The sequence below is a fragment of the uncultured Tissierella sp. genome, assembly GCF_902479755.1.
GTDB classification, from domain to species: Bacteria; Bacillota; Clostridia; order Tissierellales; family Tissierellaceae; genus Tissierella; species Tissierella carlieri.
Genome location: NZ_CABSQO010000006.1, coordinates 1 through 57671, shown reverse-complemented (window position 1 = coordinate 57671; position 57671 = coordinate 1). Strand labels below are relative to the sequence as shown.

69 protein-coding genes and 1 riboswitch are annotated in these 57671 nt (G+C 30.2%); of the genes, 6 read left to right on the top strand and 63 right to left on the bottom strand.

Translation table 11 applies throughout. The features are described from left to right. Positions 1 to 105: 105 nt before the first annotated feature. From RDK80_RS04950 to RDK80_RS04850, 21 genes are all read right to left on the bottom strand, one after another. Positions 106 to 891: a LysM peptidoglycan-binding domain-containing protein gene (locus RDK80_RS04950; protein ID WP_308523661.1), complete on the bottom strand. Its 786-nt coding sequence runs from the start codon at positions 889 to 891 to the stop codon at positions 106 to 108. Between the two features lie 299 nt (positions 892 to 1190). After that, positions 1191 to 1628, bottom strand: coding sequence for a protease complex subunit PrcB family protein (locus tag RDK80_RS04945; RefSeq protein ID WP_094899123.1), 438 nt, complete (start codon positions 1626 to 1628; stop codon positions 1191 to 1193). A 258-nt stretch (positions 1629 to 1886) separates the two neighbouring features. After that, positions 1887 to 2816 carry a transketolase family protein gene (locus RDK80_RS04940; protein ID WP_308523660.1) on the bottom strand — a complete coding sequence of 310 codons (930 nt, stop codon included), beginning with the start codon at positions 2814 to 2816 and terminating at the stop codon, positions 1887 to 1889. Next, positions 2809 to 3624, bottom strand: a complete 816-nt coding sequence (locus RDK80_RS04935; RefSeq protein WP_308523659.1) for a transketolase — start codon at positions 3622 to 3624, stop codon at positions 2809 to 2811. The genes RDK80_RS04940 and RDK80_RS04935 overlap by 8 nt, the downstream gene beginning before the upstream one ends. A gap of 10 nt (positions 3625 to 3634) precedes the next feature. Next, positions 3635 to 4495, bottom strand: coding sequence for a YitT family protein (locus RDK80_RS04930; RefSeq protein ID WP_256311489.1), 861 nt, complete (start codon positions 4493 to 4495; stop codon positions 3635 to 3637). Between the two features lie 15 nt (positions 4496 to 4510). Beyond that, positions 4511 to 5266, bottom strand: a complete 756-nt coding sequence (locus tag RDK80_RS04925; protein ID WP_308523658.1) for a WecB/TagA/CpsF family glycosyltransferase — start codon at positions 5264 to 5266, stop codon at positions 4511 to 4513. Positions 5267 to 5274: 8 nt separating this feature from the next. Further along, positions 5275 to 6378, bottom strand: coding sequence for a polysaccharide pyruvyl transferase CsaB (gene csaB / locus RDK80_RS04920; RefSeq protein WP_308523657.1), 1104 nt, complete (start codon positions 6376 to 6378; stop codon positions 5275 to 5277). 54 nt (positions 6379 to 6432) lie between these two features. Then, positions 6433 to 7554, bottom strand: a complete 1122-nt coding sequence (locus RDK80_RS04915) for a glycosyltransferase (protein WP_256311492.1) — start codon at positions 7552 to 7554, stop codon at positions 6433 to 6435. Between the two features lie 18 nt (positions 7555 to 7572). Next, positions 7573 to 9144: an O-antigen ligase family protein gene (locus RDK80_RS04910; RefSeq protein ID WP_308523656.1), complete on the bottom strand. Its 1572-nt coding sequence runs from the start codon at positions 9142 to 9144 to the stop codon at positions 7573 to 7575. A gap of 1 nt (position 9145) precedes the next feature. Beyond that, positions 9146 to 9640 (bottom strand): DUF4330 domain-containing protein, encoded by a 495-nt coding sequence (locus RDK80_RS04905; protein ID WP_094899111.1) that lies wholly within the window; start codon positions 9638 to 9640, stop codon positions 9146 to 9148. Beyond that, positions 9641 to 10108, bottom strand: a complete 468-nt coding sequence (locus RDK80_RS04900; RefSeq protein ID WP_308523655.1) for a DUF4330 family protein — start codon at positions 10106 to 10108, stop codon at positions 9641 to 9643. It lies immediately after the preceding gene. A 23-nt stretch (positions 10109 to 10131) separates the two neighbouring features. Continuing rightward, complete coding sequence (locus tag RDK80_RS04895; RefSeq protein ID WP_308523654.1) at positions 10132 to 11388, bottom strand: glycosyltransferase; 1257 nt, start codon at positions 11386 to 11388, stop codon at positions 10132 to 10134. 1 nt (position 11389) lies between these two features. Then, complete coding sequence (locus RDK80_RS04890) at positions 11390 to 12670, bottom strand: nucleotide sugar dehydrogenase (RefSeq protein ID WP_308523653.1); 1281 nt, start codon at positions 12668 to 12670, stop codon at positions 11390 to 11392. 29 nt (positions 12671 to 12699) lie between these two features. Beyond that, positions 12700 to 13770, bottom strand: coding sequence for a GNAT family N-acetyltransferase (locus tag RDK80_RS04885; protein WP_308523652.1), 1071 nt, complete (start codon positions 13768 to 13770; stop codon positions 12700 to 12702). A 10-nt stretch (positions 13771 to 13780) separates the two neighbouring features. Next, positions 13781 to 14254, bottom strand: coding sequence for a hypothetical protein (locus RDK80_RS04880; RefSeq protein WP_094899103.1), 474 nt, complete (start codon positions 14252 to 14254; stop codon positions 13781 to 13783). Between the two features lie 101 nt (positions 14255 to 14355). Further along, complete coding sequence (locus tag RDK80_RS04875; protein WP_094899102.1) at positions 14356 to 14706, bottom strand: type II toxin-antitoxin system PemK/MazF family toxin; 351 nt, start codon at positions 14704 to 14706, stop codon at positions 14356 to 14358. After that, entirely contained in the window at positions 14703 to 14984 is a 282-nt protein-coding gene (locus tag RDK80_RS04870; protein ID WP_216561802.1) for a CopG family ribbon-helix-helix protein, read from the bottom strand. The genes RDK80_RS04875 and RDK80_RS04870 overlap by 4 nt, the downstream gene beginning before the upstream one ends. 117 nt (positions 14985 to 15101) lie before the next feature. Further along, a complete protein-coding gene (alr, locus tag RDK80_RS04865; protein WP_308523651.1) occupies positions 15102 to 16271 on the bottom strand; it encodes an alanine racemase in 1170 nt (389 codons plus the stop codon). A 13-nt stretch (positions 16272 to 16284) separates the two neighbouring features. Further along, positions 16285 to 16902: a hypothetical protein gene (locus tag RDK80_RS04860; protein WP_308523650.1), complete on the bottom strand. Its 618-nt coding sequence runs from the start codon at positions 16900 to 16902 to the stop codon at positions 16285 to 16287. 14 nt (positions 16903 to 16916) lie between these two features. Beyond that, positions 16917 to 18206 (bottom strand): NAD(P)H-hydrate dehydratase, encoded by a 1290-nt coding sequence (locus tag RDK80_RS04855; protein ID WP_308523649.1) that lies wholly within the window; start codon positions 18204 to 18206, stop codon positions 16917 to 16919. Further along, positions 18184 to 18786, bottom strand: a complete 603-nt coding sequence (locus RDK80_RS04850; RefSeq protein WP_308523648.1) for a hypothetical protein — start codon at positions 18784 to 18786, stop codon at positions 18184 to 18186. The genes RDK80_RS04855 and RDK80_RS04850 overlap by 23 nt, the downstream gene beginning before the upstream one ends. 127 nt (positions 18787 to 18913) lie before the next feature. Here RDK80_RS04850 and RDK80_RS04845 point away from each other — a divergent pair, with 127 nt between their 5' ends. Continuing rightward, complete coding sequence (locus RDK80_RS04845; RefSeq protein WP_308523647.1) at positions 18914 to 20137, top strand: MFS transporter; 1224 nt, start codon at positions 18914 to 18916, stop codon at positions 20135 to 20137. A gap of 75 nt (positions 20138 to 20212) precedes the next feature. On the opposite strand, the gene RDK80_RS04840 is transcribed toward RDK80_RS04845, so the two are convergent. Together RDK80_RS04840 and RDK80_RS04835 are read right to left on the bottom strand one after the other, a co-directional pair. Then, a complete protein-coding gene (locus RDK80_RS04840) occupies positions 20213 to 21826 on the bottom strand; it encodes an ABC transporter ATP-binding protein (RefSeq protein ID WP_308523646.1) in 1614 nt (537 codons plus the stop codon). Then, positions 21823 to 23469 (bottom strand): ABC transporter ATP-binding protein, encoded by a 1647-nt coding sequence (locus tag RDK80_RS04835; RefSeq protein WP_094899092.1) that lies wholly within the window; start codon positions 23467 to 23469, stop codon positions 21823 to 21825. The genes RDK80_RS04840 and RDK80_RS04835 overlap by 4 nt, the downstream gene beginning before the upstream one ends. A gap of 252 nt (positions 23470 to 23721) precedes the next feature. On the opposite strand from RDK80_RS04835, the gene RDK80_RS04830 reads away from it, so the two are divergent. Further along, positions 23722 to 23985, top strand: a complete 264-nt coding sequence (locus RDK80_RS04830; protein WP_094899091.1) for a hypothetical protein — start codon at positions 23722 to 23724, stop codon at positions 23983 to 23985. 242 nt (positions 23986 to 24227) lie between these two features. Here RDK80_RS04830 and RDK80_RS04825 read toward each other — a convergent pair whose 3' ends face one another. From RDK80_RS04825 to RDK80_RS04770, 12 genes are all read right to left on the bottom strand, one after another. Further along, positions 24228 to 25022 (bottom strand): class I SAM-dependent methyltransferase, encoded by a 795-nt coding sequence (locus RDK80_RS04825; protein ID WP_308523645.1) that lies wholly within the window; start codon positions 25020 to 25022, stop codon positions 24228 to 24230. A 137-nt stretch (positions 25023 to 25159) separates the two neighbouring features. Next, positions 25160 to 26158 carry a GNAT family N-acetyltransferase gene (locus RDK80_RS04820; RefSeq protein ID WP_308523644.1) on the bottom strand — a complete coding sequence of 333 codons (999 nt, stop codon included), beginning with the start codon at positions 26156 to 26158 and terminating at the stop codon, positions 25160 to 25162. Positions 26159 to 26365: 207 nt separating this feature from the next. Next, positions 26366 to 26629 carry a CD3324 family protein gene (locus RDK80_RS04815; protein ID WP_094899086.1) on the bottom strand — a complete coding sequence of 88 codons (264 nt, stop codon included), beginning with the start codon at positions 26627 to 26629 and terminating at the stop codon, positions 26366 to 26368. A gap of 319 nt (positions 26630 to 26948) precedes the next feature. Continuing rightward, positions 26949 to 27503, bottom strand: a complete 555-nt coding sequence (gene pyrE, locus RDK80_RS04810; RefSeq protein ID WP_094899084.1) for an orotate phosphoribosyltransferase — start codon at positions 27501 to 27503, stop codon at positions 26949 to 26951. A 134-nt stretch (positions 27504 to 27637) separates the two neighbouring features. Next, positions 27638 to 28534 (bottom strand): dihydroorotate dehydrogenase, encoded by an 897-nt coding sequence (locus RDK80_RS04805; RefSeq protein ID WP_308523643.1) that lies wholly within the window; start codon positions 28532 to 28534, stop codon positions 27638 to 27640. After that, the gene (locus RDK80_RS04800; RefSeq protein WP_308523642.1) at positions 28527 to 29261 is read right to left on the bottom strand and encodes a dihydroorotate dehydrogenase electron transfer subunit; all 735 of its coding nucleotides are present in this window, start codon (positions 29259 to 29261) and stop codon (positions 28527 to 28529) included. The genes RDK80_RS04805 and RDK80_RS04800 overlap by 8 nt, the downstream gene beginning before the upstream one ends. Further along, complete coding sequence (pyrF, locus tag RDK80_RS04795) at positions 29251 to 30108, bottom strand: orotidine-5'-phosphate decarboxylase (RefSeq protein ID WP_308523641.1); 858 nt, start codon at positions 30106 to 30108, stop codon at positions 29251 to 29253. The genes RDK80_RS04800 and pyrF overlap by 11 nt, the downstream gene beginning before the upstream one ends. Positions 30109 to 30125: 17 nt before the next feature. Continuing rightward, positions 30126 to 31313 carry a dihydroorotase gene (locus RDK80_RS04790; RefSeq protein ID WP_308523640.1) on the bottom strand — a complete coding sequence of 396 codons (1188 nt, stop codon included), beginning with the start codon at positions 31311 to 31313 and terminating at the stop codon, positions 30126 to 30128. 1 nt (position 31314) lies between these two features. After that, the gene (locus tag RDK80_RS04785) at positions 31315 to 31743 is read right to left on the bottom strand and encodes an aspartate carbamoyltransferase regulatory subunit (protein WP_094899077.1); all 429 of its coding nucleotides are present in this window, start codon (positions 31741 to 31743) and stop codon (positions 31315 to 31317) included. Next, positions 31743 to 32666 carry an aspartate carbamoyltransferase gene (gene pyrB, locus RDK80_RS04780; protein ID WP_308523639.1) on the bottom strand — a complete coding sequence of 308 codons (924 nt, stop codon included), beginning with the start codon at positions 32664 to 32666 and terminating at the stop codon, positions 31743 to 31745. The genes RDK80_RS04785 and pyrB overlap by 1 nt, the downstream gene beginning before the upstream one ends. Positions 32667 to 32922: 256 nt before the next feature. After that, entirely contained in the window at positions 32923 to 33222 is a 300-nt protein-coding gene (locus tag RDK80_RS04775) for a spore coat protein (protein ID WP_308523638.1), read from the bottom strand. A 15-nt stretch (positions 33223 to 33237) separates the two neighbouring features. Next, positions 33238 to 33444: a hypothetical protein gene (locus tag RDK80_RS04770; protein ID WP_235601199.1), complete on the bottom strand. Its 207-nt coding sequence runs from the start codon at positions 33442 to 33444 to the stop codon at positions 33238 to 33240. Positions 33445 to 33568: 124 nt separating this feature from the next. Between RDK80_RS04770 and RDK80_RS04765 the strand changes: the two genes are divergently transcribed. The 4 genes from RDK80_RS04765 to RDK80_RS04750 all read left to right on the top strand — a co-directional run bounded on the left by RDK80_RS04765 (position 33569) and on the right by RDK80_RS04750 (position 36535). Then, positions 33569 to 33775 (top strand): hypothetical protein, encoded by a 207-nt coding sequence (locus tag RDK80_RS04765; RefSeq protein ID WP_308523637.1) that lies wholly within the window; start codon positions 33569 to 33571, stop codon positions 33773 to 33775. A gap of 89 nt (positions 33776 to 33864) precedes the next feature. Then, positions 33865 to 33964: riboswitch (SAM riboswitch) on the top strand. A gap of 96 nt (positions 33965 to 34060) precedes the next feature. Beyond that, a complete protein-coding gene (locus RDK80_RS04760) occupies positions 34061 to 35065 on the top strand; it encodes a methionine ABC transporter ATP-binding protein (RefSeq protein ID WP_094899071.1) in 1005 nt (334 codons plus the stop codon). Further along, on the top strand, positions 35065 to 35709 hold the full coding sequence (locus RDK80_RS04755) for a methionine ABC transporter permease (protein ID WP_308523636.1): 645 nt from the start codon (positions 35065 to 35067) through the stop codon (positions 35707 to 35709). Before RDK80_RS04760 ends, RDK80_RS04755 begins: the two co-directional genes overlap by 1 nt. A gap of 19 nt (positions 35710 to 35728) precedes the next feature. Further along, positions 35729 to 36535, top strand: coding sequence for a MetQ/NlpA family ABC transporter substrate-binding protein (locus RDK80_RS04750; RefSeq protein WP_308523635.1), 807 nt, complete (start codon positions 35729 to 35731; stop codon positions 36533 to 36535). Between the two features lie 53 nt (positions 36536 to 36588). On the opposite strand, the gene RDK80_RS04745 is transcribed toward RDK80_RS04750, so the two are convergent. The 28 genes from RDK80_RS04745 to RDK80_RS04610 all read right to left on the bottom strand — a co-directional run bounded on the left by RDK80_RS04745 (position 36589) and on the right by RDK80_RS04610 (position 57507). Further along, positions 36589 to 38730, bottom strand: a complete 2142-nt coding sequence (locus RDK80_RS04745; RefSeq protein WP_308523634.1) for a M1 family metallopeptidase — start codon at positions 38728 to 38730, stop codon at positions 36589 to 36591. Between the two features lie 204 nt (positions 38731 to 38934). Then, positions 38935 to 40158 (bottom strand): SDR family oxidoreductase, encoded by a 1224-nt coding sequence (locus RDK80_RS04740; RefSeq protein ID WP_308523633.1) that lies wholly within the window; start codon positions 40156 to 40158, stop codon positions 38935 to 38937. A gap of 94 nt (positions 40159 to 40252) precedes the next feature. Further along, the gene (locus RDK80_RS04735) at positions 40253 to 40660 is read right to left on the bottom strand and encodes a DUF3795 domain-containing protein (protein ID WP_308523632.1); all 408 of its coding nucleotides are present in this window, start codon (positions 40658 to 40660) and stop codon (positions 40253 to 40255) included. 140 nt (positions 40661 to 40800) lie between these two features. Further along, positions 40801 to 41346, bottom strand: a complete 546-nt coding sequence (locus RDK80_RS04730; protein ID WP_308523631.1) for a DUF6144 family protein — start codon at positions 41344 to 41346, stop codon at positions 40801 to 40803. A 160-nt stretch (positions 41347 to 41506) separates the two neighbouring features. Further along, complete coding sequence (locus RDK80_RS04725; protein WP_308523630.1) at positions 41507 to 42070, bottom strand: nitroreductase family protein; 564 nt, start codon at positions 42068 to 42070, stop codon at positions 41507 to 41509. Between the two features lie 260 nt (positions 42071 to 42330). Then, entirely contained in the window at positions 42331 to 42585 is a 255-nt protein-coding gene (locus tag RDK80_RS04720) for a hypothetical protein (RefSeq protein ID WP_308523629.1), read from the bottom strand. A gap of 2 nt (positions 42586 to 42587) precedes the next feature. Next, positions 42588 to 43166, bottom strand: coding sequence for a GNAT family N-acetyltransferase (locus RDK80_RS04715; RefSeq protein WP_308523628.1), 579 nt, complete (start codon positions 43164 to 43166; stop codon positions 42588 to 42590). Positions 43167 to 43205: 39 nt separating this feature from the next. Next, positions 43206 to 43676: a GNAT family N-acetyltransferase gene (locus RDK80_RS04710; RefSeq protein WP_308523627.1), complete on the bottom strand. Its 471-nt coding sequence runs from the start codon at positions 43674 to 43676 to the stop codon at positions 43206 to 43208. Between the two features lie 303 nt (positions 43677 to 43979). Further along, on the bottom strand, positions 43980 to 44315 hold the full coding sequence (locus RDK80_RS04705; RefSeq protein ID WP_308523626.1) for a YqfO family protein: 336 nt from the start codon (positions 44313 to 44315) through the stop codon (positions 43980 to 43982). Positions 44316 to 44488: 173 nt separating this feature from the next. After that, a complete protein-coding gene (locus RDK80_RS04700; protein WP_094899054.1) occupies positions 44489 to 45172 on the bottom strand; it encodes a hypothetical protein in 684 nt (227 codons plus the stop codon). Positions 45173 to 45392: 220 nt separating this feature from the next. After that, positions 45393 to 46142: an aminoglycoside adenylyltransferase domain-containing protein gene (locus RDK80_RS04695; protein WP_308523625.1), complete on the bottom strand. Its 750-nt coding sequence runs from the start codon at positions 46140 to 46142 to the stop codon at positions 45393 to 45395. Between the two features lie 100 nt (positions 46143 to 46242). After that, a complete protein-coding gene (locus RDK80_RS04690; RefSeq protein ID WP_094899051.1) occupies positions 46243 to 46746 on the bottom strand; it encodes an NUDIX hydrolase in 504 nt (167 codons plus the stop codon). Between the two features lie 171 nt (positions 46747 to 46917). Continuing rightward, positions 46918 to 47361 carry a DUF523 domain-containing protein gene (locus RDK80_RS04685; protein WP_308523624.1) on the bottom strand — a complete coding sequence of 148 codons (444 nt, stop codon included), beginning with the start codon at positions 47359 to 47361 and terminating at the stop codon, positions 46918 to 46920. A 120-nt stretch (positions 47362 to 47481) separates the two neighbouring features. Then, complete coding sequence (locus RDK80_RS04680; protein WP_308523623.1) at positions 47482 to 48309, bottom strand: DUF2785 domain-containing protein; 828 nt, start codon at positions 48307 to 48309, stop codon at positions 47482 to 47484. 100 nt (positions 48310 to 48409) lie between these two features. Then, on the bottom strand, positions 48410 to 49237 hold the full coding sequence (locus tag RDK80_RS04675) for a hypothetical protein (RefSeq protein ID WP_308523622.1): 828 nt from the start codon (positions 49235 to 49237) through the stop codon (positions 48410 to 48412). A gap of 76 nt (positions 49238 to 49313) precedes the next feature. Next, positions 49314 to 49955, bottom strand: coding sequence for a P-loop NTPase fold protein (locus RDK80_RS04670; protein WP_308523621.1), 642 nt, complete (start codon positions 49953 to 49955; stop codon positions 49314 to 49316). Positions 49956 to 50045: 90 nt separating this feature from the next. Next, complete coding sequence (locus RDK80_RS04665) at positions 50046 to 50435, bottom strand: DUF6483 family protein (RefSeq protein WP_308523620.1); 390 nt, start codon at positions 50433 to 50435, stop codon at positions 50046 to 50048. Between the two features lie 48 nt (positions 50436 to 50483). Next, entirely contained in the window at positions 50484 to 51104 is a 621-nt protein-coding gene (locus RDK80_RS04660) for a histidine phosphatase family protein (RefSeq protein ID WP_308523619.1), read from the bottom strand. 97 nt (positions 51105 to 51201) lie between these two features. Next, complete coding sequence (locus tag RDK80_RS04655; RefSeq protein ID WP_308523618.1) at positions 51202 to 51720, bottom strand: hypothetical protein; 519 nt, start codon at positions 51718 to 51720, stop codon at positions 51202 to 51204. A gap of 119 nt (positions 51721 to 51839) precedes the next feature. Further along, positions 51840 to 52283 carry a GNAT family N-acetyltransferase gene (locus RDK80_RS04650; RefSeq protein WP_308523617.1) on the bottom strand — a complete coding sequence of 148 codons (444 nt, stop codon included), beginning with the start codon at positions 52281 to 52283 and terminating at the stop codon, positions 51840 to 51842. 117 nt (positions 52284 to 52400) lie between these two features. Further along, a complete protein-coding gene (locus RDK80_RS04645; RefSeq protein ID WP_216559840.1) occupies positions 52401 to 52871 on the bottom strand; it encodes a hypothetical protein in 471 nt (156 codons plus the stop codon). A gap of 123 nt (positions 52872 to 52994) precedes the next feature. After that, a complete protein-coding gene (locus tag RDK80_RS04640; RefSeq protein ID WP_308523616.1) occupies positions 52995 to 53519 on the bottom strand; it encodes a GNAT family N-acetyltransferase in 525 nt (174 codons plus the stop codon). Positions 53520 to 53637: 118 nt separating this feature from the next. Continuing rightward, positions 53638 to 54219, bottom strand: a complete 582-nt coding sequence (locus tag RDK80_RS04635) for an NUDIX hydrolase (RefSeq protein WP_308523615.1) — start codon at positions 54217 to 54219, stop codon at positions 53638 to 53640. Between the two features lie 49 nt (positions 54220 to 54268). After that, positions 54269 to 54877 (bottom strand): histidine phosphatase family protein, encoded by a 609-nt coding sequence (locus RDK80_RS04630; RefSeq protein WP_308523614.1) that lies wholly within the window; start codon positions 54875 to 54877, stop codon positions 54269 to 54271. Positions 54878 to 55143: 266 nt separating this feature from the next. After that, a complete protein-coding gene (locus RDK80_RS04625) occupies positions 55144 to 56052 on the bottom strand; it encodes an aminoglycoside phosphotransferase family protein (protein WP_308523613.1) in 909 nt (302 codons plus the stop codon). A gap of 68 nt (positions 56053 to 56120) precedes the next feature. Further along, complete coding sequence (locus tag RDK80_RS04620; protein WP_308523612.1) at positions 56121 to 56765, bottom strand: nucleotidyltransferase domain-containing protein; 645 nt, start codon at positions 56763 to 56765, stop codon at positions 56121 to 56123. Between the two features lie 2 nt (positions 56766 to 56767). Then, complete coding sequence (locus tag RDK80_RS04615) at positions 56768 to 57010, bottom strand: hypothetical protein (RefSeq protein WP_094899024.1); 243 nt, start codon at positions 57008 to 57010, stop codon at positions 56768 to 56770. A gap of 176 nt (positions 57011 to 57186) precedes the next feature. Continuing rightward, positions 57187 to 57507: a hypothetical protein gene (locus tag RDK80_RS04610; protein ID WP_094899022.1), complete on the bottom strand. Its 321-nt coding sequence runs from the start codon at positions 57505 to 57507 to the stop codon at positions 57187 to 57189. Between the last annotated feature and the right edge of the window lie 164 nt (positions 57508 to 57671).

Genomic DNA, 57671 nt, shown 5'->3' with positions numbered 1-57671 from the left:
ATCTCCTTAAAACTCTTTGAAAATTAATTTCTTAAAATAAAAAAGTTGAACTTTTCTATTCTTTATAAAAAACTCCTAGAAGGATATCCTTCTAGGAGTTTTCACTTATTTTATACCTGCTGCTATTTTTATCATTTTTTGATGCTCTGGATCTTGTTTTCCATCCATATGTCTTGTACTACCTGCAAAATGTATATCAAAATGACCATCCATTCCATTGCCTTTTATATAATCGAAATTAATTCCTCTTCCATATCCTCCAGATCTATTATTTGCTGTTACTCCACCTGCCACACTATCTAGGCCTGCATGAGGCATAAAAGTTACACTAGCAGCTATTCTCCTGCCATTATATTCTATAATAGCCGGTCTTCTTACCCAGCTAAATCCTCCCCATATGGATTTCATAATATCAGTATCTTCTTTAGTTAAAGTCTCACAATCTGCATGATTTGATCCTATGTATCTTTGTACCATATAGGATTTTCCAGTATAAAAATCTATTACTTTAAATTTTGCTCCTCTCGGAACTATATTGTCTACTTCAGTAAACCAATTAAGATATTCCCCATATGTAGTATCTTGCACTACTTCTTGTGATGCTTGCATTTTTACCACTTCTTCAGCAGTTACTCTATCTACAGTTCCTCTATTAGGAGCATTTTTATTCACTGCTCTTTCAGGAATCTTTATAACTTGTCCAGGATAAATCATTGTTTTTTGATTGGCTTTATTTTCTTTTAATATACTTTCCAATGTTATACCATATTTTTGAGAAATCTTCCAAAATGTATCTCCTTTTGCTACTGTGTGGTTAGCTGCTAAACTAGTTGTACCAATACAAAAAGTCAATACTGCAGTCCCTATTACTGTTTTTGTAGTTTTCTTCATATCTTTGTTCCTCCAATTTACGTTTAATTTTGTAACCTTTTTGTTACCTATTTATATTAATTCGGCATAAATTCCTAAAATCCTCTATGTAATATTTTCCAATGAAATATATAAGAAAGGTTTTTAAGGTCTCATTAGAGGAAACTTTTTTAAAACTCATTACAAAATTCTCTTGATATGAGGTATTCAAGTAGAACTTTCCTATTCCCTATAAAAAATTAAACTGCAGGATATAGCATAGTTTTCCCCCTGCAGTTTATTGAAAAATATATTATAAATAAATTTCTAGACATTAAATCCTATTCAACATATTCAATATCTAGATGCACTTCTTCGGGCATATCTTTTAGGTTTGTTTTCACTACAATATATGGATAATCGTATTCTTGTTCTACTATTTCATTAGGATCTGGATCTGTAAACCTTGCATATACAACTATATCAAATACATCCTTGCTATATTTCTCCTTAATGATTTGATTTATTTCTACTAAGTATCCTTTTGATTTCTTTTCTCCTCTTGTAACTACAACATATATGTCATCTTTATATTTGCATGTTAAAGCTCTTTCTTCCATTAAGTATTTAGGTAATACTTCAGAAATTTTATCTGGAATCTCTTCTTCTTTTACTTCTTTAAATTTTATTTGTCCTTCATTTCCCTTTAACAATTTAGGTATGAATAGAATCCCAATAACTAAAATAATTGCCAAGGCAATAATTTGATTCCTTTTCAATCTAATCCCCCCAATATTAATCTTATATAATTAATATTCTATGGAGAACTCTATTATGTTTATTTTACAAGAAAAGCTTTTAATGAATCATTAAAGGCTTTTCTTGATCACTGCATAAACAACTTGCACGAAATTAAAGATTTCAGCAATCTGCTTTGAACTCATTAGGATCAAGTTCTTAGAGTAAAAAAACAAAAAGTAGAACTTTCCAATTCGTTATAAAAAAACCTCTGATACTAATATCAGAGGTCTCCTTATCTATAATATTTCTTTTGCCTTACTTATAATATTCTCTACATTAAGCCCGTATTTTTCCAATAATTCAAATCCATCTCCCGACTCACCAAAAGTATCCATAGTTCCTATCCTAATAACACGAGTTGGTTGGTTTTCCACCACTACTTCGGCTACTGCACTGCCTAATCCTCCAATTATACTATGCTCCTCAACGGTAACTATGCCTTTAGTTTCTTTAGCCGCCTTTATTATAATACCTTCATCTATAGGTTTAATACTAGACATGTTTATAACTCTTGCTGATATACCTTCTTCTGCTAGCTTTTCTGATGCAGACAATGCTTTTTCAACCATAACACCTGTAGCTATAATAGTTACATCTGTTCCCTCTTTTAGTTCCACACCTTTACCTATTTCAAACTCATAATTTTCATCAAATATTACAGGGACTTTTGCTCTCCCAAGTCTTATATATACTGGTCCATCATGTTCTGCTGCCTTAAATATACATTGTTTTGTTTCTATTGCATCTGCTGGGCTTAAAACCACCATATTTGGCAAAGACCTCATTAAACTAATATCTTCTAATGCTTGATGAGTTGCTCCATCTTCCCCTACAGTTAAACCTGCATGAGTTGCCGCAATTTTTACATTTAATTTTGGATAGCATACAGAGTTTCTAATAATTTCTAGGGCACGACCTGTAGCAAACATTGCAAAGGTACTTGCAAAAGGAACTTTACCAGCTGTTGCTAATCCCGCTGCTGTACCTATTAAATTTTGCTCTGCTATACCTACATTAAAAAATCTCTCAGGATAAGCCTTAGCAAAAACTGAAGTTTTAGTAGAGCCTGAAAGGTCTGCATCTAATACTACTATATTCTTATTATTTCCACCTAACTCTTTTAGTGCCTCACCATATGCATCTCTTGTTGCAATCATATTAGCCATTCAAACCACCTCCTAGTTCTTCTAAAGCTTTAGAAGCTTCTTCAGCTGATGGAGCTTTTCCATGCCAACCTACTTGATCTTCCATAAATGATATTCCTTTTCCCTTATGAGTACGAGCAATAATTATAGTAGGTTTATTTTTAGTATTTTTTGCTTCCTCTATAGCATTTAATATTTCATCAAAAGAATGACCATCAATGGTCAGTACATGCCAGCCAAATGATTTAAACTTCTCATCAATAGGTTCAATATTCATTATTTCTTTGTTTGGACCGTCAATTTGAAGTCCATTATGGTCTAAAAATATAGTTATATTATCTAATTTATAATGTGCAGCTAACATAGCAGCTTCCCAAATTAGTCCTTCTTGACATTCTCCATCTCCTATCATAGCATATACCCTGTAGTCTTTATTATCTAATTTTCCTGCTAAAGCCATGCCATTAGCAGCAGCTAGCCCTTGTCCTAAAGAGCCCGTAGTCATATCAACACCTGGAATATCCTTCATATCAGGATGACCTTGTAACATTGAACCAATCTTCCTAAATCTATCTAACTCTTCCTTTGGGAAAAATCCTTTTTCCGCTAAAGTTCCATATAATACTGGAGTACCATGTCCCTTTGATAATACAAATCTATCTCTATCTTCCCATTTCGGATTAGTAGTATCTACTCTCATTTCTTTAAAATATAAAGTTGTTAAGATTTCCACTGCTGATAAAGAACCACCAGGATGACCAGACTGAGATTTTTCCAGCATATTAATTATGTCTACTCTAATATTTCGAGCTATTTCTTTTAACTCCATTATATCCCTCCTATTGTTTTTTCTCATATGTGAATCCCTCACCTAGCACTTCATACATTTCAGACACCATTACAAAGGCATATGGATCAAATTCTTTTACCATATCCTTTACTCTAGTAAATTGGGCTCTAGGAACTACACATAAAAGAACATCTTTATTTTCCTTGGAATACATACCTTTTCCCTTTAACAAAGTTACTCCTCTACCTAATTCTGTCATAAGTTTTTCACTTATTTCTTCAGGTTTATCCGAAATAATAAAAAATCCCTTTAGGTATCCAATACCTTCCAAAATCATATCTATTACCTTCATTATAACAAACATAGCAATAATAGAATATAAGGAAGTTTCAATTTTTCTCTCTACTATACCTGCGAAAATAACTACAAACAAATCTATCATTGTCATAAAAGTGACTGTACTTAAACTCGGAAATTTACTATTTAATATTGCTCCTGCTAAATCAGTACCTCCCGTAGTCCCTCCAAATTTAAAAACTATGCCTAGGCCTATACCACATAATACCCCTCCAAATATAGAGGACAGTAATAGATCATGGGTTAGAACTATTGGTGGAAGAATTTTCAAAAACAGGGACAATAATATGGTAGAATACAATGTCTTTATTGCTGTTTCTTTTCCTAGAATTTTCGTACCAAAAATAAACAAAGGGATATTTAATGCTAAGTTTGTAATGTATATAGGAACTTTCACAGTTTTTTCTATAACTACAGCAAAACCAGTAACACCTCCCGGTGCTATAGTATTCGGTGCAAGAAAATAAATTAAAGATATTGCCATCAAAAGTGCACCAATACCTATTAAAATATAGCTATATACAATCTTATACCACTTTTCTTTATGCCCCATAAAATTCCTCCTTCCTTATTTAATTACATCCTTAGAAAACAATACCTTTAGCATAAACTTAGGCAACACTATCTGTCTTTTGATCCTAGAAGGTTCCTTTACTAATCTATAGAACCATTCTAAACCTAATTTTTCAAATATCTTAGGCGTACTCTTAGTATTGCCTGCTAAGATATTCATTACCCCTCCATGACCTATTATAATCTTTCCCTTAATATTTCCCTTATTAGTATCTATCCAATTTTCTTGCTTAGGAAATCCTAGTCCAACAAAAATTATATCTGGATTTGAAGAATTTATATCATTGATAACTTTAATCTCTTCTTCATGGTTCTCGCAACCATTATGGGTACCTTTAAAATATCCATGATGATAACCTGCGATTCTAATATTTGGATAGGTTTTCTTTATATTTTCTGCTGCTGCTTTAGCAACACCATCTTCGCAACCTAGTAAGTACACACTATAATTATTTTCATTAGCTATATCAAGTAATTTAATAGTTAGGTAATATCCTGTTACCCTTTCCTTTAAAGGCTTTTTCTTAATTCTAGAGGCATAAATCAATCCTATACCATCTGCTGTTATTAAATCACCTTCATTTATCAAACCTTTAAGTTGCTCATTATCTTTAGCCCCCATAACAATTTCAGTATTTGGAGTATAAATTGTTTTTAGCTCACTACCTCTTAAATAATTTATCATTTCTTTAGTAGCTTCATCAAAGGTTATATTATGTATTTTTACTCCAAATATTTCTATACTATCCATATAACAATCTACCCCTTTAATAAATCTAATGCCATAGTTACATTAGATAACGCCTTATTTTTCAATTCCTCATTTTGTCTTTTTAAATCTTCTTTAATATCATTTCTGTTATTCCATACACAATCTATTTTTTCTATTAAATCATCATAGACTAATTTCTCCACATTACATATATAATCCATTCCAATAGAACGTAATATCCCATCTACCTTAGGATCATAAGATAACCCCACCATTGGGACTTGCTGAGTAGCCGCATAAATTAATGAGTGAAGCCTCATTGCTACTATTATCTCCATTTCTTTAATTATGCCCATTATTTCTTCCACATTATATTTTTGTGATATTACATAACATCCTTCTTGATTTACTAATTTATCTATTTCAATGCTTATTTCCAAGTCTTCTGGATAATGCATAGGTATCATTAATACATTTACATTATACTCTTTTATTATATACCTTATGGCATCTGCCATAATCGTAATTAAATTTTCTGCATTTTTCCATTGTCTAACTGAAACACCTATAAATTTCTTATCAGTAGGTATTTTTTCGCACTCAAGTATTCCTCTAACTCTATCCTCCGATACTGGCTCCAAAGTAAATACAGGATCTGCTGTAACCACTATGTTTTTATTTTTAACTCCTAAATCAGATATAAATTCTTTAGAGTCTTCATCCCTTAATGTTATGATATCTACCCTATTTAATATTTTTCTTGTTAAAAACCTGTTTAGCTTCTTTTTAATTGGTCCAATACCATTAGCATATATCATTACAGGTTTCTTATACAACTTAGCGATCTTCATTAAAGTTAAATAGTACAATAAAGAACGAGTGCTTGTTACATCCTGTAATAGGGATCCCCCCCCTGAAATAAATAAGGATGAGTCTTTCATAGCTCCAAACACTTCTTTAATTTTGAATCTATTGATAGCTTGCACTGGATACATATTTTCAGTTTTAGGAGGATTTTTAGAAAGCACAGTTATATTTATCTCTTTATTATATTCTTTAATGTCTTTTACTATAGCTTTTAAAATAGCATCATCTCCGCTATTATCAAAGCCATAATATCCTGATATAAGAATTGAGTCCTTAAATCTCATAGAAATTCTCCTTTTTCTGCAGCCATTCTTTTTTCAATAAAAATATTATATGGTTCATTTCACATTACCCAGTATTTCTTGATAAATTTCAATATGCTTTCTTGCCATTGCATTAGAAGAATACTTTTCTTCAACCTTTTTATATAATTTTTCTCCCATCTCTTTGACTTTAGACTTATCTGCTGATAAGATATCTATTTTATCAGCTAACTCTTTACTGTCACCGACAGGGATTAAATAACCATTTTCATCATCTTCTATTAATTTACTTAGTCCACCTACATTTGTTGATATAATAGGCTTTTTCATTAGAGCCCCCTCTAATATCGCATAAGGAAAGCTTTCACTTAATGAAGTTAAAGTATTTATATCTATTGCATTAAAAAATGAAAATTGGTCCTTCACATAGTCTAAGAAATAGATATATTCTTCTATACCTAGTTCTTGAACTAGTGACTCTAATTTCCTTCTTTCATATCCATCTCCTGCAATTAAGAAGATTATATCTTTTCGTCTATTAAGTATAATAGATGCAGCATTAATAAAAGTCTCGTGATCCTTTACTTTATCTAGTCTTGCTGCAATACCAATTATAATTTTACCTTCATAGTTAATTCCATACCTTCCTAAAAACTCTTCTCTAGAGATATATTTTAATTCTTGTTCCATATCTATACCATTGTATGCTGTAAATATTTCCTCTTCTTTAAAACCTCTATCTATTAGCATATCCTTAAAAGTATCTGAAATAGCAATAAAATATTTAAATCTCTTAAGAGCAAACTTATTTAAAGAAGTGAAAATAATTTTTTTATAGAAATTATCCTTAAAGTCTAATTCATAATCACTATGAATAGTGGTGATAAATGGTTTTTTCACTTTTTTTCTCAAGAACATAGCAATAAAATTCGCTCTGGCTCCATGACAATGAATTATATCATATTCTTCTCTTTCAACTTCATCAGCTAGTCTATGCACTACTGACATATCTGATCTACTTTTCTGCTCAAATACCTCAATATCTATACCAGCAGCTCTAGCGTCATAGAAAAATGTATCTTCAATAAAACATATAATTTTTGCATCTATTAATTTATCGATACCCTTTATAAGAGAGATTATGTGAGTTTTAGCTCCACCTGTATCTCCACCGCTTATTAGATGAAGTACCTTCATTTAAGACCCTCCTTTCTATTAATTGGTTTCTGTCTTTCCTTTTGGTGCAAGAGTATTTATTAATGCAATTACAATCCAAAAGTATATGACCATAGCGGGCACTTCGAATATATTTTCAACAAAGTTTTGCGCTAGTACCCCCATTGCTCCTGAAAATAATCCGATAGCAAGGATTCTCTTTTTAATATCATCCTGATATCTTATTATCTTCATAGCAAAAATAATAAAGCATATAATAACAAAAGCTAAACCAACTATACCATATATCCCCATTTCAGTTAACGTTTTAAGATAGTAATTATCTAGATAGAAAGGAGCCAATTGATTATTAATTGCTACTGCTCCACCATATCTACCAAGTCCAACGCCGAATAATCTGTTTCTGCGCCACATAGTAAGCCCTATTTCCCATCTATATAATCTACCTCCAGCCGCAGATTTTATTAGGTATACAGGAGATAACATAAACAATAATCTCTGACTTAAAGAACCACCAAATAAAATAAATATACCTACAAAGGCTATAAAAGGTATTATTAACCTTGGATTTAAAGTAATAATGAAAATAAACATAGCTCCAGCAAAAGCTAACCATGCTCCCCTAGATAAAGTCAAAAGTAAACCTATGGTCATAAATATAGTTGCACTAAAATAAAATACTCTCATATATTTATCCTTATGAGTAATAAGCATTGAAATTGCAATAGGAATAAGTAAAACAAAAATAACACCTAATATATTAGGACTACCAACTATAGAAAAAGCCCTAGTTCTAATATTTTCAGTTGTATCTACCCAATTCCCAGGCATAGGAACCTTCGCAATATATTGATATACTGCATGGACTCCCATGAACAGTCCTGTAGAAAGCATTAAGTTAATCACTCTCTCAGAATCTTCTATACTTCTAATAAATTGTGTAGCCACAAAATACCAAAGAATATGCTGGAAAACTGCGCGAAATCCTTCTATTGCTATACCTAGATTAGGCGCAACTATAAACACATGGCAAATTCCTAAAACTATATAGATAGCCGCGGGCAAATCCATAGGTGTAAAATTATGCTTAATTTTTCCACCAGATAATATTCTTTTAAGAATTATATATCCAACTAGAAGAATTAATAATAATTCATCCCATATGGAACCTAAAGAAGCTAATCCTCGAGTCCTTCTAATTACAAAATCCACAACTATATAAGAAGCAGGAATAAATATCAATAAATCTAACCAAGTACCTTTACCTTTTATCTTTTTGATTATTTTATATAAATAGCTATTATCTCTAATAGGTCTTTCTGGAGATACCTCTTCTGTATTTATTTTTTTCATAAAGGGTCTTAAAATTACACTATTTCTTAAGGAGTTAAATATAAATTCTTCCATCTTCATAAATTTCTTATCTAAATTCATAAGAAATATATAAATAAAACTAATATCCATCCAAGTTTTATATTCTTCAGGCTTATATTTTCCTTTATTATCGGTTTTATTTTGCATCCTAAATAAAAAACTATTATCTGATAATTTTTTAAGCCTAAGTAATAGGTTGAAAATAAAACTTCCTTCAATAGCTTTTCTTATATCCATATTAATCCACTACCTTTAAACTTACTATTTGAGCTTTTAACCTATATAAATCAGATTCTATAAAGATTATTTTGCCTTGTCTCAACTCTTGTTTTCCAAACTTATAGCTATAATTTTTATATGGAGTAGTTGCTTTAAACTTGATCCTAGCCTTCTCCATCATTGGATCTATTGAGGTAACTACATTTCCATCCTTATCTAAATTTGTCGCCTCTACAGGTAATATTTCAACTTCTTCTACATAAGCGTCTAAATAATGCTTCATCTCGCCTAATTGATCTCCAACTGTTATCACATCAAGATATCCCTTATCTGTCACAATAGTTGCTTCTACTTCTATATTAACTATTTCATCCTTTACAGATAAATCTGCAAGATCTTTATTTAATATCTTTAAAAGAGATAAAAATATTAAAAATACTACTAAAATCATAGCAAGAAAATCCAAAATATTTATTTTACCAAAAATTCTACCTTCTTTATCTATTAGTTTCAATTATTTCACCTCTATATACTTTATAGTACCAGGAAATTCAACTGTAGTTGTTTTCATTATTATAGGAAGTCCTACTTTTATCTCTTGACCGCCTAAATCCATATAAGGACCTGACGAAGCAACTTCTGCCTTAATCTTTACAGTTACTGTTACTTCCTCTGCATCTTCATAAGTAGCAATTTTTCCATCTTCACCTACAATAGATTTCACTTTTGGGTCAATGTTTATTTCTTCTACAAAACCTTTTTGTAAATTGTTTTGGGAGAAAAGTTGATCTCCTATTTTTAAATCAGTTACCATTTCTTCAGTTAATTCACTGGCTTCAACAGTTATGACTATGTTCTTGCCGCCTGCTGTCACAACATCCTTAGATTTTTTAATTATCTTACCTCTGTTTAAAAATACTACGACTGCTAACAATATGACAATTGTTATAGTTGTATCTATCCAATTCCATTTTTTCTTCACAAAATCACCTTCCTAAATTATTACTAAATATCCTTTGATTCCTTGAATATTTCAGACAGTCTTTTCGCTTGAGATTCTCTACTATATACTTGTATCTTATCCCAATTTGGTTCATGAGTTAATTTACCTTCTGTCCAGCTTTTATAATATTTTTCTAAAGCAACACTTATTCCATCTATATCTTCAGGATCTACTACAGTGCCTGTATTAGTCTCATTGATTACTTGTGCCGCAGCACCATCCTCTGGAACAATAGATAAAATAGGTCTATCCACTCTTATATATTCAAATATCTTTCCAGTATAAAAGTTCTTAGATCCTTTACCTTTACCAATTACCAGTAGGAGAATGTCTGAATTATATAGCATTTGTATACTTTCCTTATGAGGCAAATATCCAAAGGATTTCATACTATCCACTAAATCATATTTTTTAGCATATTCATCTAAAACCTCCTGATATATATTACCTACTACTCTTATTTCTAATTTACCCTTATCAATTTTTTTATTGTCAATTGCTATTTTCAATCCATCTAAAAATTCAGTTAGATTTCGTCTGCCATAGAGAGAACCTGTATATGTGATTACAAACTTGTCTCCACCATCTCTTGCATTATTAAGTCCAACAAAATCTTCCTCATCATATCCATTTGGTATATAAGTAGAGCGTCCTACTAAAGACGGATTATCTTTAATAAAATTATCTAACATAAAAGGTGTATTAGTAATAAGAAAATCGCATTCATTAGTAACTTCTAATTCCTTTTTCTTCTCAAGATTTAATTTTATTTTTTTATACCAACTATCCAAATGATATGGATTGTTAGTCCATTCATCTCTAAAATCAGTTATCCATCTAATATTAGAGAAGAGTCTCTTGATATATAATCCCATCAAATGTGAACTATAAGGAAAAGAAGTCGTATAAATGATATTTATATTTTCTTTCTTAATTATCTCAACTATCTTGTCCCTATTGAAATAATACCAAAAGAATTCTGAATCTGGTGATAATATTCTAGTACCTAAGAACTTAAATGGTAATCTAAGGATTCCTTTCTTATTTACAGTATCATAAGGCTTTAACCTATATACTTTTAAATTTTTTGGTAAATCTTCTAGTAAAGTTTTATCAGTTAAATCTGCCACATGTTCTTTAGTTATGACTACTGGCTCGTAACCAAATTTGGGTAAATACTTAACAAATTTTGTAGTTCTTTGAACTCCAGCACCACCCATTGGTGGAAACTCATTGGCAATAATCAATACCTTCTCCATTTTAATCCCTGCCTAATAGTGTAATTTTAAAACCTAAATCTTTAAGGAAAGCTTCATCTAAGAAATTTCTAGTATCATAGATATGCTTGTCTTTCATCAATGTAGCTACTTTTTTAAAGTCTATATTTTTATATTCGTTATGATTTACTGCCAGTATCATTAAATCTGCATCCTTAACTACATCATATAAGGAATCAAGCATAAGATTACCTAACTCAAAGTTTTCCTTACATGCATGAGGGTCATGTAATGATAAAGTAAATCTGGTATTTTCTTTTAATAATTTTACCAAATTTACTATAGGGCTTTCCCTCATATCATCTATATTTGGTTTATATGTAAGTCCTAATATAGATATTTTAGCATTTTTATCTGGGAAAATTTCCTTTAGTTTATCTAATATATGATTTGGCATATTATCATTTGTTTCTCTAGCAAGTTTAATAATATTTCCTTTAATTTGTCTTTCTACTATGAACCAAGGATCAACTGCTAAACAATGTCCTCCAACCCCTGGTCCCGGCTGATGAATATTAACTCTAGGATGCCTATTAGCTAAAGTTATAACATCCCAAGCATTTATCCCCATCTCTTCACAAGTTATGGCAAGCTCATTTGCCAAGGCAATATTAACATCCCTATAAGTATTTTCCATAAGCTTACACATTTCTGCTGTTTTGGAATCAGTTGTAAAAATCTCCCCCTTAACAAAAACACTATATAAATTCTTAACTAACTGAGCAGATTTTTCATTTATTCCCCCAATAATTCTATCGCTTTCAATTAGTTCTTGAATTATCTTACCTGGTAAAACTCTTTCTGGTGAATGAGCAACAAAAACTTCTTCTCCTATATCAAGCCCTGATTTACCAAGTATAGGTAATATTATTTTTTCAGTAGACTCTGGTGGGGAAGTAGATTCTAAGACTACTATATTTCCTTTTCTAAGTACGGGAACTATAGATTCAGCTGCTTTTCTAACATAATCCATATTAGCAGTCTTATCCTTGTTAATTGGTGTAGGAACTGAAATAATAAAAACATCAGCTTCCTCTAATTTGCTAATACCTTTTAATCTCCCCTCTTCTACAACTTCATTAACTAAATCTTCAAGACCTGGTTCTTCAATTATAATTTTCCCTTGATTTAAAGCATTTATTACTTTTTCATTAATATCATAGCCTAATACTGTCATTCCTGATTTAGCAAATATGGCAGCAGTAGGCAAGCCAATATAACCTAATCCAATAATAGTTATTTTCATATCCTTCGTTGATGTCATAAATTCTCCTCCATTTCGCCTTGCATCATTTAGTAGATATCTGATTCAATGGGCATAACATACCAGTTTTTCTCATTGATGATGTAGTTTTCCAATTCTTTTTTTTGTGTTAAATCCTTAACTACAAAAGCTATTAAAGACCTAGATTTGAAAAAACCTAATTTAACTAGAAATTGACGATATTTCATAGATTCAGAAGCCCAAGATACTACAAAATCTATTTTTTCAACTTTAAAATATTTTTTTGCTTCTAAGTAAAGACCTGTTAATATACTTTCATCTATACCTATCATGTCTACAATACTTCCTAGTTTTACATTGGATTTGCCTCTCAAACTTCGTTCTTCTATCTTTACTACCATGTATCCCATTAATTCATCTTCTAAATAAGCTCCAAAGGTCTTATAATGATTCTTAGGATGATTTTTGATTCTCCAGTTTAAGAATTCACTATCCCTTTTTGTCATTATTTGACTACTTATCTTTATTTTATCCCAAAGTATATCAAAGTCTTCATTAAATTCCTTTACTTCCTTAAATATATAAAGCTTATTAATCTTCATTGTCTTTTCCTTATAGATAAATTTTATGAATAAGGTACTAGGTAAAGCCAATGCTTTAGCTAAAGGTTTCAATTTTATTATACTAGATAAAAAATTATCTAATTTATAAGGCTTAAGTAGTAGTGGAATATCCCCTACTAGAGCTGCACTAATATCATCTCCTAGTAGGCCTCTCAATGCTTCGTTAGTTGGAAATCCAACTCTGATTTCTATTCCTTTTAGGGCAGCTAATTCATAAGACTTTTTAGCCATTTTCTCATATATACCTTTTCCTCTATATTCCTTGCTAATCATAGTATCTACTGAATGGCCTGCTAATATCTCTTTGTCATTAATTATAATCTTTGTAGGGATAAGTGTACATTGTCCTATTATCTTAGAGTCTTCTTCTGCTACAACAATAACTGACTCTCCCCATGGATTCTCCATGAATTGCCATCTCCAATATTCTTCTTCTCTAGATGCAGTGTATATTTCATTAAATAAATTTAATATTCCCTTTTCATCACCACTTTTGTACTCCCTTATATCAATCAAAGTACTCCTCCTATCGTATTTCATAATCTCCTTTAACTAGGAAAAAACTATTTGTTAAAGCTCTAGCTCCTCTTCCATCATCTCTAGGTATTATAAGTAAATGATTTGCTATGATATTTTCTTCCATTGCCAAATCTTTACCTACAGTAATATCTGTTAGTCCATTCATTACACCATTGACTACTATTGCTATAGCTCTAGCTTCTCCTGAACGTAGTATGATCTCTGTCCCATCTTTACAGATTAAAGATTTTCCTGCTGGCACTTCAACTACTGCCCATGATCCCGTAGTCTCATTTCCAGTATTTTTCTTTCCTAATTCTGTATCTACATAGTATTTTAATTGCTCTATTTTTTTCTCTACATAACTAAGAGTGACTAATGGATCTGATTCAGAACCTGGTTCCGAAAATACTCTTGTTGCTCCTAATAATATAACTATTGCACTTAATCCAATTCCTATTCTCTTAATTTTATTTTTCATATGTATTCCTCCAATTCACTATTCACTGATTTTAATTATACTACAAAACCAATAAAAAAATAAGCATTAAGTAATGCCTATTTTTAATATGTATGTATTCACTATAGTTCTATTAATCCTAAGCTTATTTTCAAGCATTCATCTACGTTAGACATCATTTCTTCACTGAATCTTCCTATTCTCTCTCGAAGTCTCTTTTTATCTATAGTTCTTATTTGCTCCAGAAGGACTACTGAGTCCTTTGGTAGTCCGTATTCTGGAGCATTTATCTCTACATGTGTAGGCAATTTCGCCTTATTTATCTGGGAAGTAATTGCAGCAATAATAATAGTAGGACTATATTTGTTTCCAACATCATTTTGGATAACAAGTACTGGTCTTACCCCTCCTTGTTCAGATCCTATAACAGGACTTAAATCAGCATAATATATATCTCCTCGTTTAACTATCATAATATCGCCTGCCTCTTAAGACTTGCTTCATATGTGGCTAGTTCAAGAATATCTTGTTCTAACCCCATTTCAGCAAAAGCTAAATTAATTTGACTCATTTCCTTATATCCTTCCCTCAATTTCTCAATAATATCTAATTTTTTTTTCTCACTAATAAAGAGTTTCATGGCCTCTGCTATAAAATCAGAACGGTTTTTATACTCCATAGGAACCATAACATCAACTTCTTCTAGGAGGCTATTGGGTAAACTAACTGTTATCCTTCTAGTCTCAGCCATAAAGGCACACCCCCCACACAAAATCTTGGATAAAAAATATATAAAATAGCCTAAAACAATTATATATGCTTTTCGTTGCCAATGTCAACCTATTCATCAATTTATTCCTTTTAAGCTTTATTCCAGTAAATAATCTTTTATCTTCACTATATTTCCATTAGATATATAGACTCTAGGAACCCTTCTACTTACCATGCATACAATTTCATAATTTATTGTACCAATTTTTTCTGCGAGTTCATCGGCATGAGGGTATTCTGGTTCACATCCAAATATTACCACTTCATCTCCTAGTTTCACGTCTTCTATATGAGTGACATCTATCATACATTGATCCATACATATTTTCCCTATTATTTTTGCCCTTTTACCATTTATAGTTACTTCAGCTTTCTCAGTTAGCAATCTAGTAAATCCATCTGCATATCCTATGGGTATAGTTGCTATCTTTGATTCCTTCTCTGTAACAAAAATTTGTCCATAGCTGATCCCAGTTCCTTTAGGTACTGCTTTTAAGTGAGATATCTTAGCTTTCAAAGTCATTGCTGGCTTTAACTCTATATCCTTTCTCACTTCATCTGAAGGATAAAAACCATATATCATTATTCCTGCTCTAACCATATTTAGATTATACTGTGGCAAATCAATAATTGCAGCACTATTAGATACATGTTTTATTGGTATATTTAATCCTTGTTCTTCCAAATCATTAACTATGTTTACATATTTTTCAAATTGACTTCTTGCATGAGATTTATCAGTTTCATCAGCTTTTGCAAAATGAGTAAAAATTCCTTCTATATAGATATTAGGAAGCTTAGATATCTTTATTATATCTTCTATAGATTCTTTAGCTGGAATAAATCCAATTCTACCCATTCCACTATCAATCTTAATATGAATTATGGCTGTTTTCCCTAGTTCTACTGCTTTATTTGATAATATCTTAGCTTCTTCATAGTTATATATAGCCTGAATTAAATCATAGTCCAATAGTTTTCCATATTGTGTTGGAGGTGTATAACCTAAAATTAATATTGGTTCAGTTATATTTCCTTTTCTTAATTCTATAGCTTCTGTTAGAATAGCTACTGCTAATCTATCTGCACCATTATCTAGGAAAGTTTTTGATATCTCTACAGAACCATGACCATATCCGTTAGCTTTTACTACAGCAGTAACTAATGCATTCTCGTTTGTATGTTTTCTCACCTCTCTAATATTGTGAGCTAAGTTATCTAAGTTGATTTCTGCCCATACTGGCCTTGTTTCATCTAAAGTATACATTTAATAATCCCCCTTATAATTTTGTCTTTAGGTTTCTAATAAATTTAAAGTTTTCATAAGTAATTTCTACCTGTAATGCACCACTCTCATCAAATATATTTAATTTATATGGAGTATAATTTTTCTTTTCTATCCAAATCTTTGCAGAATCCCTGTATTTATTTTTTTCCTCAAGCTTAAATTCAAAAGTAAGATATTCTTCATTATTTATCTCTTGAGTACTAATTGTATTTGATTTAGATATATTTTCATAAAATCCTCCTATTAGCATCTGCTTATTTAAAGATTTTATTGTTATTAATGATATGGATTGGTTAATCGATGGATGTTCAACAAAAACTTTATCATCAGTATTTAGTATTATTATACCCTTGCTTTCTTTCGGCTTTAAAATTTCTAATTTATATTTGTTAGGTTTGTTATATGTTTCTTCTATTAAATATATTGATTCTGTTTCGCCTGAAATAATTTTAATATTAGCTTTACATTTATATCCGTTATATTTTTCATATGTTTTTTCTATTTTAGATAAGACTCTTTTGTCTTTATACAGAATTTTCTCCTTAGAAGAAAAGTTACATGATGTTAATAAAACCATAAGGATCAATATAAATAATAGGAGCCTTTTCAATATCACCCCAACCTTTACTCTTGAATTTTTTTAATACTGTAGGGGATATTTTCTAATATATCTGTAGCAATAACTCCATATTCTCCTTTATAAATACTAGCTAAGTCTCCTGCTAATCCGTGACAAAATACACCTAGCTTTGCTGCATCAATTGATATTAATCCTTGACCTATAAAAGAGGCTATAATTCCTGTAAGTAAATCCCCTGATCCTGCAGTAGCCATTCCTGGATTCCCAGTTGCATTTATATATATTTCATTCTTAGGTGATGCAACTATGGTATTAAATCCTTTTAAAGCTACTATTATATTATATTTCTCAGAAGTATATTTAGAATAATAAATTCTATTTTCTTGGATTTCCTTTGTACTTATACCTAGGAATCTTCCCAATTCTCCTGGATGTGGGGTAATGATAATTGGTTGTTCTCTTTTATATAAAATATCTGGATTAATGGATAAACAATTTATTCCATCTGCATCTATAACTATGGGCCTTTTATAATTATTTATAATTTCTTCAATTAGATAAGTTCTTTCCTTATCTGCTCCAATACCAGGCCCTATGGCTATTGCATCCATTCCTTCTATTCCTTCTAAAATATCAGATAATGAATCTTTTGTAAAATATCCTTTATTCTTATCTTCTGCTGATTTTATTATTACTTCCGTAAGTTTTATGGACATAATGTTTTCTAAAGATTTAGGTACTATACTATATACAAGACCTGTTCCAGTTCTTAATGCTGCCATTGACGTTAAATAAGGTGCACCTGCCATCCCTCTACTTCCACCTATAACAGCCACTCTACCATAAGTTCCCTTATGGCTATCTCTACTTCTTCTAGGCAGTAATTTTTTCATAGAATCATCTATTTCTATATTTATATTATTGCTTCTATATCCTATTGCAAAGGCTAAAGCATAATCTTCCTCATGAGAAATAGATATTTCTATACTATCTAAACCCAGTTCTTCTAATTTTTCTTTTCCCTTATTTATAAGGTTTACATAGGGTTTTCCACTCGCACAATGAAGTATCTCTATTTCTTTCCAGCCTACAGACCCTATCCCTGTTCCTAGAACCTTGCTAATAGCTTCCTTAGCAGCAAAACTACCTGCTATAGTTGTGCACTTATGACCACCTTTAGAAATATATTCTATTTCTTTTACTGTAAATATCTTATCATAGAATCTACTCTTTTTCTCTGATATTATTTTTTTTATTCTATTTATATTCACGATATCTGTTCCCATGGATATTCTATCTTCACATATCATTTTATTTAAATCTCTCTTTATCAATTTTTTCTATAACTTCTGATCCTAAAAGTCCATGAAGAAAAGTATATGTCTCATTTATCCATTCTTCATAATCATGCTTTGTTTTTATTAAATTCTTTAATTTCTGTCTTAAAACTTCTATTTCACCTATTGATTGAGCAACAACCTTTTCTTTGACTTTAAGCTCATCATAACCATATTCAATTGTCAGATTTAACAATTTAAGATTTGCCTCTCTTATTTCTTTTGGTATTGTCTCAAGTTGAAAAGTCAGTTCCTCTAGCTCTTCATTTATACTAATCATTCGATTTTTATAATCATCTAAAAGTGCTATATTTTCAACTTTATTATCGTTATTTATTGAATCTGATATCCCAAGAATCATTTTCATACATTTTAATTTTTCCCTCTGCAATTCCCTGTTTTGAATTTCTAACTCTCTTTCTTTTGATACAAGCTCAATAAGTTCTTCTTTAGTATTTTGAATATTCTTATCATTAACATCTCCAAACAATTTAACCCAAGATTCATCATTATACAGTAAAGGTATTTTATTTTTAAGCAATATACTTTGATCTAAATTAATATTTCTACCAAACATGAGACCACTCCCTATATATAATTTTACTATTTTATTTGAATATTACAAACAATATAATTCTTTATTTAATTCAGAACTTATTATATAATGTTGCTAGAATCTGAATAAATAATAGAAGGTGTATAAATTGACCGAAAGCTCCATTTCTCTCCAATATGATTTTGATTATAACAAGAAAATTAATATTTTAAATGGAATTTTAGCTGCCGTTGTAACCAACTTAGTTAACCCATATTATTCAAAGTTTGCTGAAAGATTAGGAGCTACTGATTACCAGATAGCTTATCTTACATCCTTACCTCATTTTATAAGCATATTAGCTTTTATACCTGGAGCTATACTGATTGAATCATTAAGCAATAAACAAAAAACCATAGGCGGTACAATGTTATTACATAAGATTTTCTTTTTATTTATAGCTATTATACCATTTTTAAATGTAAATCAGGCTAGTCTATTTGTCCTAATGATAGGTTTGATGAATTTACCAGGTAGTATTGGAACTATGGGATATCAAGCTAGTATGGGAGATGTTTTTTGCATAAAAGAACGAGGCGAAGCAATGGGCCTTAGAAATAAATATTCTTCATTTGTTGGAATAATTATAACATTTATATCTGGGAAGCTACTTACATCTATACCAAAAACAGATAAAGATACTATAAAGCTCTATCAGATTTTCTTCATTATTGCATTTATAGTATCTGTATTTGAAGTGATTTCTTTCTTTAAATTTAAAGGTTTTACAAATAAAAATAAAAAAGAATCTAATTATTTATCTTCTTTAAAACAGGTACTAAAGGAAATACCTAATAATAAAAAATTCCTTCTATTTACTTTTGCATCACTTTTCTTTCATATTGGCTGGGTAGGTGCTCAACCTTTATTTAATATTTATACTATAAAGATATTGAAAGCTGATGAAAATTGGTTAGCTGCCATATCTATAGCTAGTGCCATTTCCTCAATATGGACATATACTAAATGGCCAAAATGGGCAGATAAAAACGGAAATAATGTAACTTTAGCTATAGCTATTATAGGAATGGGTGTAACTCCCCTTCTATATGCAGTCTCTAACCAAATATGGCTGTTAGTATTATTCAATGTTTTAATAGGAGTATCAGTGGCCGGTACAGTTCTGTTATTATTTAATATATTATTAGAAATCATTCCAAATGAAAATAGAACTATTTATATAGCTATCTATAATACTCTTATAGCTATTATCTCTGGTATTTCTCCTATTCTCGGTGTAAAGGTAATGGATATGACAAATATATACATTGCACTAATTGCAGTAGCTGTGATTAGACTGGCATCAAGTATATTTTTTTATAGAATGAAATAAAAAGACTTTCATCTAGATTAAGAATAGTAGATTTCCTATAGGTTATAAAAAATGAGCTAAATAGCTCATTTTTTATTATATAACTGCTTTATTTTTAACTACAAAAATTTTATCATACTTATCCTTTGTTTCTTGGAATATTACATGACTTACATTTACTATAGTTACACCGTCTAAATCTAATAATGTATTTTCTATCTCTTTAGCTACCTTAGAGTCTAGGCTTGCGAAAGCCTCATCAAGAAAAATTATGTCTGATTTGGAAAGGAGTCCCCTCGCTATGGCAACTCTTGATCTTTCTCCTCCAGAGATATTCTTTCCATTATCATATATCATAGTATCAAGTCCGTTTTGCAAACCTTTTACAAAGTCTTTCAATCCAGCTCTTTCTATAGCAAGATTAATTTCCTCTTCACTATAATCCTTATATAGGGTAATATTGTTCCTAAGTGTATCTTCAAATAGAAATACTTGTTGCTCCACATTAGAAATATTGTTAAAATAACTTGCTTTCTTAATATCCTTCAAACTTTTGCCATCAATTAATATATCTCCATTGGTGGGATTGAAATATTTTCTAAAAAGCTTTAATAATGTTGATTTTCCTCCACCGCTAGGACCTACAACTAAATACTTTTCTCCTTTCACGATGTTTAAATTAACATCTGTTAATACTTCCTTATTTTCATATCCAAAGGATACATCATTAAATTCAATGCTATTATTAAATTCATTTATATCCATTGTTTCTTTATGGTTGTCATAATTTTTAAGACTTTCATCCATTTTCTCAAATAATGATTTGACTGAAAATATCTTTGGAAACCATTCCGCTAGGTTCATCAGAGGAAAAATCACTCTACTCATATTATTTACTATTAAAATAACAGCCCCAGTAGTTATTGATCCCCTTATAGCCATAAAAGCTGATATAATAAGAATTCCAAATGTTGAGCTATACATTACAAGTTGCTGCAAAGATAAAGTATAAGTATGGATTTTATCTATTGTATATCCCTTATATTGAATATCTTTACTTTTATTATAAAAATCTTCTTTAACTTTTTCATTTAGATTATTAGCCTTAATAATTTGGAAGGCTCCTAGGACTTCTTTTATATAAGATGTATATCCTTCGAATAGATCTGACCTATGTTTTTCATGTCTTTGTAACGGCTTTCCTACTGCCATTGATAAAACCACTGATATTATAGATATGCCTATTCCAATAAACAGAGCTGATGGACTTACTGAGGCAATAACTATAAAGGATACTAAAAACCCAATAAAGCTGCTTCCTACTTCATATATTCCTTCTAAGTACTTCTTCTCTATATTGTTCATATCATTAGTTATAGCAGATAAATATTTTGCATTATTCTCAGATTGAAATTCATTAATATTTTTACCAAATAATTTCTCTACATAGTTGACCTTTGTTTTAACTAAGGATTTATATATATATAGTCCCCTTGTATAAGAAGAAAGGATGTTAAATGGAAGTGATAATCCAATAAATAAGAAGGCTTTTATAGCTTCTTCTTTAAATAAGTTCATATTTCCTTCCATAGCCGCATCAATTATCCTCATAATCTTAATAGTTATATATCCGTCTAAGGCTATTCCAATAGTCAGCACTAAAAATGCTAGGGCTAGATATACCCAAGATTTCTTTATGGACCTTTTCATATTGCCACCTCCATAAAGTATTCATTTGAATTATATTCATTAATTTGATTGTTTTTAATTTCTAAAATATGATCATATTTTTCTGTTATTCCTTCATAATATCTATGAGAAATAGCAATAACTGTACAATCTAAAGAAAGTATTGTCTCTTCTATCTTTCTTCCCAATTCTTCATCAAGGCTTGAGGTCCCCTCATCTACAAATAAAATCTCACAATCCTTAACTATGGCTCTAGCAATGGAAATCCTTTGTCGCTCTCCGCCAGATAAATTCTTTCCATTTTCCATTAACATTTCATGAATTCCATTTTCCTTTTTTTGAAGTAGATTATCTAGTCCTGCTTTATTGGCTGCCTCTTGAATTTTTCCTTCATGATAGGATTTATATAATGCTATATTATTATATATGGTATCCTCAAATAAGAATACATCTTGGTATATGAAAGAAACTTTATCATTTAAGCTAGATTCTTTAATTTCCCTATAATCTACGCCATCCACAGTTATTTTACCTTTATAATCATCATAAATCATTGATAGTAATTTAATCAATGTCGATTTACCCGCACCACTTGTCCCTTTGAGTAAATATTTCTTACCCTTCTCAATCTTGAAGGATGTATCTTTCAAAATTTCTTTTCCTTCATATTCAAAATATAGGTTTTTAACTTCTATTTCATTTTTAAATGTAAAATCCTTTTCCTTTTGTATATAAACCGAATCATCTTCATTGTTCTTTGTTATCTTATCATATATTTTAGCTGATGATTTGAGCTGATTAAAAAGAGGTAAAATAGAAGTAACATTCCATATACAACCATTTGCTAATTGCACCATAAAGGTTACTTTGGTTAAAGATATACCTTTTCCTAATAAAGTAGACAAATAAACCATAGATCCTATTAAGAATCCGAAGCCTAGGAACTCCATAATTCTTCTTTGGCTATCTGTATATATATTAAATTCAAACTTTTTTCTTTCTAATCCAGTAATAGATTTCAATGCCTTAGATAGAAATTGGTCTTCTATATTATTTAATTTCAATATCTCTAATCCATTAAAAATATTTGACATCTCTATGGCAAAATTCTCATTATATTCAGATACTTCTTCTTGAAGTTTAACTGTCTTACTTTCAAAACTCTTGCTAATAAAAAATAATATTATAGAGATAACGAAAGCACCTATGGAAAATTTTATATCTAAAAACCCTATTATAGTAAGTGATACTACATATACTCCACCGCGAAATATTACATTAATAAGCTGTAGAAAAAAGTTACTTTCAAATATATTAATATCATTGATTAGATTAGAAATATAGCTATCCTTGGATTTCTTACTAAACTCTTTATAGGATGAGTTTAATATCTTGTCAAATGCTAAAAGTCTAACATCTAGCAATGTATCCCTCATGAAGGATATTCTCATAAATCTAGATACTATATACATTACAGCTCCTAATACTGTTACTCCCAGTGAAATAAAACAAATTCTAATGAAATTTTCCATTGTTCCAACTTGAATACTACCTATAATCATTGACATAACCAAGTTTACCAATGTGTTATCTAACACTGGTATAAAGCAGGCCAGTATGTAAAATATAAATCTTGATTTCCGTTTAAGTAAAAGCTCTTTCATTGTATCCCCCCGTTTAATCAATTCACAATGCACAATTAACAATTATTAATTGTTCTAGTTCCTAATGATAGGATAGTATTAATTCTTAAAAATGTCAATAGTCATATTAATATTTTTAATCTTTATTTTAAATATATTAATACCCTAATTAAATATATTAATTTATTATGCAATTCTAATTTCTTAGGAAATTTTACCTTAGTATTAATGATTTTATGGTTAATACTATTGTTATAACTGGAGGTGATGGATATGAATCATAAAGAAAAGCTTAACCAACCCTATTATACTAAGCCTGTTAATAAAACACAATCTAATTTGCCTGATAAAACAGAAAATTTGGACAACAATAGTTTTTATCAAAATAGCGAGACTTTTCCTCCTAGGGGAAGTTTTATAAATATACCAGAAGATGTATTATTTGGACCCAATGCAAAATCATTAGATTCCATAATTCAAGATAAGAATGATAATATTAATTCAGATTTATATAAAGAAACAAAAAATAATAAATAATTTCCAAGTTAATATTCTGTTTCATCATTTCCTCAAAAACACAACATTAAAAGCTATGTGATTTCAGAAATCTCATAGCTTTTTAATATTTGTATATATCCCTTATCTTAAACTGAAGAATGTATACTATGAATTAATCTTACGATTCATTCCTTTTTCACACGACTTATTTTTAAGAAAATATAAGTTATTACGCCATATCATTGTGATTATAGTTTGTATAAGGAGTAATTATTACTGAACTAATAAACAGTGGCTTTTATGCTAAATGACATCGGAAATTTATCAATATTATATTCAAGATTAAACAACCCATTTCCTACACTTTTCATTCCACCAGCGTTGAAGAAGTTCTCCTTATACTCATTAAAATAATTAATATGCAAACCAGCATTTGTAAGAGCATTAATGATGTCAGAAACTGTATACATCCAAAAATATGCTTTTACGCCACGTTTCGGGGCTGAAACGTATCCACCAATAGAATCTTCTTCATCAGGAATTTTGCTGAAGTAGGGATACTGAATCTCTATTTCATTTTTCGCAAGTTTATCTGTATTAAAAGTTAAGAAAAATGGATGCGAATCAAAAACGTAAACAAATCCATTGTTATTTAAGAGATGACGAATTGTTCTTCCCCATTGACTTAGGTCTGGAAGCCAGCCAATGGCACCTTCTGAAACGAAGACCATATCGTACTTTTCATCATGTTTATCCATTAATGTCATAATATCAGACTCAATAAAATTGATATTTTCAATGTTTAAATCATTAGCAAGCTTTTTAGCATAAAAAACATTGTCTGGGACTAAATCAACACCTATAACTTCTCTTGCTCCCATTTTTGCTAAAAGTATTGTATCAGCTCCTGTGTTACATTGTAAGTGTATAACTCTCTTGCCTCTTAAATCACCAATTTCATTTTTTATATACATATTAAACTGATGGTTCCCATTTAATAGCTTTTTTTTGAATGCTTCATAATGATCTTGAGATACTTGTCCCCAAGCATGTTTATTTGAATCAATTTCTCTCATTTATTTACCCTCCATAAACATAAATTTTCTAACTCATTCACAGAATTTAAAATAATTTTACAATTAATCCTACTATCATTATAACTAGTTTTAAACACCTTAAAAATAGCTTACCTCTTCCTTTCCTGAACCTTATCCTAGAACTTTTTCTTTAGAAAGTACTGCTTTATACCATCAGGATATTCGTCTAATATAGAGAACACTTCATATCCACATTTTTTATAGAACCAAGGCGATTGATAACTAAATGTACAAGTATGGGCAAAAACACATCCATATGCTCTAGCTATTTTCTCTGCTTCAGTAATCAGTAGCCTACCATATCCTTTACCTCTATATTTTTCATCAATCCACATTACATCAATATACATGCAATAGTTGAAAGTATCGCATAAAATTGCCCCTATTGTTTCTTCATCAGAAGTTTTAAGATATAAATTAATATCAATACCCGGCTTTTTTAATACTCCTTCTGTCTTCATTACATTATGTTTAAATAATCCTTTACAAACACAATCAAAATCATCATTTGAAAAGTCTGTCGTTATTATGACGCTTTCATCAAACTTTTTATTCACATGAAGCCCACCATGCTGAACATCTCTTGCATATAAGATATTATTCAATGTTTTGATAATATCTGCTAAATCCCAAACGAACACATCAGCTAATATATCTTGCCCTTTAAAAGATTGAACAACTTGTTTTTTTACTTTGCCCCCTAGGTATAAGTAGTACTTATTAGAATGAACTTCATGCCAATTATATACTATTAGTTCTCTAAATCCGTATACCTTGAATTCATCTACTACGGCTTTGATCAATTTAAGACCAAATCCACGTTCCCGATATTCCTGATCTACGAACAGATAATTTAATTCTACCCCATTATCACTATCTTCCTTCTCTGCTATACTTGCTCCTACAAAACCAGCAAACTTTTCTCCATCAAAAACTCCATAAATGCGCCTTATGTCATCACATTTTTCGTTTATCCATGATATAAGAAATTCCAGTTCTTCTTCTCTGTCCATTACATTAGGTGGAATAACACCTCTATAATCATTATTCCAACATTCAATTCGTAAATCAACAGCCTTATATAGTTCCTCATTAGATAATCTGCGAATTAGCATAAATACACCTCATTCCTATACTTTATTTTCTCTCTCATTATTTCTATGAGATAATAATTAATCATAGATTAGACTATCTATTATGATATACAGCTTAAATTTTATTATATAGAGTATTACTTAAATATAATATGTCAAAAACAATTAATATAAGTTCTTAACAAAAAAGATTCATCTATTTAAAATTAGATGAATCTTCTTAATATTTTATTTAGAATAAACAATTCTTTTAATACTTTCAATGGAAAGACAAAATTCTTCTGCCAGTTCATCCATAGATAATCCCACAAGAAATTTTTCACGAATTTGGCTATTTCTGTGATCTAAATATACTCTATGACCTGAATTTTCTCCCCATTTTTTTCTAACTCCCTCTGGCTTAGGGATATAGATTAATTCCCCTTGTACATATTTCTGTATTTGTTTTAATAATTCTTCCGGAAAAATATTATTTGCTTTAATATATTTCATTCTAACTCCACCCCTTAAAAAATTTCGTTCTAAGGAAGCAAAGTCTACATTATAAACAATCTATTCACAAACAAGTTAGAATGAATATTGGCAATTATACTATTTTACTCCATACAAACTAATTGCCACCGTTTATCTTGTATGACTTTGCATGGAGGATGTGCCTGTTTTATAATTCCTTAAACGCATAAAAACACCACCTTTATAAATCTATCATCTCGTTAAAACCACATTTTTATATTATAATATATTGTTTGAAAAAGCAAATTTACATGGAAAAACAAAAATAATGCTACATGAGAATCCATCCCATGCAGCACTAAATTTTTCTACTTCCTGGTTTTACTATCGGTAACCCTTCCTTACATAAAGGACAATCTTCTATATCATAGGTTTTTATCTCTAATTTAGTTCCTCCATATACTGGATATTTAATATCACCTTTAGATCTATCAGCTATACATGCTATGCCAACAACAACCCCACCATATTCCTCAACAACTCTGATAGCTTCATATGCCGATTTTCCAGTGGTTACAACATCTTCAGTGATGAGTACCTTTTGTCCCTTTTCAATATGGAAACCTCTTTTTAGTTTCATTTCACCTTCTTCTCGTTCAGTGAATATAGCAGGTTTACCTAGCTGACGTCCTAGCTCATAAGCTACTATAATTCCTCCCATAGCCGGCCCTACAACTATATCAATATCTAAATCTTTAACCTTTTCTACTATAAAAGATATGGCTTTTGCTGCCTTATCTGGGTATTGTAATAGCTTTGCACATTGTACATATCTATCACTATGTTTCCCTGATGATAATAAGAAATGTCCTTCAAGCAATGCATTTGATTCCTTTAATAAATCGATTATCATACTAAAACCCCTTTCTTCAATTGGCAATTAACGATTAACAGTTAACAATTGAAAACCATAAAACCAATTAATAAATCAATGTTTTAATTGTTCTTTGTTAATTATTCTTTGTTAATTGTTCTTTGTTAATTGTCTTAAATTATTCCTCTAATTTCTTCCAGTGATTTAATACCTTCTCTATTCATAAAATCTTCTATACCTCTAATAATATCCACAGAGATATCTGGTTTAATAAAATTACCACTTCCTACTTGAATAGCTGTGGCTCCTGCCATAATAAATTCTATAGCATCCTCTGCTGTTGTTATTCCACCTATGCCTATTATAGGTACATCTACAACTTGATTTACTTCATATACCATTCTTAAAGCTATAGGTTTGATACATGGTCCCGATAAACCAGCTGTTATATTGTTAAATATAGGCTTTCTCTTATAAATATCTATTGCTAAAGCATTAAAAGTATTCACAAGAGAAAGTCCATCTGCCCCTGCTTCTACACATGTATATGCCATCTCTTTTATATTTTCAGCATTAGGAGATAGTTTTACTATTATTGGCTTTTTAGATAGTTTTTTAGCTTCCTTCACTACTTCTGATGCTGTGTTACATTTTATACCAAAGGCCATACCACCTTCTTTTACATTAGGACATGAGATATTAAGCTCAATAAAATGAACTGAAGTATTATTTAATAATTCTATCCCCTGTAGATAATCATCTAAAGTGCTTCCTCCTAGATTGGCTAATATTACTGTATCTTTTTTTTCCAAGAATGGTAGTTCATCCTCAATAAATCCCCTTACTCCAGGATTTTGTAACCCTATACTATTCATCAATCCTGAGGGAGTTTCATATATTCTTATCCCTTTATTTCCATCCCTTTTATTTAGGGTAAGACCTTTAGTAGATATACCTCCTAATTTTTCTATAGAAAAATATTCTTCGAATTCTCTACCAAAGCCAAAGGTTCCTGAGGCAGCTATGACTGGATTCTTAAGTTCTACACCACATATATTTACCTTAGTCATATAATACAACCTCCTCACCTTTGAATACTGGTCCTTCCTTACATACTCTTTCCATTCCTCTTATTGTCTCTATTGTGCATCCAAGGCAAGCACCTATACCACATGCCATACGATTTTCCATAGAAACATATACTGGAACTTTATCCTTACACATTCTTATCACTACCTCCATCATTGGAGTTGGTCCACAGGTTAAAACCAAATCATATTTACTTGGATCAAATAATTCTGTTACAAATCCTTTATGACCAGTAGATCCATCTTCTGTGGCGATAAATACATTTTTTACATAAGGTCTTATTTGGTCTAAAAAGTAAGCATTACTTCTAAATCCGCCGTAGATATCAACTTCTCCTAAAAGTTTTTTAGTCAAATATAACATTGGTGCAATACCTATACCACCAGATATCAATGCTATTTTCCCTTGAACCTTTAGATCAAATCCATTGCCCAATGGCCCTAGTATACTTAATCTATCTCCCTTTTTTAATTTTGATATAATATGAGTTCCTCTACCCCTAACTTCATATAGAAACTTTATTCTTCTACCTTCTACATCTGCAATACTAATAGGTCTAGGTAAAAATGGATCTAACTCTTCCCATCCTCTTATCATATAGAATTGTCCTGGTGCTCCCTTAAATTCTCCTTCAAGAACTATCTCATATATATTTGGACTTATTTCAGTATTTGAGCAAATTATTCCATCTTTATAGCTATCTGCCATAGCCAATATCCTCCCTCATGGAAAGCACTGCTTCTCTAGTATATTTTTCGAAGTTTTTAATTCCATCTTCATAGTTCTTATAAGCTGTAATTATACCTCTTGATGAGTTTACAACTCCCCCATTTCCTTCATTGAGATAGAGACTTACATCCTTACCTCCAGCTCCTTGGGCTCCATACCCAGGTATTAGGAAATACATGTCCTTATATCTTTCTCTAATTTCTATTGCTTCATCTGTATGAGTACCACCGACTACAGCTCCAATTAGGCTATATCCAGATTTGCCAATATAATTTTTTCCCATTTCCTCTAGCTTGTCACCTACATGGTAATAAAGATTCTTGCCTCCTACATCTAGATACTCTATATCCTTTGCACCCGGATTAGAAGTTCTAAGAAGTACAAATATCCCCTTATTGCCCTTGTCTAGATATTTAAAATATGGTGTAATGCTGTCAAAGCCCATATATGGATTAAGAGTAATAAAATCAGTTTCAAAATCACCCTCAAAATGCGCTTTAGCGTACATATCCGCTGTAGAAGCAATGTCTCCGCGCTTTACATCTCCTATGGATAGTGCATTAATGCCCCTTAGATATTCTAAGGTTTTCATATAGCCAAATAGGCCACGAATTCCATAGGCTTCATAATATGCAATTTGCAGCTTATAAATTGCAGTTATATCTTCTGTACAATCAATTATCTTTTTATTGAATTGAAAAATAACCTCGTCTATATCTTTATACTTCTTCTTTATTTTTTCAGGAATATAGTCTAGATTAGTATCTAATCCAACACAAACATTTCCTTTTTTCTCTACCTCATCATATAATCTATCAATTATCACATTCTCACCCCAGATTTTTAATCCTTATTTATATATTTAACCTCTCCATTTTTTAATGTCATGATTACCTGTCCGTAAAACTTCATTCCGTTAAATGGAGTATTCTTTCCCTTAGATATAAATTTTTCTCCATCTATTATAATTTCTTTATTTAAATCCAATAAAACTATATCTCCATCATAGCCTTTTTCTATTTTACCTTTTCTGACCTCCATTATTCTTCCTGCATTTCCTGACATTATTTTAGACAATTTCATTAAATCTATTTTACTGGATCTAACTAAAGTCGTATAAGAAACAGGAAAAGCCGTTTCTATTCCAGATAGTCCCGGAGCTCCTTTTTCTTTATCTTCTTTGGTATGTGGTGCATGATCTGTAGCTATAGTATCTACAGTGCTATCTATTATCCCCTGAATAAGTGATTCTACATCTTCCTTTGTCCTTATAGGAGGATTAACCTTAAAATCATTATCCCAAAGTGCTATATGATGTGGTGTTACTTCACATGTAACATTAACTCCTTCTGCTTTTGCTTTTCTTACTTCCTCAATGGCCTCTCTCGTACTTACATGGCATAAATGTAATCTTGCCCCAGTTGCCTTTGATAAATAAATATCTCTTATTGTAATAATATTTTCCGATATTCTATAGTCAATTGGAGTTAAATTATCATCTTCTGCATGGGTCATGATAGTTAGTTCTTTTTCCTTAGCCTTAGTCATAGCCTTATACATAGCGATATTCGATTTTATTCCTTTGCCATCATCAGAAATAAATTTTACTCTATTATCTAATCTATCCAAATGTTCAAGAGTATGTCCATCAAAATCCTTTGTGATTGAAACAGTTTGATGAACATCCACCAAATCCAGTTCCTTTGCTTTATTCAATACATATTCTACTGTCTCCATTGAAGAGCAAATTGGATTAGTATTTCCCATTAGGTTGACTAATGTATATCCACCCTTTAATGCTGCCAGTCCTCCAGTCAATAAGTCCTCTTTATAAGTAAATCCTGGGTCCCTAAAATGAACATGTAGATCGATGAAGGAAGGCATAAGAACTAAGCCTTCTCCATCTATTTCTGTACAATTATAATCTAAATTTACACCAAAATCTTCTATTATTCCATCTTTAATATATAAATCCCCAAGAAAATCTTTGGACTCATCTACTATTCTTGCTCCTTTTATTAGAATATCCACTCTATCCCTCCCAAGAATATATCTGATCACAATATTGACATTTATATCTTCCCTTATCTTCATCGATTAAAACAAATCTATGAACTATTCCTCTTTCATTAGAGGTTATACATCTAGGGTTTTTGCATTCAATGATTCCTTCTACTCTATCTGGCAATGATAAATTGATTTTTTCTGTAATTCTTTCATTTTCAATAATGTTTACTGTAATATTTGGATCAATAAATCCTAACATTGCTAAATCTATATCTATAACATTTTCAATTTTAATCATATCTTTACGTCCATGCTTCTTACTAGCAGCATTCATTATAAGAGCCACAGTAAAATCAGCCTCATCTAGTTTTAAATGTTTAAATATAAAAAATCCATATCCTGGCTTAATATGATCTATAACAATGCCTTTTGTAATACTATTAATATTTAACATTATTTCACCCCCAATAATTTAGCAATTAAAGCCATTCTAACAAACATTCCATATTTTGCTTGTCTAAAATACCAAGCTCTAGGGTCATTATCTACTTCCATGCTTATTTCATTTACTCTTGGAAGTGGATGAAGAATTGTTAAATCTGACTTAGCTGATTTTAACTTGACATTATCCAATATATAGCTGTCTTTTAGTCTTATATAATCAGCCTCATTGAAGAAACGTTCTTTTTGTACTCTAGTCATATATAGTATATCCAACTGATCAATAACTTCTTCAAGTCTTTCTACCTCTAAATAATCTAGAGCCTTTTTATCTAGAATCTCAGTCTTAATATATTCAGGAGTTTGTAATTCATTAGGGGATATTAATATAAATCTAATATTATCATATCTTGACATTGCTTTTATTAGAGAATGAACTGTACGACCAAATTTAAGATCTCCACATAGTCCTATGGTTAAATTAGAAAAGTTACCTTTTGCAACTCTAATAGTCAAAAGGTCTGTAAGTGTTTGAGTTGGGTGCTGGTGACCGCCATCACCTGCATTTATTAGAGGAATATCACAAAACTGTGAACCGTATTTTGGTGCCCCTTCCTTTGGGTGACGCATAGCAATAATATCTGTGTATGCTGCAACTGTTCTTATTGTATCAGGTAAATTCTCTCCTTTAGTTACAGAACTTGAACCTGGCTCTGAAAAACCTACTATTTTTCCTCCTAGCCTAAGCATTGCAGCTTCAAAACTTAACCTAGTTCTAGTACTAGGTTCGAAAAATAATGTCCCCAAAACTTTTCCATCACAAATATGGGTAAAGTCTTCTGGTCTCTCAATAATTTCTTGTGCTAATTGAAATATCTCTTCTAGCTCTTCCACAGTAAAATCCTGTGGATCAATTAGATGTCTTCCTTTTAACATTTTAATTCCTCCTTTAACTTAGTAGCCTTTTAAAGGATTAGCGTTCGAAAAAACCTTCCAAATAGGAAGGCACAAGTATACCATAAATATTTATCTACGCTCTCCTTCCTAACCTCTCTGGATTAGATTAAAGGTATTTATATCTATAATATAATAGCATATTAAAAATAAAATGTCTATAAATTTTGTCCTAGTTGTAATTAAAAATTTTTATTTAAAAATTGAGAACTCCTCAATTTGGAGTTCTCAATACTTACTATTGCATTTGCTGATTTGTATTTGTTGTAGTTGTAGTTGTACTATTAGCAGCTGATGTTAATGTGTTCTTTATTTGATTTACGTCATTTTTATTAGCTGGCGGCGCTGGCTTATAATATCCTTTTTGCTCGGCTATTTGGTATAATTGGTATTGCATTTGTTCTGCTTCATTTCTTAATGTTTGTAGAGTTGATCTTAATTGTTGATTTGAACATTCCATTATAGCCGTTGTATAAGTATTTATACTGGCTTTAGCCCCTGCTAAAATATCATTTACAATATCTCTTTCTTGCATCATTTATTTTCCCTCCTCTTATAATGAATTAATTAGGTTAGTAGCAGTAGTTTTTGCGTCTGTACTTGCTTGCTGAAGCATTTGCTTTAATTGTGGATCTTGAACTTGATTTGCATAAGTTCCAAACTTACTACTCATAGTTAAATGACCACCAGCAATTTCCTTTACACAGTTAAGTTCTTGTTGAGTTACACTATTTAAATTTACAGTATTTTTAAGTGCCATAAATACACTCCTTTCAATTTTTTTGTTCTCCTTTATTGTTTGTTAAAATACTTTTTTTATTCTTCCAAAAGATTCTTAAATATAATTAAATAAATAGGAAAAACTAAATTCAGGAGGTGTAAAAATGGAAAGAATCCCTAATATAAAAAACAATCCTGAATTCGACATATATTACCAAAGTGAAAATCTTCAAAACACAGATTTTACAAGCTATGAAAATTTGGATTCTAGAAGACCAGATGCTTATGTAGGCTTTTCCAATGATATATTTTTATATCCACAATCCTTTTTTACTAATTTTGATGATTTAGAATGGTACGATGAATTATAAAAAAAGGCAAAAGTAAAATTTTTTTAAATTTATAGTTGACAAAATTAAAAAATAGTATTAAAATGAACTTTAAAATCAACTGAATATAACTCTTATCGAGAGTGGCGGAGGGAATGGCCCTATGAAGCCCGGCAACCTGTATTATTACAAGGTGCTAAATCCAACGGTATTTATACCGAAAGATGAGAGAGGAATGTAGACCTCTTTCTTCTGAAGAGGTTTTTTTATTTAAGCCTCTTTAAAAAGAGGTTTTTGTTTTAGTAATTTAAGGGGTGAATATATTAAATGATTAAAATCGATAATTTATCTAAAATATTTTTTAGTGACAAAGAGAAATTAACAGCAGTAAACAATGTAAACCTGAATATAAAGAAAGGAGAGATTTTTGGGATTATTGGATTAAGTGGCGCTGGAAAATCCACTTTAATCAGATGTTTAAATAGACTTGAGGAACCAACGAAAGGAAAAATATTTATTGATGGAATAGATCTAACAGCACTTGACAAGGAAAGTTTAAGAAAAGAGCGAAAAGAAATAGGTATGATATTTCAACATTTTAATCTACTATCTCAAAAAACTGTTTATGAAAATATAGCCTTTCCTTTACAGTTAGAAAAAATGGATGCTGAAAAAATTCATAATAGAGTTAATGAGCTTTTAGAATATGTAGATTTAAAAGATAAAAAAAACAGCTATCCTAGTCAACTAAGCGGAGGCCAAAAACAAAGAGTAGCTATCGCAAGGGCTATTGCTAATAATCCTAAAATACTTCTTAGTGATGAGGGAACCTCTGCATTGGACCCGAAGACTACAAAGTCTATATTAGAATTACTAAAAAAAATAAGAGATGAGTTAAATATAACCATAGTGATGATAACCCATCAGATGGAAGTAGTAAAGGAAATATGCGATAGAGTTGCTATTATGGAAGATGGACAAGTTGTAGAAGAAAATACTGTAGAAAATCTCTTTAGAGAACCTAAGACAAAGATTGCCCAAGCCTTCATCAGTTCTTTACAAGGAAATATAGAAGAAGAAATTATAAATCCAAATGATTTTAAGGGAAAGCTTATTAGATTAAGTTTTTTAGGAGATAGTGCTAAAAAACCAATTGTATCTAAAGTAATAAGAAATTTTAATATTGATGTGAATATATTATCAGGAAATATCAACAAATTGCAATCCACTAGTGTAGGCCATCTAATATTAGAATTAATTGGAGAAGATGAAGAAATAGATAAAGCTCTTTCATTTTTAGAGAATGAAGATGTTCACGTGGAGGTGATATAATGGCTGAGTTAGTTATACCTTCTTTATTAGAAACTCTATATATGGTATTTTTCTCAACAGTATTTTCATTATTGCTAGGATTTCCACTAGGAATTCTATTGGTAATTACTGAAAAAGACAATATATGGGAAAAACCTACATTTAACAAGATTTTAGGAAGTATTATAAATGTAATGAGATCTATCCCCTTTATTATCTTAATGATTTTAGCATTTCCTATCTCAAAGCTTATAGTAGGTACAAAAATAGGTACAACAGCAGCTATAGTACCTTTGTCCTTAGCTGCAGCTCCTTTCGTAGCTAGAGTTATGGAAGGGAGTTTAAAGGAAATCGACAGGGGCGTAATTGAATCTAGTCTCGCTATGGGGGCTACAGTTCAACAAATTGTTGGAAAGGTTCTTATTCCAGAGTCACTTCCTTCTATAGTGTCTGGAGTAACCTTAACTATAATAAATCTAATTGGATATTCAGCCATGGCAGGTGCTATAGGAGGTGGTGGATTAGGTGATCTAGCTATTCGTTTTGGACTATATAAATGGCAAAAAGATGTAATGTTTGTAGCCCTTGTAGTCATTATAATTTTAGTTCAAGGAGTACAACTTTTAGGTAACTATATTTCTTTAAAAATAAATAAAAATAAATAAAATAAATGGGGGAATTAAATTGAAAAAATTATTATCACTTGTATTAATTGTCGTATTATCATTATCAGTTTTAGCAGGCTGTAGCTCTAAGTCTTCCGAAACGAACAAAATTAAAATAGGTGTATCTCCAGATCCACATGCTAAATTAGTTAGTTTAGTTGTAGATGATCTGAAAAAAGAAGGAATTGAAATTGAAATAATTGAATTCGCAGCAGACTATGTAACGCCAAACCTATCTCTTAATGATGGAGATATAGATGCTAATTTCTTTCAGCATGAACCTTATTTCAATGATTTTAAAGCAAAACAAAACTTAGACTTAGTCTCTTTAGGAAAAATTCATGTAGAGCCAATGGCATTATACTCTTCTAAATATAAATCTATAGATGAAATACCAGATGGTGCTGTAATAGCTATACCAAATGATACAGTAAATGGTGGTAGAGCTTTACTTTTACTCGAAGCTAATGGATTAATCAAACTAAAAGATGATGTTGGATATGCAGCTAACGAAAAGACTGATATAGTAGATAATCCTAAAAACATTAAATTTAAGGCTCTTGAAGCTGCTTTCCTTCCAACAACTTTAGATGATGTTGATGGCGCTATAATTAACGGTAACTATGCCCTTGAAGGAGGACTTAATCCTGTAAAAGATGGTCTTTTGATTGAAGGCGGCGAATCACCTTATGCTAATCTTATAGCCGTAAGAACTGGAGAAGAAACACAAGATAAATTCGTTAAATTATTGAAAGCATTACAGTCTGAAGAGGTAAAAAAATATATAGAAGAAAATTATGATGGTGCTGTAGTTCCAGCATTTTAAAGAAATAGAGGCAAGGTAAACTTGCCTCTATTAATAAATTTGTATTATAGAAATTATTTACTTGATTTATATTTTCCTTGGATCTCTATATCTTTTGTATCTATTATAAACTGCTTATCATGGCTGTACATTGGATTATATTTATAAATTGAAATATCGTATATAATATAACCTTCTCTTACTTCTATCCCATTATTTATATTATTTTTTTCTACAGCAGTATTCTCATACAAGAATATTACCTGTACTAATTTTTCTCGATTGTTAGGATTTTCAGCTATAAAAGTTCCTGTAATATTTTCATTTTTAATGGATATCCCTTCTATATCAATGGTTTCTCCATCTAACTTTATAGGTAATTCAGAGCTCATTTCTTTAATCACACTATGCTTATTTGGATATCCAATTAAAATTAAATTACCCTTTTTATCTGTTTCAGTTATATCTTTTTCTTCTTTAACCTTCATTTGTAAGTCAAATCTACCTGTGCCATCCTTTATTAACATTTGGGTAAACTGCTCGAATTTAGTTAGATCTTCTTCACTTAAATATTCTGGTTTTACTATTATTACATCTTCCCCTTCTAAGGCCCTAAGAGCTATACTGCCTATGATCAATCCATTTCTTTTTTCTGATTCCTTCAAATAACGCTTCTCCTGATTTAGATAATAAACATCTCGTTCCTCTTGTGTTAATTCAATATCCTCCGGATAATAGTTGGGTTGTGTTACTGCAGACTCCATAGAAATCTTTATATCTTTCCCTGCCACTTCTTCTATTATATTTAATAATCCCTCTATGGTTGCATTTTTGAACTCATTTCTTTCATAATAAGTCCTTAATATTTTTATAAATTTTTCTTCTCCTACTTTTTGTTTGAGAGATTCAAAGAAGGCAGGTCCCCTCCTATATATAGCTTCTCCATAATCTCCCCAATCCTTAAACTGGTCTACATTACTATTTAACGGTAATAAAGTTGATGGATATATTGAATTTCGTATAGCAGAATCAATTCCGTTTTGATGATTTTTTCCATATTCTTTTTCAAAGTAGTAAGCAGTAGTAAATACTGTTAATGATTCATCTAAAAAAGGCTCCTCAAATTCATTATTTCCAACTGCTACATACCACCATTGATGAATAGTTTCATGAACTGCTGCTTCTATTAGAAATGAAGCACTTTCTTCTATATTAATATCTTCCATATCCCAGTATCTTCCCATTTGTATTGCTTGAGGGTATTCCATAGCTCCCCCACCTAAATATGTTTCTGCTATCCTCAGTTCATCATAAGGGTACTTCCCTATGGTTTTATTCATAAACCTTACGGTCTTAACTACTTCATCTAATAATATATCTGCAGTCTTACTATCTTTTTTGCCCTCCTCTAAGATATGGTAGTTACTGACTTTAATTCCATCTACTTCCTTAGTCTCTACTTTATATTTATCACTCATAAAAATAACAAAATCTCTAACCTTTTCAGCTCTTATAACTATAGTCTTATTTTCACCATTTTCTTTCTCCTCTATTATGGTTCCTGTTGGCGCTGCTATCATCCTCTTAGGTACAGTAAGCTCTACATCATAATTTGAAATATCACTATAGTTGGACTCTCCTATGGTATGGAATGGATTTTCATCCCATTTCTTATCCTTGTCATTATAGACAGATAGGATCGGATACCAATTTGTCAAGGAATAAACTCCTTCTAAATGATGTAGGCGATGATGCCCCTCGGGAATTTTTACAGTGAATCCAATTTTAACTTCTATCTTCTCACCCTTTTTTAATGGTTCTTCCATATTTATTTTTAGTATTTGATTCTCATCTGTATATTTAGTTTCTTTATCATTAATATAAACCTGTTTTATCTTAATATTACCCTTCTGTTCCTCGGTTAACTTAGGCATTTCCTCCCCTTCCATTAGATACATACCACCTATAGCTGGTAATGTCTCATAGGATTCATAAGAATTGGGATAAAGATGAAACACTAGACTATTTAAGTCTGTATTATAATTATTAGTAAAAATAACTTTCTGCTCTCCCTCTACAGTATGATCCTCAGTATTTAAAATAATGTTCATTTCATACTGAGTTAGATTACCTAAGTCTACTGCAAATCCCAATTGAAAACTACTTAATAGGATTACTAAAATTAATGCAATTGATAGAAAACTTTTTTTGTTCATGATATATCCCCCCTGATTTTTGGTAATTTTATTACCATCTTATCATAGATTGCCTATAATTTCCAGAATATATAGTATATTTAAAATAAATTAAAATTAATTCCAATAGGTAAAGGTTAAAAATAATACTGGTATTGTAATACCAGTATTATATCCATAACCCATTAAATTTCATTAAAAGTTTCCTTTGATAATTTCTGCATACTATATTTTCCTCCTAAACTCATTAAATTTTTCAATGGTATTAATCCAGCTTGATATAATATCATAGTATTCTTTTACTCTATCTGGATTCTTTTCATATCCTTTCAACAAGTCTATTTGATGTTCATAATATATTCTTAGCTTTTCAACTGGTAATTCTTTAAAATCTACTTTAGTCAAATCATTGTTAGTAATTCCTTTCTTGAATTCACTTAATCTATCAGAAAAATACTCCGGAGCTGCACCTGTATACTTTTTAAAATCTCGAAGTACCCATTGACGCTCAAATACAGGTCTATTTTGCCAACCGTCAACTTGTTCTAAAAAAGTCTGTAAAATCTCAGTCATAATTTCTAATACTTTACCTTTTTCATCATCAGAAAGTATGATTCTATTATTTTCTTTCGGCTCATTAATTGACACTCCAATATCCATTAGAGCTTGAATTGAGCTTATCTCCAACCCATTATAAATGTTAGCATTTGCTACAGATGCAGCAAAACCTGCTCCAGCTTCTTCCACACTTAGCAATACGTATTCATTCATTTCATAAAACTCATCTACAGTTTTACCATACAATGGGGCTATTTCAGTTATAGCTTTATGCGCGGTATCTGTTTTAACCATACCAGGCCCTATGGAGTATGTAATAATTCCTGTACCATCTAGCTCTCCAGTTAAAGTATTTGATAACTCTACTTGTGATGTTTTAAAGACCTCATATGCACCCATATAAGGCGCGGCACCTGAAGAAGGAACGAAAGCTAGAACTCCTGACTTTTGTTCTAGCATCTTAGGCAAAAAATATTCAATAAGAAGTACTGGCCCCCTCAGATTTGTTCTATAGCTTAAATCCCAGTTTTTAATCCCGATCTTATGCACTGCACCTATGGGAGCGACTGTTGCGTTATTTATGAGAATATCTAACTTTCCAAATTCTGCATATATTTTTTGTGATAGTTTTTTTACTTTTCTTTCACAACCTATATCTGTATGAATAAAAAGACAACAATTTGATCCAAACTCCGATTTTAGTTTTTTCTCTGCCAATCTACCTTTGTTTTTATCTATATCACCAATAATAACCTTCACACCAAGCCAAATTAGAGAACGGGCGGCCTCAAATCCTATTCCACCGCCTGCACCAGTAATAAGTGCAACCTTTCCTTTTAATTGTCCCTTATGAAGTGAGCCCTTGCTTATAATTAGAGTATCATTTGACAAAACTTATCCCTCCATACCAGAAAAGTTAATTCTAAAAATTTGAAACATTTACATCTAGGAATCTACACCTTCAAAACCCACAGGCTATAAAGTCCTAATTTTTCTTTATGTATTCCTTTAGCCTAGTGAAATTGTCATAAGCTAATAAATTACTATTATATTCATCAGCACAAAAATTACTTCCTAGCTTTTCTTTGGCCTCTTGAAAAGACAGTCCTCTTCTCTCATTAAAAACTGTACACGGAAAATCAATGCATTCTCCACAATTATCAACTTTCTTATCTATTACACATTTACGAACAGGACAATCATCATCTATACGCTTGGCATTTTCTTTATTACATCTACATCCATCACAGTATATTTCTTCTGGTGGTATATCAAGATCATAATATTTTTTCCACATATTACTTAAGATTTCTCTTTCATCTTTATTTATTATATTAGTGGCAAAAGCCTTACATAAATCACACTTATATCCACACATTGTTATTTCTTCCATAGATAATCTTACACCTTTCTTTTTGGCTTGTTTTTAATTAAAATTAATCTCTTTATATCTTCAGTTAAATTCATATCATATACATTAATCCAGAGCCATTCACCATCACAAATCTACTAATTACATTATTTATTAACATTCTAAATCCTTACTTTGAAAATGCAATCTTGTCCACCACATGCCACAGTTTCTTGAATTTCTGACTCAACCGCTTTGCCACAAATAAAATTAAATGTTTTTATTACATGACCATTACAACATTCACACCATGTTTTTGACATAGGTTCATAACTATCTAATTTTCTAAACATTCCACATACGCATTTATTCCATCCAAAAGAAACAATAAGCAGATCTTCGTCTTTTTTTACATATCCTGGAGAAAGTAGTTTTGAGTACTCTACGCAAAATTCATCAAGACTTTGGCTTCTCTCTCTCAACTCATTGATTTCTTGAGCCTGTTTTTTAGTTAAATTACACGTATATTTTTGTCTTATTTTAATAATTGTATCTCTATCAAGTAGCTCGTCCATTCTATCCATGACTATTTTCCCTAATTTTGCTTGTTCCTGTGCAGGCATTTTATCTGGAAGTGTCAAGTATTCAGGAAATATCTTAATTGCCATATCATATCCCAATTCTTCCTTTATACTGCGAAATATTTGATAAAATTTAAAAATTGCCATCTATATCACCCCATAATCCTTTTATATCTATAATGCCATTCTTAATATGACGACAGTATGTCATATTTAATATTTGGGTTAAACATAAATCTATAATCCTTGAAAAGTCAACTAATCTTCTAGTGAAGTTTATTAGTTTAACTTGCTTAAAGGTAGTACTCTAGTAATGTCCTATAACCGACTTATCCTTCGTTCTATGCTTGCGGTTAGGTTCATATTCCTGCCAATATACTCTTTTTTCATTAAATCGTGTTCTTGCCTCTTTTTCTTCTGCAGGATATCCAACATAAACAATACCTAAAGGAGTAACATACCCTGGTATATTAAGTATCTTCTTTAATGGCCTTATATTGCTTTCCAAAGGATATATTCCTATCCAGACTGATCCAAGTCCCATACTAGTCGCTGCGATTAAAATATTTTCTATTGCAGCACTGCAATCTTGCACCCACATTTCTTGAGATGGACCTTTAAAAGCTAATTTCATATTCCCACATACAACAATAGCAACAGGTGCATTGTATCTAGCAAAAATCAATTTATCTCTTAATTCAGAAAGTTTTTCATCATCATCAACAACTATAAACTCCCATGGTTGACAATTTGCCGCTGTAGGTGCTGCTGTAGCAGCTTTCAACAAATTTATAATCATATCTTTTTCAACTTTCTTGTCTAAATAGTGTCTTATACTTCTTCTCTTATAAATCATTTCGATTACTTCCACTCTAAAACCCCTTTCAGCTCAAAGCATATGTTTTTTTTATAAATAATTTACTTAATAATCATTAATCTATAAATACAAGAACATAACTAATGCTTGAGGTAAATATATTGTTATAAAATGTTCTCATCTTCTTATCCTTCCATATAAGTCTTATTTAAAATAACAACCTAATTTTTTTAATAGTATTTCGTCTTAATGTAATATCTTGTAATTCTTATTGCCTACAACACTCACAAAACTTATAAATCTAGTTTAACAAGCTATTGATTCAAATTTAACACTTCTTTTAAAATAAAAAATCGCTTTTTTAATCCTTTGTAGTCTTTAATATTTCTATTTAATTTATCTATCAAAGGTCCTACTATTCTATATAATGCTGCATTTAATAGTAATAAGTAGAAAGCATCTTTTTCAATATTAATATCATCTTTAAAAATAAAGTTGTCGGCACCCAAATCTGAATGTATTAGTTGCTTATTTTTGTCTGTTATTCTTGACTTGTTTTTAGCTAGCATATTTATAGCATCATAGACATATCTTTGGTACTATTTAAGAGTTCATCTATATCATCATAAACAAACCCTATTTCTTCTAGTGTTTGCTTACCAATTTGTATATTTCTTGTTAATTTACTATTTCCACCTATTTTTTTATAAAATTTCACATTAGGATTATCTTTTAACGCCCATATTACAACCTTATCATAATTTTCATTAATCAAATCATTTACTGCAAAATTTATTAATTTCTTACCTATACCCCTTTGTTGATATTCCTTTAATATATAAATAGCATAGATTTCACCAGCATTTGTTAAACCATATCTATCTTCTTGTCTACACTTGCCATAAGTTGCTGTGCCTATAACTTTTTCATTATCTATTGCTACACATTTATAGACTTTTCTGCCTTCTACCTCAAGTCTACCAAAATTATCTTTGTCTCTTTTTACTCTATTTTCTCTTTCCTTTTCCTTTTCCCTTTCCAATAAATAATCTTCATCTATAATGCTGGCATAGGTAGTCCTCCATGTTTTTAAGTTTACATCTATCATGTCTTCAATATCTTTAGCTTCTGCATATCTAATTTTTATCATTTCTCTCTTCCTTTCTATAAAGGCTTTACAAAAAGTTTCTTATAAAAAGCCAAGTTTTTTATATAAATTATAAGCAGGTATATTATCGCTATGAACATCCAATACAACCTCATTTATATTTCTTTTGATCATATCATTTATACACTTTGCTAATAAAGTAGATCCAACCCCCATATTACGATAGTCTCTTAGAACTCCCATTGAATAAATATGTAAATTCTCATTTCCCTCCGGTAAACCTACTAATAAGCCAATAACTTTATTATTATCATACGCTGTAAGGATATATCTCTGTGAAAAATCACCTAATCTACCACTCTGTAGAGCATTCAAAAATCCATCTGGTTTTTTACCTGCAATATCTGGATCTAAAATTCCCTCCATAATATTTGGTAAATATTGTCTTAAAGTTTCAATTAACTCTGAATCTTCTAAGATTAATTCTTGAACCTCCCAGTTTGGAAAGACTTCTATGGTCTTTACCAAACTCTTTTTTAACATAAGCTTCATCTCTATTAACTCCTTTATCTTCTTTTTTACTCTATATTTTTCTAACAAAAAAAGTTAATCTCATTAAAAACTAAGAGAATCTTAAATATCATATATATGCTATTTAAGATTTCTTAATTTTATAATAAAACTTATACATAACTATTTATTCTATAAAATTTATTAAATCCCTTCTTTTTCTCATTAATATTTTGGAAAATATTATTTTTAAAAAAGCATGTAATCTTTCTTTTGATTACATGCTTTTTTAATGTGAACTTTCTTTTGATTTCCATGTGCCCTATTTCTATAAAAAATTCACTTTTATAATTCAAATAAATCATTTATGATTGGGATTATATTGAATAATGGCTCTTCATATGGATGAATTTTCTTAATAGCTTCAATTGCATTTTTAACATATTCCATTTTACACCTTACTTCAATCTTGCACTCCTCACCTTCACAGATCTCTCCAACCTGACCATTATAAGGATTAGCTCCTTCTAAGGGTCTCCAATATCCCTTAACATTAGTTACAGACATACAATTATCATAATCTCCTACTCTACAGGCATTTGCTCTATTCAGCTCATCTCTTAGGTCTATGATATATTCTTCTGGAATATAGATTTCAATCTTTACCTCTTTAATTTCCATAGTTTTATTCACTCCTATTATACCTTAACCTTTGTATTTATTATTACAAACTCTACCAATTGTAAAGTTTTCAGATTTCATCTTTACTTTTAAAAAAACTTCAAATAATATTGATACCATCAAGACATTAATTAGCCACTCATATAAACATAACATGCCTCATATCTAGACTCTTACTTTTCTCTTGGTCTATTTTTCTTTTTTGCACTTAATGACTCATTTATATGAACTACATGATGTCTTGTAGCTGGCATCAATATTATCCCTGCTACATTTTTTCTTCCCCAGAAATCTATTAACCAATTTGCTCCTTCAACATCCAAAACTGCACCTTCTTCCAAAACACGATTCAATCTATCTTTTTCAATTTTTCTTTTCATATCAGCTGGTTTAAGACTTTTTATAATTTCTATTGTTCTTCTTCCTACAGCTACTCTATAATTTTTTAATTCCTCCATATTAATATGTTTACTGAATTCCATTATATCTTCTCCTGTCATTGCATTTCCTGTATCAATTATTTTGGAATTTATTTTTTCTTTCCAATCTTCCACATTAAAAACTTGTTCACTTCCAGCAACTAATATATTCATTGTTATATCTTCTATTCTTGAAGAATGCCATATGCCATATGCTATAGTTCGCCCTTTTTCATTTGTGGAAGTTCTAAATGTATTTTCATCTAATCCTTCCCATAATTCATCTTCAAATGTTTTCTTATCTATTCCTGACATATTAGATGAATGAACCATTGAATGTAATTCCAAACATAACTTTATACTTTCTTCAATATTATCTCGTTTAAGAATTATCTCCCTCAATTGTTTTATATCTTTATTCCAAGATTTTATATCCATTTCATATTCTCCCTATAGTTCTTTATTATATCTTTTTATTTCGACAACATAGTATCAAATAAAAAAGTTATCCAAATAATACTAAACAAGAGTCACATAGCTTGTAACTCAAGTTAATCATCCTCAAATTTGTATCTCAATCGCTTCAGATGTTTTGCAGAACGAATATAGTACATTCTCTACACTCCCTTTAAACTTCATTCCACAACAAGCACTATTTCTATTTATATACCTTTATTTCTTTTGACATATAATTAGCATAATCTTTTAGTATATCCTTGCTATATTTCATCTGACTTAATTTATTAGTATATACATTAACAGCATCTTCCACAATTCTTCTATATTTTTGCGGCATCACTTTCTTAGCCCAGTTTCCAGCCTCTAGCTTTGAACAAACTACATTTTCCTTCATATAATATAATACCCTACATAAATTTAAAGTAATGTAAACCGTATTTTCCACTATATTTTCCTCAGCATTTTCTATATCATTAACAATTGAATCTATATAATATTTTCTTGGTACATCTGCAAATACTTCCTCAATCTTTTTACCATATAAACAAATACCTCTATTTATAACTATTGTGAAATGAGCAGCTAAATCGTCGTCCGTGGAATTTCCACAAATATAATTATTATCAGATAGATACTTCTCTCTATGAGAATCTGAATAATGCAATTCAAATGGTGTGGGATATATAAATTCTTTCGCATACTTTTCTAAAACAATACTCATCTCTATTCCTTTTTTAGGTAAATTGTCTAAATGTATTATTGATTCAATAATATCTTTCTTCGTTGCAACATCTATAGCTTCTCTTACTACAACAAGAAAATCTATATCACTTTCATTTGTATAGCATCCCATCGCCAATGAACCATGTAAATATATTCCCACAAGATTTTTATCTAATATATTTTTATACCTTTGAACTATAATATCTAATATTTTCTTAAGTTCCATCTTCTCACCTTGCTCTAATATTTTTCCAAAAAATCTGAAAGTAATGCTATGATACCCTTTAAGATTGGTTATAGATATATAATTATCATAATCTCATACTCTATCTAGATTTTATTTTATATTTTAAGTATTTCTTTAATGTTACAACATGCATGGGATAAAAGGCTTTTTCATTACCTTCTAATAGTTCTTGCAACTCATTCAATGATATCCATCTAATATTTTTTGCTTCATTTGTATTTCTCAATAATTCTCCATTGGCCTTACAGATGAATGTTTGTACCATTATGGGATATGTACCCTGGATATTTTGACTACATGAAAAAGGAATATAATTTAAAACTTTATAATCATTTTCTTGAAAAATTAGAGCTTCATTTTCGCCTTCAATATATGTAACTTCCAGCCCTGTTTCTTCCCAAATTTCCCTTCTTAAACAATCGAAGATGTTTTCAAATTCTCTAATCTTACCTGCAGGTATTTCAATCAATCCTGATTCTGATTTGGCATCGTCTTTATACCTATCTTGAATTAATATGTAATCTATTCCAGATATATTTTTCTCAATTATTCCGCCTACACCAGGCTTAGAAAACAGTTCCATAACTTTATCCTCCTAAGTTTATATGCCTGTCCTTATTAAAATATGGGGCTGGGTATCTCTAACCCTATACTCTGCAATGCAACATAGCTCTTGTGGTCATATATTATTGTAAAATGCGACAACACAATTTTTTCTTCTAAAACGGTTCAATTTCTAGATCCAATGTCACGATTATACCACTGACATATCTAAATTATTTTCTGTATATACTTCAACATTATTTTTAATTAATAGTTCTGCAACTAAGCCATTTCCTTCTATCAAATTACCTGAAAATGTTCCATCATATATAAGTCCACAACCACAGGAAGGACTTTTCGACTTTAATATTGCTTTTTTGATGCCTATGGCTTTGGCAATTGCTAGAGTCTTTTTCGCACCTTCAATGAATTGTTTAGTAAAATCTTGTCCATCCTCACTAATTACTTTTATATCTCCATTCTCATATGTGACAATCTCACAGCTTGACCTTGGGGTAGATAATCCAGCTAGTTGCTCTGGACACACAGGTATTGCCTTTCCTTGATTAACCAATCCCACTATGGCTTTATGTTCACTATTGCCTCCATTATATCTACAATTAATTCCTACTAAACATGAGCTCACTAAATACATACTTTAATAACTCCTTTTATCATTTTAAATAAAATACAATTTTAAATTCTAGACTATCATTGATACCTCGACAAATAATAATATGACAACTATCACAACAAACTTAGGCAACAATGATTTCTAATTAAAGCTACTTATTTTTGTTAAGGTATCTTTTATTTGCTCAGTTAGAATTTCAGTATTATCTAATCTGATTAATCTAAAATATAAACTTCTTAATAAATTTTTTACATTAATTAATAGATTATCATCTTCTGGATATATTCCTGTCCTTTGTAATACATTAAAACTCTTTATCCATTCACAAAATTCTCCATCGGTTATTATTTTTCTATTGAATATACTTATTATTGCAGTTACTAATCTTTCATCTTCTTCATTAATATATACATAATTATTAATACAGATTTTATTTTTAATTATATCTAGCATATATAATAACTCTTCACGTTCTATTTCCGAGCAAATAGCTAAATCATCTAGTGCATCTGCAGCATGTGCAACTGAATGTGCCCATCCCTGATCTTTTACATATCCCCTTAAATCTTTCTCCTTTATAAAATAATCTACTACTTTTATATAGACTTCTTTAATATCCTTTTCTGAAAGAAATTTAAATTGTCTATTATTAATAAGTATCAGCGGTATCAATAAAATAGAAAAGGAACGAGTAAATACTGAATCAGTATTTGTCTCCCCAATTTTAAAGAATAGATGATTATCATCCATACTAATTGCTAGCAATTCCTTTAATTTATCAGTTGCAATCTCATTATTCGTAATCCAATGATACATTACTGAATATATTAACTTATCTCGTAACTCTGGATCTGTACTACCTATATCATAGATCATTTTCGTAACAAGCTCATTAACATTTACCTCTGCCGGAACTCTATAATTATCTTCTTTTATTTCTTTTAATATTTGCTTTAGATTGTTTTCCATATATAAATCTCCTCATTTCATCATTTATTTCCATTCAATCCATTGCTTTCAAAATCCAATTATTTCACTATATACCACAATAATTAATATAAAAGTTTATTTATTGTAACTGGCATCCTTCACAATAATAAATACTTCCTCCCAGATAAGCTTCCTTAATGATATTCTTGCCACAAATCTTACATGGCTCTTTCACGGTATTCTTGCTTAATTTTGTAGCATAACCTCCAGAACATCCAAATAAATCCTTTTCTGTATCTCGTCCACCTTTTGTCACCATCTCATTCAAAGTAGATTTAATAGAGTGATATAATCTCTCTATCTCTTCATTTGAAAGTGTTGATATCTTTCTTTTAGGATGAAGTTTGGCATTGAATAATATATCTTGTAATACTCCATTTCCAAGACCAGGTATACGTTGTTCTGTAGCTAAAAGAAATTTTACACTTTTCTTCTGTAAATTTTCATCCGATATAATTTTTTCATAATACTTAAAATCAAATTCTCTAGATAAAGGAGATGGCTTCTCTTTAGCTAATTCATAATATACATTATCGAATTCTCCATCTTTAAAACACCATATTCCACCGTACATTTGAATAGATGCAACAAGTGAAGAACCATCGTCAAACTGTATTAACAATTGATGCTTTGGTGGTAATTTCTGACCTTTATCAAAGTATCGCAAATTTACTCCATCACCTAATAATAATATAATGTCACCTAGGCTGATTTCAACCAAACCAGCATATGCACAAGCTTTCTCTATTATTTTACCATTTAATTTTGAATTATACTCACTAGGATCACCATAATACCAAGCAAACTTATGGGGTGATTGATTAGTAATAACATCATTAATCTTTTTGCCTCTTAAAGTTTCATTTATTTGACATGATAAGGTGATAGCTTCTGGTATTTCAATCATACAATTCCCTCCTAATATATAGTTACTTCTTGTCTATTCAACAAATATGGTAGTCTAATAGTTCTATTTTATTGACTCATAACATATAGATATTCTCCTCTTCCTTTCTAACATAATTTAATACATAGTCAGCATTTTGGATAGGGTTATATTCTTCAATATATTTATCTTCTGCTGGAAAATATCGTCTTTCATATTTTAATTTTATTTCTTCCAAATTTCCTATATACTTGTCTCTATTCATTACACGATTTAATCGTACCTCTTTTGGCACATCTAGATAAATCACGTAATCAAAGTATTCTCTTATCTCTTTCCTTTGTAAAAATATGCCTTCCAATAATGTAATTGAACCTTGAGATATTTTTATTTGTTCCAAAGTATATATATCATTATCTTTATCATATATTTCAATTTCCTTGCCAACTTCAATTCCTTCCTTTACTGGCATCAAAATCTCTTTAATCAAATAATCGTATCTCCATTGTATATTATAATAGCAATACCATTCTTCTTTAGATTCATTATATCTAATATTTTTTGGATGTATGAAATCATCAATATGTAGTATAGCTGTATTATAATCTCTATTGTTCAATTGTAACTTTAATGAGTTAACTATTGTGGTCTTACCGGCTCCCCCTAAGCCATCAATTCCTATGATTAAGTTTTTTTGTAAAGTATGCTTTTCTATTATTTTATCTAGTAATTTCTCCATTTAAAATCACCTAAGTTCTCTATAATATTCTTTTCTATTCATTTACCTTATCTCAAGTCCAAACCCCTGCACTCGTTAGCATATATCCCATCAATATTCCTTCCAGCTAATCCCTAAACCTTCAAATTTAATACTATATAACCTCAATATATCTTCAAGGCCTAATTTTATTTCTTCACGACTAAAATCTGCTTCTTCTAATTCTTCATCGCTCAATTTATTTACTTTATCATAAAAATCCATAGCTATTTTTATGTATATTAAATCATCGGTTTCTATATTTTCAAACAATAGATCTTCTGCTTCATTGACTTTTAGATTATTTATCAGGTTTATTAACCTTTCGTATAATAGATGAACTTTTTCAGAATTACTTTCACTGTGGATATTTAGTTCCACACTATCCTTCTTAAATAATACCTTCCCTATCATATGTATAAAGCTTGTAATCTGCCTCATTATCCAATCTTGATGATACATAAATTTCACCTCTTTAGCTCTTTTTTATCTTTAATCACTTTAATGAATTTACTCATTTAGCTTTAATAAATGTTCCTGCTTATTTAAAAATATAATCCTTCTTTCGTTACCACTTACCTTCCATAAATGTATCCCCGTATCACCAGTGCTTATATATGAATCGGTATTAACTGGTAGCATCATAAAACTTCTAAAAAGCATATTTATCATTCCACCATGTGACACTATACATATCCTAGTTTTATTTTCTTCTTTCTCATATTTATGTATAAACTTTGACCAAAACATCTCTGCCCTAGCTCTAAAATTAATATATGACTCTGATTGTGCAAATTCATCATGAGGCTTTCTTCCACCTTTTGGCATAGGAAATTTCTCATTTGCTTCTGAACGGTATAAACCTGCTAATAAACCATTATTCCACTCCATTAACTCATCATCAAAGATTATGTCTATACCAGTTTCTTCACTTATAAACTCAGCCGTTTTTGCTGCTCTCTTTAGTGGACTGCTTAAAATAATATCAATTTCATAATGATCTTTTATCCATTTCCCAGCACATTTAGCTTGTCTACATCCTAATTCTGTAAGTTCAAAATCTGCTCGCCCTTCATGTCTATCTTCTAAATCAGCAACAGACTGTCCATGTCTTACCACTAATATTTCCATCCTACTTCCCCCTTATCATGTCTCGTAAATCTCTAATTTAATTATTTTGATATATGCTAATGATTTACTAAGCTGAAACTTAACTAATATTCCTTTATCATTCTAAATCGTGAGAATATATTATATTAAAGTCCTTTTCATTTACAACAGATAATTCCATGCGAACAATTTTCCCTTTGAATTGAATAAATCTTTTTGACATTTCACCAATAATCCCACCTAAGTCTTCTATTTCACTATAATACAGAGATATATGAGGTAGCCATAGTCCTGAATCAACACTTGTCCACATATTGCAATAAGAATCATATTCTTTATGATATTCCTCATAATATTCTAATAATTTTCCTGAAGTAGAAGGTATGCAAGCAATACAATTAGTTGTTAGAAAACCCAATGCTGAGCAATTTATATAGAATGATTTTTTTCCCTCTACAAATTTCTTGGTATACTCCAAAATTTTATCTATATCAATATTTATAAAACTTGCAAATGTAATATGTCCATAGATAGGATTATATTCAATGTCAAATAGTTCTAATGCCTTTCTTAGCTCATCTAATTTTTGATTAGTAGTTTCATCTAATATCCAAATAGCATATACTTGATTGGCCATATTTATCTCCTCCTATAAGGCATATCTTTAACCAAACTTTGCTCTCTGTGAAAGGATATAATATCTTAAAATATAGACTATACTACACGTAGTTTACTAAGTATAATCCTTTTCTTCACTTAAAAGTCAAGTGCCATGATAATTTCATCATCATCCTCTTCTTCTTCATACGTATGATAAAATCCAATACTGGTAAATAGATTTACAGCAGCCTCATTTCCCTTACAATAGCAAAGCTTAACACGATTATATTTACCCTTCTCCTTCATTCTATTAAGAATAAGCTCTAATGCGGCCCTAGCATAACCCATCCCTTGAAATCCTTCATCAATCATAAATTGATCTAGAATATAACAGTTAGATTGCCATTCTCTATAAAGTAGTAGACCAACCATTTCATCATCATTACAGATAATTAACGCCTCACTGACTTCATCTCTATATGCATATGCCCTTGCAAGGATTCCCACATTAGGAGAAACAAAACTCTCTTGCTCTTTGCTAACCCTTAACTCATTTACCATTCTCCAGTTATCTGGCGTAACTTCTTCTAAATGTATCATTTATTTATCCTCCTAAAATACAAATATCTTTATTATACAAAATGAAAAGAATATGTATTGACTCAATAACATACTATGTTCATTTTGTTCAATCATATAAATTAGAATTTATTAAGCTTATTTTATCGCTTTTACATGTTGAATGTGTATTCCTATATGTCCTATACCAATTATGATGGCAGATGCAATCAACCAAATAACTTTACCATAAATACCTAATAGTAAAAAGGCCATAACAGGCAAACTCGCAAGAGGTACGGGAATCCTACAAAAACTACGATAAAAATTTTCTTCTGTATGTTCATTCATAAAATATCTAATCCAACAAATCTCATAAAAAATCATCAGTAAAAATGATGATATTAACCATAAACTCCATGATGAAAACGAAACAATATTAAAATCACTAAAAATCAATACGCTACAGGTACAACATACTTGTCCAACACGTTCAAGCAATAATAATATTTTATTCTCTTGGGTATTGTCATAATCTATTGGCTGATTCTTACTCCAAATAATATTTGGAATAAATAACATTAGTAAATATATCAGACCTATATATGAAAATCCTAAATGTCCTAGCATATGGTACCTCCTCAACAGATTATTATTTTGCTATATGCTATAAATCCTTATTTATCTGCGAATTATATAAATAATATTTACTTCTTTTACATCTCTTAAAATATAATTTATTGATAATATTCCTTACTTTAATCTATTTGTGTTTCTTAACATATAGTTTAATTTGTCTTCCCATCTATCATGCATATCATAACGATGTTCTTCTCTATTGATAAATTCAAATCCAAACTTATCAAATATCCTTTGCATTCTAAGATTGGAACCCATTGTATCAGCATATATGTAATTAAGTTCTAAAACATTAAATGCATAATCTATTGCCACTTCAACTGCTTCTGTTCCATATCCTAACCCCTTATATTTATCATTAACAAGAGTAATGCCAAGTTCACATTGACTTTTCCCATGATTAATCCTTTTAAAAGATAATTCACCTATTAGGGTTTCATCTGATAAAAAAATCCCTACTCTCGGATACCATGATTCTTTTTGAGTGATAGAATCATATCCTGTATCTACTTCTTCTTTATTATAAATATAAGGATTGGGATCCATAATTGGATCTGGGATATACGATTTCCAAAATTGATGATATTCTTCCCTTGTAAATGTTCTTAAGTATATTCTATTTCCTTCAATATTAATCATAAGTTCCTCCTTAAAAAATATAAATAATTTCTACTTATCTATAAAATCTACCTTGCATAAGTATCCTTCAACGCTACAAGAATTTAAGAAAGCTTGCATGGCTTTTATTACTCCTAAACTAATAGCTTATAATCTTATCTCTAATAAGCAAAGCCCTATGAATTAATTTATTATATAAATAAACATCATTAGAATCAAAGTAATCCTCAGTAAATCTATCTAAAGCAAACCAACTAACATCACTGTTTTCATCTTCATTTACTATAAGTGTTTCTTCTTCACTTGCAATAAGAATATATGCTACTGAAAGGTGCAAGTGTGCACTAACATACTTATTTTTTCTCACATGTCCAAATACAGGTAGAATATCAATAGATACAATGTTTTCTATAAGATCCGTTAATGTGTTTATCCCTGTTTCTTCTTTTGCCTCTTTAATTGCAACATGTAAAAAGTCTGCATCACCATCAACATGTCCGCCAGTCCAAGCCCAAGTATTTCGTATATTGTGATGAACCATTAGTACTTTATCCAGTGATTTATTCATTATAAATCCAGAACTTGTAATATGTGCAAATTCATTTTCTCTTAACAAAATATTATGAGGAAATTTTTCTATATAATCAAGAATTATCCTTTTATCTTGAATTTCCTGTTCATTGGCAGGAGTGAAATTAACAATTTGTTTTATATAATCCATTTATGTCCTCCTTAAATCATCCTAGGTAATGAAAGAAATATCTATTAAATCAATTCAAATGATCTATGTAGTTACTTAAAGTTATTTTCATTTTTCCTTCATCCAATTCAACCTTATGTATACTTGTGTTTTCAGACTTGAAAACCTTATTTTTATTGCTCCATCCAATCTCCTCTATTAAATGATATATAATATTTATCACTCCACCATGTGTAACTACTAATATATCTTCATTTTTGGCGGAAACTTCATCTACTAACTTATAAAACGTTCTTTCTATTCTATATAAAAATTCTCTTGGACTTTCTCCTCCTAGATATCTTTCATCCATTCCCAATGTGTTAAAGTATAAACCTGGAAATGCTGTTTCAGCTTTTTCATTTGACATGCCAGCCATTATTCCATTGTTATGTTCTCTCCATTTCTGCTCTAATTCAACTTTCATTTCACACTTTTTAGCAATATAGGATGCTGTTTCTTTTGCTCTATTTAAATCACTACTAATTATTCTATTAAAATTAAATCTCTCTTTATTTTCATGTAAATATTCAGCAAGTATCTGAGCTTGCTTCTTTCCTTCGTCCGCTAAACCTCTTTGACTCCATCCTCCCCTAAATCCTTCCTCTTCTTTTCCATGTCTTACAAGATAAATAGACACGTCTGTACCCCCTAACCGTTTTATATTTAACCTATCTATCTATAAAATCCTTCTTTACTAAATGCATCTTAGCAAAATGTCTTTCTTCATTAACTCTTTTATTTTATAATTATGGTGACATTGGTCTCCCCAATAATAAAAATCAATTTTTGTCATATTCTTCACATCCTTAACTAGCATATATTTAAGAACTTCTTTCATTATGTTTACTATTTAATATGGCTAGTGTCAGAGAAAATGCAGTACCCCCCTGCCCCAAAATAGTATTATATAAAATTTTCACAAATCAAATTATTTAATTTTAATTCTAGATCTATCATCTTTTTTACGCTTTCAGTAAAATTTGGTTTATTACTAGAATAAAGTAACATTGCAAGTATACCTCTTAATATCCATAACTGAATATTTTTCTGTAATTTTTTCCATTGGAAATCTTCCATATAACTTTCATAATTTTCATAGAAAGCAAGTAAACATTTGTAAGCAAATTCTTCACCTAAATCAAAGCCGATCATAGACGTTAAAATAGCAGCAATATCAAAATGATTATCTCCTTTTCTAACTTCGCCAAAGTCAATAATATATACTTGTTTCAAGTCATAAATCAAATTCCATTTACCTAAATCTCCATGTATAAATGTATTTTTTATTTTTTGGTATGTAATCATCTCATGGATTAATTCTTCAAAATTACTTGTAGTAAATGTGAAATAATCAAATTGTTTTTGAACATCTTTCCATTTATTCTTAGTTTGTTTCCATAGATCTTCCAAGCTAAATCTATCTTCTTGTTCAATCAAATCTGTATTATTCTTTAGCTTACTATGTAGTATACCTAAAACTCTTCCCAATTCTTTAAATGTTTCCAAATCATTTTTTATAGGCTGAGAAGGTATATATTCCTGTAGGTTATAGTAATTTCCTAAATAATGGCTATATCCAATATTAGATTTAGTTGTAACTATTTTGGGACATATATCATCATTAGCTAAAATATTTGATATAGCATACTCAGTTACACCTTGCTCTATATTTTTTAACTTTCGTAGAACCCATTGTCCTTTATCTGATAAGACATAACTTGCGTCTGAAGTATTTCCTTTATTTATTGGTTGCATCATTAGTATTTTCCCAATAGAATAATCATAGAGTATATTCTCAATATTTTCATTCATAATTTTTTCCTCCATTAAAACAACATAAAATCTCTATAACTTAACCACGAATTGCAGACAAAAGGTACTTACTTAATCCATGGATGCCCCTCTGGATATACTATATTCATAGCATTTATAAACCAATCATATCTTTCTTTTTCAAGCTTATTTATTACTGCATCAAAGTCATGTTTATAATCATTATTCTCATAATTTCTTGACTTATAAAGTAATATAACTTCTGGAGCGAGAATACTAATTTTATCTTTTTTTATAAAAGCCCCATCTGTATTAATCATAATGTTGTGATTTTTTTGATAATAAAAAATCCCATTTTCTACTTTATTAAATAAAACCTCTATAAAATCTAGCTCTGTTTGTTCTCTATCAATAAACTTCACATATCTAAATACGCCATCGGTTTTCTCAGTCTTTATAAAATCAGAATTTTTTTTGTAACACCAAATATTATCAAAATATAATTCTGAATTCTCAAGAGCAAATTCTACTGGCACTAATCTTTGATTACCTACGGGTGCATCTATTTCCCACCCCTTTGATTTTAGGTACTGAATACATACTTCCATATCATCAAAACTAACAGTTATATCTATATCTTTATGCTTCCTTGTTATACTTCCTAAAAAAACATCAATAGCAAATCCTCCACAAAGATACCACTCCACGTCCATATCATATAAATGATTACATAAATCATCCAGTAGCTTCATTTTTATTTCCTCACCTTATTTATTTTTTCATTTCCACGTTTGAAATTACCAGTAATTTTAGCCATAATTAACTGTGACTCTAGGGTATCTGCATTTTCTATTTTAGCTAAAAACTTCTCACTATCTTTACCTTTCAGAATCATTACCTGTTTTTCATGCCAGAATATAAATACTTTGTTATCTTTTGATACTCTATATGAAAAACACTCTTCTTGAAGTCTATTATGTTTATCTATATTATTCAACTACATCGTCCTCCTAAATAAATGTTCTTACTCTCTAAAAACTTTAAGTTACAACATTATCTTTATGCTTATTTCAAATACATGTCTATGAACTTAACCCCTGAGAAAGATCCCATTCTATGGTACATTCCTTCAGCTGGATTACCAATAGTAATACACAATATTTTCTCTAGTTATTACTTCTCATTATTATCTATATAGGTTTCACAGGCTTGAAGAATTATCAATAGAGCTTGGCAAATGATTTTCCAGATTAAAATCGATATAATTAAGAAACCTATGCCAATTAAAATACCAAGTATGATATTAGGCCCAGATGTAAAAGTAAACCAACCAGGTGTCTCTGCTGGAATCTGATGGGTTGCTGGAAATAAAACAGCAAAATATTTTCCTATCCAAAAAGCTGGAAGAAATAAAGTAAATATTCCTATATAAAAGATCCTCTCCATAAGACTAAAAGCAGAATCTTTCTCGAAAGATAAAAAGTTCTTAAGCATAACATAATACCTCCTCGATTAAGGTTATCAATAATGACAACCAACTAATAACTATCTATCCTAATATTATTCTACATTGTTTTCTAAATTCCTCCTTTTCTCAAGATATTCGTAAGCGATTAATAATATCATGTATAAATAGCATAGCAACGGCGACCTTTCAG

What these genes read in the sequence shown, in the direction of transcription:
- RDK80_RS04950 (WP_308523661.1), bottom strand. Translation starts at nt 891, where the DNA reads ATGAAGAAAACTACAAAAACAGTAATAGGGACTGCAGTATTGACTTTT.
- RDK80_RS04940 (WP_308523660.1), bottom strand. Translation starts at nt 2,816, where the DNA reads ATGGCTAATATGATTGCAACAAGAGATGCATATGGTGAGGCACTAAAA.
- RDK80_RS04935 (WP_308523659.1), bottom strand. Translation starts at nt 3,624, where the DNA reads ATGGAGTTAAAAGAAATAGCTCGAAATATTAGAGTAGACATAATTAAT.
- RDK80_RS04930 (WP_256311489.1), bottom strand. Translation starts at nt 4,495, where the DNA reads ATGGGGCATAAAGAAAAGTGGTATAAGATTGTATATAGCTATATTTTA.
- RDK80_RS04925 (WP_308523658.1), bottom strand. Translation starts at nt 5,266, where the DNA reads ATGGATAGTATAGAAATATTTGGAGTAAAAATACATAATATAACCTTT.
- csaB (WP_308523657.1), bottom strand. Translation starts at nt 6,378, where the DNA reads ATGAGATTTAAGGACTCAATTCTTATATCAGGATATTATGGCTTTGAT.
- RDK80_RS04915 (WP_256311492.1), bottom strand. Translation starts at nt 7,554, where the DNA reads ATGAAGGTACTTCATCTAATAAGCGGTGGAGATACAGGTGGAGCTAAA.
- RDK80_RS04910 (WP_308523656.1), bottom strand. Translation starts at nt 9,144, where the DNA reads ATGGATATAAGAAAAGCTATTGAAGGAAGTTTTATTTTCAACCTATTA.
- RDK80_RS04895 (WP_308523654.1), bottom strand. Translation starts at nt 11,388, where the DNA reads ATGGAGAAGGTATTGATTATTGCCAATGAGTTTCCACCAATGGGTGGT.
- RDK80_RS04890 (WP_308523653.1), bottom strand. Translation starts at nt 12,670, where the DNA reads ATGACATCAACGAAGGATATGAAAATAACTATTATTGGATTAGGTTAT.
- RDK80_RS04880 (WP_094899103.1), bottom strand. Translation starts at nt 14,254, where the DNA reads ATGAAAAATAAAATTAAGAGAATAGGAATTGGATTAAGTGCAATAGTT.
- RDK80_RS04875 (WP_094899102.1), bottom strand. Translation starts at nt 14,706, where the DNA reads ATGATAGTTAAACGAGGAGATATATATTATGCTGATTTAAGTCCTGTT.
- RDK80_RS04870 (WP_216561802.1), bottom strand. Translation starts at nt 14,984, where the DNA reads ATGGCTGAGACTAGAAGGATAACAGTTAGTTTACCCAATAGCCTCCTA.
- alr (WP_308523651.1), bottom strand. Translation starts at nt 16,271, where the DNA reads ATGTATACTTTAGATGAAACAAGGCCAGTATGGGCAGAAATCAACTTA.
- RDK80_RS04850 (WP_308523648.1), bottom strand. Translation starts at nt 18,786, where the DNA reads ATGTTTGGTAGAAATATTAATTTAGATCAAAGTATATTGCTTAAAAAT.
- RDK80_RS04840 (WP_308523646.1), bottom strand. Translation starts at nt 21,826, where the DNA reads ATGAAAAGGTCCATAAAGAAATCTTGGGTATATCTAGCCCTAGCATTT.
- RDK80_RS04835 (WP_094899092.1), bottom strand. Translation starts at nt 23,469, where the DNA reads ATGAAAGAGCTTTTACTTAAACGGAAATCAAGATTTATATTTTACATA.
- RDK80_RS04830 (WP_094899091.1), top strand. Translation starts at nt 23,722, where the DNA reads ATGAATCATAAAGAAAAGCTTAACCAACCCTATTATACTAAGCCTGTT.
- RDK80_RS04825 (WP_308523645.1), bottom strand. Translation starts at nt 25,022, where the DNA reads ATGAGAGAAATTGATTCAAATAAACATGCTTGGGGACAAGTATCTCAA.
- RDK80_RS04820 (WP_308523644.1), bottom strand. Translation starts at nt 26,158, where the DNA reads ATGCTAATTCGCAGATTATCTAATGAGGAACTATATAAGGCTGTTGAT.
- RDK80_RS04815 (WP_094899086.1), bottom strand. Translation starts at nt 26,629, where the DNA reads ATGAAATATATTAAAGCAAATAATATTTTTCCGGAAGAATTATTAAAA.
- pyrE (WP_094899084.1), bottom strand. Translation starts at nt 27,503, where the DNA reads ATGATAATCGATTTATTAAAGGAATCAAATGCATTGCTTGAAGGACAT.
- RDK80_RS04805 (WP_308523643.1), bottom strand. Translation starts at nt 28,534, where the DNA reads ATGACTAAGGTAAATATATGTGGTGTAGAACTTAAGAATCCAGTCATA.
- RDK80_RS04800 (WP_308523642.1), bottom strand. Translation starts at nt 29,261, where the DNA reads ATGGCAGATAGCTATAAAGATGGAATAATTTGCTCAAATACTGAAATA.
- RDK80_RS04785 (WP_094899077.1), bottom strand. Translation starts at nt 31,743, where the DNA reads ATGTTAAATATTAATAGTATTACAAAAGGCATTGTTATAGATCATATT.
- pyrB (WP_308523639.1), bottom strand. Translation starts at nt 32,666, where the DNA reads ATGTTAAAAGGAAGACATCTAATTGATCCACAGGATTTTACTGTGGAA.
- RDK80_RS04775 (WP_308523638.1), bottom strand. Translation starts at nt 33,222, where the DNA reads ATGATGCAAGAAAGAGATATTGTAAATGATATTTTAGCAGGGGCTAAA.
- RDK80_RS04770 (WP_235601199.1), bottom strand. Translation starts at nt 33,444, where the DNA reads ATGGCACTTAAAAATACTGTAAATTTAAATAGTGTAACTCAACAAGAA.
- RDK80_RS04765 (WP_308523637.1), top strand. Translation starts at nt 33,569, where the DNA reads ATGGAAAGAATCCCTAATATAAAAAACAATCCTGAATTCGACATATAT.
- RDK80_RS04760 (WP_094899071.1), top strand. Translation starts at nt 34,061, where the DNA reads ATGATTAAAATCGATAATTTATCTAAAATATTTTTTAGTGACAAAGAG.
- RDK80_RS04755 (WP_308523636.1), top strand. Translation starts at nt 35,065, where the DNA reads ATGGCTGAGTTAGTTATACCTTCTTTATTAGAAACTCTATATATGGTA.
- RDK80_RS04745 (WP_308523634.1), bottom strand. Translation starts at nt 38,730, where the DNA reads ATGAACAAAAAAAGTTTTCTATCAATTGCATTAATTTTAGTAATCCTA.
- RDK80_RS04735 (WP_308523632.1), bottom strand. Translation starts at nt 40,660, where the DNA reads ATGGAAGAAATAACAATGTGTGGATATAAGTGTGATTTATGTAAGGCT.
- RDK80_RS04730 (WP_308523631.1), bottom strand. Translation starts at nt 41,346, where the DNA reads ATGGCAATTTTTAAATTTTATCAAATATTTCGCAGTATAAAGGAAGAA.
- RDK80_RS04720 (WP_308523629.1), bottom strand. Translation starts at nt 42,585, where the DNA reads ATGCTAGCTAAAAACAAGTCAAGAATAACAGACAAAAATAAGCAACTA.
- RDK80_RS04715 (WP_308523628.1), bottom strand. Translation starts at nt 43,166, where the DNA reads ATGATAAAAATTAGATATGCAGAAGCTAAAGATATTGAAGACATGATA.
- RDK80_RS04710 (WP_308523627.1), bottom strand. Translation starts at nt 43,676, where the DNA reads ATGAAGCTTATGTTAAAAAAGAGTTTGGTAAAGACCATAGAAGTCTTT.
- RDK80_RS04705 (WP_308523626.1), bottom strand. Translation starts at nt 44,315, where the DNA reads ATGGAAATTAAAGAGGTAAAGATTGAAATCTATATTCCAGAAGAATAT.
- RDK80_RS04700 (WP_094899054.1), bottom strand. Translation starts at nt 45,172, where the DNA reads ATGGATATAAAATCTTGGAATAAAGATATAAAACAATTGAGGGAGATA.
- RDK80_RS04695 (WP_308523625.1), bottom strand. Translation starts at nt 46,142, where the DNA reads ATGGAACTTAAGAAAATATTAGATATTATAGTTCAAAGGTATAAAAAT.
- RDK80_RS04690 (WP_094899051.1), bottom strand. Translation starts at nt 46,746, where the DNA reads ATGGAACTGTTTTCTAAGCCTGGTGTAGGCGGAATAATTGAGAAAAAT.
- RDK80_RS04685 (WP_308523624.1), bottom strand. Translation starts at nt 47,361, where the DNA reads ATGTATTTAGTGAGCTCATGTTTAGTAGGAATTAATTGTAGATATAAT.
- RDK80_RS04680 (WP_308523623.1), bottom strand. Translation starts at nt 48,309, where the DNA reads ATGGAAAACAATCTAAAGCAAATATTAAAAGAAATAAAAGAAGATAAT.
- RDK80_RS04675 (WP_308523622.1), bottom strand. Translation starts at nt 49,237, where the DNA reads ATGATTGAAATACCAGAAGCTATCACCTTATCATGTCAAATAAATGAA.
- RDK80_RS04670 (WP_308523621.1), bottom strand. Translation starts at nt 49,955, where the DNA reads ATGGAGAAATTACTAGATAAAATAATAGAAAAGCATACTTTACAAAAA.
- RDK80_RS04665 (WP_308523620.1), bottom strand. Translation starts at nt 50,435, where the DNA reads ATGTATCATCAAGATTGGATAATGAGGCAGATTACAAGCTTTATACAT.
- RDK80_RS04660 (WP_308523619.1), bottom strand. Translation starts at nt 51,104, where the DNA reads ATGGAAATATTAGTGGTAAGACATGGACAGTCTGTTGCTGATTTAGAA.
- RDK80_RS04655 (WP_308523618.1), bottom strand. Translation starts at nt 51,720, where the DNA reads ATGGCCAATCAAGTATATGCTATTTGGATATTAGATGAAACTACTAAT.
- RDK80_RS04650 (WP_308523617.1), bottom strand. Translation starts at nt 52,283, where the DNA reads ATGATACATTTAGAAGAAGTTACGCCAGATAACTGGAGAATGGTAAAT.
- RDK80_RS04645 (WP_216559840.1), bottom strand. Translation starts at nt 52,871, where the DNA reads ATGCTAGGACATTTAGGATTTTCATATATAGGTCTGATATATTTACTA.
- RDK80_RS04640 (WP_308523616.1), bottom strand. Translation starts at nt 53,519, where the DNA reads ATGATTAATATTGAAGGAAATAGAATATACTTAAGAACATTTACAAGG.
- RDK80_RS04635 (WP_308523615.1), bottom strand. Translation starts at nt 54,219, where the DNA reads ATGGATTATATAAAACAAATTGTTAATTTCACTCCTGCCAATGAACAG.
- RDK80_RS04625 (WP_308523613.1), bottom strand. Translation starts at nt 56,052, where the DNA reads ATGAATGAAAATATTGAGAATATACTCTATGATTATTCTATTGGGAAA.
- RDK80_RS04620 (WP_308523612.1), bottom strand. Translation starts at nt 56,765, where the DNA reads ATGAAGCTACTGGATGATTTATGTAATCATTTATATGATATGGACGTG.
- RDK80_RS04610 (WP_094899022.1), bottom strand. Translation starts at nt 57,507, where the DNA reads ATGCTTAAGAACTTTTTATCTTTCGAGAAAGATTCTGCTTTTAGTCTT.